The following is a 56,980-nucleotide window of genomic DNA, read 5'->3' on the forward strand; positions in this document are numbered from 1 at the left end:
GTGATGCGGTAGTCGTCGCCGCCCAGGGACTCGGCCTTGGTGGAGCGGAACGTCATGACCGGGTGCTCGTCGATCTTGAAGAAGTCGGACGACTTCAGGTGGCCGTCGCGGTCGGTGTTGCCGGTCTCGATGCTGGCCATCTGGACGTCGAGCGTGGCGGTGGACTTGGTGGGGTCGGCGCCGTCGAGGTGGAGGGTGCCGGTGAAGTCCTGGAAGCCGCCCTTGACGTTGGTGACCATGGCGTGCCGGGCGACGAAGCCGATCGTGCTGTGGGACGGGTCGATCGTGTAGTCGCCGGTCAGCGCGGTCAGGTCGGGGCCGGCGGCGGCCTGCGCGGCGGGGGCGGGGGTGGTGTCCTTGCGGCTGAAGATTCCCATGACGTGCTCCTTGTGGTTCTTGTTGAACGTTAAACCAACCTGCGACTCAGACCATAGACCCATTCGGTTCGGATTTCAACATCATCCGCAGCGTGTTTGCGTGAGTGCGCCGAGTAATCGATTCTGCCCTCTGGCGCACCGGCCGACCGCTCGGGCACCATCTGCCTGCACCACCTGCACAGCCGACCCACAGGACGCACGGCCCACCGCAGGAAAGGTCCCCATGAAACCGCTCAAGACCCGCTCGCTGCTCACCGCGCTCGCCCTCGTCGTCGCCCCCGGCGTCGCCGTCCTCGGCACCGCCACCGACGCCTTCGCCGTCACCAAGATCAGCCACGCGACCGCCACCCAGATGTTCCGCGACGTCGGCATCACCTGGTCGTCTTCGGGCAACTGCTCCGACCGCAACAACTCCACCTGTACCTCCTTCGAGCAGCTCAACCTCGCCACCGCCCAGGGCGCCCAGACCCTCAAGCGGGCCAGCGGCTGCGCGCTCAACATCACCGGCGGCACCGAGACCGGCCACGCCTCCGGCACCTATTCGCACTGGAACGGCTACAAGCTCGACTACGGCAAGAACACGTGCGTGACGTCGTACATCAAGAACAACTTCAGTTACATCGGCCTGCGCGGCGACGGCGCCCCGCAGTACCAGTCCGGCTCCGGCAACATCTATGCCGACGAGGGCAACCACTGGGACGTCCTCTACTACAACTGCGGCGGCTGCTGAGCCGGGAGCCGAGGAGAGAGGGCGGTGACCGGGCCCATGCGCATGACCCGACGCGCGCTGCTGCTGGCCGCCGCCCTCGCCGCCGTCCCGGCGCCGGGCGCGCGGGCGGCCGACGACCCGTACGACGTGCTGCGCCGCCGCTGGCTCGGCATCGCCCTCGGCGCGGGGTACGACCCGGCCGCCGAGCCGTACGCCTCCCGGCTCGCCCAACTCGGGCACCAGGCGCGGGAGTTCCAGGCCGGGATGGTCCCCGGGCCCGGCTCGCTCTGGCCCGGACACCCCTTCGACCCGCCCTCCGGGATCACCTTCAGCTACGGCCGCCTGTGGACCATGGCCCAGGCGTACGTCCAGGCCGGCACCGGTTCCACCGGCGATCCCGGCCTCCTCGCCGACGTACTGCGCGGGCTCGACCACCTCTCCGCCACCGTCTACAGCCCCGCCACCACCCGCTACGGCAACTGGTGGGAGTGGCAGATCGGCAGCCCCCGGCTGCTGACGGACATCACGGCCGCCCTGTACGAGCAGGCCGGCCCCGCCCGGGTGGCGGCGGCCTGCGCGGCCGTCGACCACTTCGTCCCGGACACCATGCTCACCGACTACTCGGGCACCTCCACCGGAGCCAACCGCGTCGACCTGTGCCGCTCGGTCGCCCTGCGCGGCATCCTCGGCCGGAGTCCGGAGAAGATCTCCCTGGCCCGTGACGCCCTCTCGCCCGTCTTCCCGTACGTGACGCGGGGCGACGGCCTCTACGCCGACGGCTCCTTCGTCCAGCACACCTGGGTCGCCTACTCCGGTACGTACGGCCAGGTCCTGCTCGACGGGCTCGGGCGGCTGTTCGCGCTGCTCGCGGGCTCCGAGTGGGAGGTCACCGACCCCGCCCGGCGGCACGTCCTGGACAGCGTGGAGCACGCCTTCGCGCCGCTGATCCACGACGGGCTGGTGATGGACTGCGTCAACGGGCGTGCCATCAGCCGGGGTTACCTGCGCAGTGACGACCAGCACGTGCTGCGCGGCGACCACTACCACGGGCAGGCCCTCATCGCCGCCATCGCCCTCCTCGCGGGCGGCGCGAGCCCGGCCGAGCGGGAGCGGTGGCACGGCCGGATCAAGGGCTGGATCGAACGGGACACCGTGGTACCGATGCTGACGTCACGTCAGTTCGGGGTCGCCGATCTGGCACGGCTGCACGCCATCGCCGCCTCGCCCGCGCCCGCCGCCCCGGAACCCCTCGGCCACCGCCTCTTCCCGGCCATGGACCGTGCCGTCCACCGCACGCCCCGCTTCACCGCCGCCCTCGCCATGGCCAGCGACCGCATCGCCCACTACGAGTGCGGCAACGGCGAGAACCCGCGCGGCTGGCACACCGGGTCCGGCATGCTCTCCTGGTGGCCCCGGGGCCTCAGCGACCAGTACACCGACTGGTACTGGCCCACCGTCGACTGGTACCGGCTGCCCGGCACCACCGTGTCCACGAAGCGGCTCCCCGACCGGGCCGGCGGCGAGTGGGGCGCCCCCAAGCCGGACGTCCGCTGGGTCGGCGGGACCACCGACGGTACGTACGCGGCGGTCGGCCAGCACCTCAAGGGCCTCGGCTCCACCCTCCAGGCCCACAAGTCCTGGTTCTTCCTCGACGACGCCGTGGTCTGCCTCGGCGCCGGGATCTCCTGCGCCGACGGCGTCCCGGTGGAGACGGTCGTGGACAGCCGCAACCTGGGCGAGAACGGCACCCAGAGCCTCGTACGCGGGCGGAACTGGGCCCACCTGGAGGAGCACGGCGGCTGGATCCTGCCGTACGGCGGCGACCTGCGCACCCTGCGCGAGGACCGCACCGGCGCCTGGTCCGACATCAACACCACCAGCACGGACGAACGGCGCACCCGGCGGTGGCAGACCCTCTGGCTCGACCACGGCACCGACCCCGAGGCCGCCCGCTACGCCTACGTCCTGCTGCCCGGCGCCTCCCGCGCCGAGACCGCCGTCCGGGCCGCCGACCGGCACTGGCTGTCCGTCCTCGCCAACGACGCCGGTCACCAGGCCGTCGCCGTCCCCCGGCTGGGCCTGATGGCGTGGAACTTCTGGCGGGCCGGTACGGTGGGGGACCTGACCGTCTCGGCCGGCGCGAGCGTGCTCGTCGTACGCCGGGGGCGGACGGCCACTCTCCGTGTGAGCGAGCCGCCCCGCACCGGAGCCCCGCTGGAGCTGGTCTGGAACCGTCCGGTGCGCGCGGTGACCCGGGCCGACGACAGCGTCGAGGTCCTTTCGGCCGACCGCCGTCTGAGGCTCCGTGTCACTCCGGGGATGGCATGTGCCACCCACGAATGTGAGCTGACTCTCCGCTGACGGCTTTGTGGTCTCCCTACAACGGGACGCCCTTCTGAGCAGTCGGAATGCCTGCATGCCGCCCCGGTTCTGTTCACTGGCACCAGGAAAACGGGTCGGAGACTGTACGGAGTCGACGGCTCGCTTTTCTTCGGGTCCTTCGTAAGGTCGCTACATGACCGTTTTGGAAGAGACGACGGGTGAGCCGACCGGTGAGCCGACGGACGCACGCGGACGGGTCGCCGAACTGCACGAGATCCGTGCCCGGGCCCTGGCGGGCCCGAGCGAGAAGGCGACCGAGGCGCAGCACGCCAAGGGCAAGCTGACGGCGCGGGAGCGGATCGAGCTGCTCCTCGACCCGGGGTCCTTCCAGGAGGTCGAGCAGCTGCGCCGGCACCGGGCGAGCGGCTTCGGCCTGGAGGCCAAGAAGCCGTACACCGACGGTGTCATCACCGGCTGGGGCACGGTGGAGGGCCGTACGGTCTTCGTCTACGCCCACGACTTCCGGATCTTCGGCGGCGCCCTCGGCGAGGCCCACGCCACCAAGATCCACAAGATCATGGACATGGCCATCGCGGCCGGCGCTCCGCTGGTGTCGCTCAACGACGGCGCCGGCGCCCGCATCCAGGAGGGCGTCTCCGCCCTCGCCGGCTACGGCGGCATCTTCCAGCGCAACACCAAGGCGAGCGGTGTCATCCCGCAGATCTCCGTGATGCTCGGCCCGTGCGCGGGCGGCGCGGCGTACTCCCCGGCGCTGACGGACTTCGTCTTCATGGTCCGCGACACGTCCCAGATGTTCATCACGGGCCCCGACGTGGTCAAGGCCGTCACGGGCGAGGAGATCACCCAGAACGGCCTGGGCGGCGCGGACGTCCACGCCGAGACGAGCGGTGTCTGCCACTTCGCGTACGACGACGAGGAGACGTGCATCGCCGAGGTGCGCTATCTCCTGTCGCTCCTCCCGCAGAACAACCGTGAGAACCCGCCGCGGGTCGACTCCGCGGACCCTGCGGACCGCCGCGGCGACGTGCTGCTGGACCTGGTCCCGGCCGACGGCAACCGGCCCTACGACATGACCAAGGTCATCGAGGAGATCGTCGACGACGGCGAGTACCTGGAGGTCCACGAGCGCTGGGCGCGCAACATCATCTGCGCCCTCGCCCGCCTGGACGGCCAGGTGGTCGGCATCATCGCGAACCAGCCGCAGGTCCTGGCGGGCGTGCTGGACATCGAGGCGAGCGAAAAAGCTGCGCGCTTTGTCCAGATGTGTGACGCTTTCAATATCCCGATCGTCACGTTCCTGGACGTCCCCGGGTTCCTCCCCGGTGTCGACCAGGAGCACGGCGGGATCATCCGCCACGGCGCGAAGCTGCTGTACGCCTACTGCAACGCGACCGTGCCGAGGATCTCGCTGATCCTGCGCAAGGCGTACGGAGGTGCCTACATCGTCATGGACTCCCAGTCGATCGGTGCCGACCTCACCTACGCGTGGCCGACGAACGAGATCGCCGTGATGGGCGCGGAGGGCGCGGCCAACGTCATCTTCCGCCGGCAGATCGCCGAGGCCCAGGACCCCGAGGCCATGCGCGCGCGGATGGTCAAGGAGTACAAGTCCGAGCTGATGCACCCCTACTACGCGGCCGAGCGGGGCCTGGTCGACGACGTCATCGACCCCGCCGAGACCCGCGAGGTGCTGATCAAGTCCCTGGCGATGCTGCACACCAAGCACGCCGACCTGCCCTCCCGCAAGCACGGCAACCCTCCGCAGTAACCCGGCGGACACCTCTCTCAGGGAGACTGACACCCATGAGCACTCCTGACATCCGCGTCGAGAAGGGCCACGCCGAGCCCGAGGAAGTCGCCGCCATCACGGCGATCCTCCTGGCCCGCGCCGCCGCCCGCCCCGAGCCCTCGGCGACCCACCGCGCCCGCCCGAAGGCAGGCTGGCGCCGCCTGGAGCGCGAGCCCGGCTTCCGGGCCCCGCACAGCTGGCACTGAGCCTTCCGCACGCGACCGCAGCCCCGCTCCTCCCCGAGGGAGAGCGGGGCTGCGGCGTGTTCGGGCTCCCGGTCGCGGGGGGCCGCCGTACGGCTCACGGGGTACGGCAAAGGGGCCCCCTCCGGAACGGAACGGAGAGGGCCCCTCGCGGAGAACCGCTAGCGCAGGCGTGCCATCAGGGCGTGTTCCACCAGGGTGATCAGCGCGCTCTTGGCGTCCGCGCGGTGGCGGGCGTCCGTCGTGATGATCGGGGTGTCGGGGCCGATCTGGAGGGCTTCGCGCACTTCGTCCGGGGTGTAGGGCTGCTGGCCGTCGAAGCCGTTGAGGGCGATGACGAAGGGCAGGCCCGAGTTCTCGAAGTAGTCGACCGCGGGGAAGCAGTCGGCCAGACGCCGGGTGTCGACGAGGACGACGGCGCCGATGGCGCCGCGGACCAGGTCGTCCCACATGAACCAGAAGCGGTCCTGGCCGGGGGTGCCGAACAGGTACAGGATCAGGTCCTGGTCCAGGGTGATGCGGCCGAAGTCCATGGCCACCGTGGTGGTGGTCTTGTCCCCGGTGTGGGTGAGGTCGTCGATGCCGGCCGAAGCGGACGTCATGACGGCCTCTGTGCGCAGCGGGTTGATCTCCGAGACGGCGCCGACGAACGTGGTCTTGCCCACGCCGAAGCCGCCCGCCACCACGATCTTCGCGGAGGTGGTGGAGCGGGAAGGACCGCCGCTAGAGCTTGCGAAGTCCACTGAGCACCCTTTCGAGCAGTGTCACGTCTGGCTGGCCGCCGGCGTTCTCGTCGCCGCCGGGCTGATGGATGGCGACCAGGCCCGCCTCCGCCAAGTCGGCGACGAGAATCCTGGCCACGCCGAGGGGGATCGTCAGCAGGGCCGAGATCTCGGCCACCGACTTGATCTCCCGGCACAGGTTGCAGATCCGCTGATGCTCGGGCAACTGGCCCTGCATCTGGTGCGGAGCTGCGGTGGTGTGCACCAGCGCCTCGATGGCGAGCTGGTAGCGCGGGCGGGTCCGGCCGCCGGTCATGGCGTACGGACGCACCAAGGGGTTGTTGGACGCCGAGGCCGGTGCCGGCTCGGGGCGGCGCTGCGGCTGGACCGGCTGGATGCGCGGCGCCGGAGGCTGGTCGTACGGCGACGGGCCCGGACCCTGCGGGGCGTACGGCTGCTGGTGGCTGGGAGCGGAGGGGAAGTTGTACGGGTTCGCCGAGCCGTCGCCCTGGCCCTGGGCAGGGCCGTACGACCAGTTGCCCGAAGACGAACTGCCTGGGGGTGTTGCCACTTTCTCCTCCTCCGACTGTGCCGGGCACCCGTCCCTGGGGAACCGCGTCCCGAAACCTTACGGCCCCGGGACGTGAATACGCACCGTCCGATTATCAGTTGAGAAGGCTTCCCTGGAGTTCCGCACGGAGATCCGGGGTAAGGACCGTGCCCGCGCGGTCCACCAGAAGGGCCATCTCGTACCCGATGAGGCCGATGTCCGCCTCCGGGTGGGCCAGGACCGCGAGCGAGGAACCGTCGGAGATGGACATGATGAAGAGGAATCCCCGCTCCATCTCCACAACCGTCTGATTCACGCTGCCTCCCTCGAAGATCCGGGAGGCGCCTGCCGTCAGAGACGTCAGACCGGAGGCGACGGCCGCGAGCTGGTCGGCGCGGTCGCGGGGAAAGCCTTCGGACATCGCCAGAAGGAGTCCGTCGGCGGAGACCACCACCGTGTGGGACACCCCCGGGGTGTTGTCCACGAAGTTGGTGATCAACCAGTTCAGGTTCTGTGCCGCCTGGCTCATCGGGCTCACACTAACGCTCCTGGTTGTAGGTGCTGTCAGGACCGAAGCCCTGGCCGTTCGTTTCACTGCCTGCGCTGCGTCCGCGCTGGACGCCCCGGCGCAGGTTGCTCAGCCTGCCCCGGACGTCCTCCGGGGCGCGGGAGACCTGTGGGCCTCCCTGGGGGGTGGTTTCGGCGGAACCCTCGACCAGATTGGCCTTGGGCACCCGCCGAGGCAGGCCCGAGGCGGTGACCCCGCCTGCCTTGGGCTTCCGGAGCTGCGCGGCCTGCTGCCACCGCTCGTCGTTCGCCGAACGCCAGTCGCTCTGGCCGCCCGTCCCCGGAGCGTTCCCCGGTGCGGGAGCCGGCGCTTCCTGCTGCACGCGGGCCGTGCCGTTCGCGGAGCCGGCGTCGGCGCCGTGGGAGCCGCTCGCGGGACCCCCGCGGCGGGGCAGCCCGGCGTCGGTCAGCGCGTGCGCGGCGGGAGATGCCGTTCCCGGACGGTCGAAGCCTACGCGGTTCCGCTCACTCGCGTCAGCGGCCTGCGAGGATTCCGTTTCCGGAGCGTACTGGGCCGGATAGCCGTTCTGGTAGCCGTCCTGCTGGGGCCAGTCGTCCTGGTAGGACGAGGTCGGGGCAGGCTCCGGATACGCGGACGCGGGCTCCGGGTAGCCACCGCCCGCGGAGAAGCCGTCGTGCTGCGGCGCTTCGCCGCTCGGCGCGTAGTACTGCTCGTCGTAGCGCTGCTCGTACTGCTGCTCGTACGACGCGTGCTGCGGCTGCTGCTGCTCCTCGTACGTCTGCTGCGGCTGCTCCTGGTACGCCGGAGCCTCGTACGTCTGCTGCTGCTGTTCCTGGTACGCCTGGTGCTGCCCGGTGAACGGGTCCGTGTACCCGGCGGGGGCCTCGGCGGCCTCCTGCCGCGGCTCGGCGGGCTGCTGGCCGTGGTTCTGGGCCTCCAGGGCGGCGCGGCGCTCCTCGCGCATCAGCGAGCGGCCGACGGGGTCCAGGTCGCGGATGTCGTCGGGGACCTGCGGGAACTGGCTGTCGTCGAAGCCCAGTTCGGCGGCGGTGCGCATCGGCTGCTGGTGGCCGAAGTTCTCACCCTGGAACTGCTGCTCCGGGATGATCTGCGAGACGGTGAACTCCTCGCGGTCCAGCGGGGACTCGCCGCCACCGCCGTGCGTGATCGCGTCCGGCAGCATGACCAGGGACGTCGTGCCGGCCTGCTCGCCCGAGGGGCGCAGCTGGACCCGGATGCCGTGCCGGTCGGACAGCCGGCCGACCACGAACAGGCCCATGCGCTGCGAGATCGCGGCGTCCACGGTCGGCGGGTTGGCCAACTTGTGGTTGATGTCCGCGAAGTCCTCGGCGGTCAGGCCGATGCCCTTGTCGTGGATCTCGATCATCACGCGGCCGTCGGGCAGACGGGTCGCCGTGACGCGGACCTTGGTCTGCGGGGAGGAGAACGTGGTGGCGTTCTCCAGCAGCTCGGCCAGCAGGTGCACGAGGTCGGTGACCGCGCGGCCGTGGATCTCGGCCTCCGGCACGCCCGACAGTTCGATGCGCTCGTACTGCTCCACCTCGGAGGAGGCGGCGCGCAGCACGTCGATGAGCGGCACGGGCTGGTCCCAGCGGCGGCCGGGCTCCTCGCCGGCGAGGACCAGGAGGTTCTCGCCGTTGCGGCGCATACGGGTGGCCAGGTGGTCCAGCTTGAAGAGGTTCTCCAGCTGGTCCGGGTCGGCCTCGTTGTTCTCCAGGTCGGTGATCAGGGTGAGCTGGCCCTCGATCAGCGACTGGTTGCGGCGCGAGAGGTTGGTGAAGATCGCGTTGATGTTGCCCCGCAGCAGGGCCTGCTCGGAGGCGAGCCGGACCGCCTCGCGGTGGACCTGGTCGAAGGCGCGGGCGACCTCGCCGATCTCGTCCTTGGTGGTGATCGGGATCGGCGGGACCCGGGTGTCGACCCGGCCGGGGTCGGTGCGGGAGAGCTGGTCGACCAGCATCGGCAGCCGCTGCTCGGCGATACCGAAGGCGGCGTTGCGCAGCTGGCGCATCGAGCGGCTCATCTGGCGGGCCACCAGGCCGGCGAGGAGGAACGCGGCCAGCAGGGCGACGACGACCACGGCACCGGTGATGAACGCCGAGGTCCTGGCGTCACCGGCGATGGACGAGGCCTCGTTCACCGCCTTGTCGGCCATGTCCGACTCGATCTGGCGGTAGGCCTTGTACTTCAGCGTGTTGACCGCCCACCAGTTGTCGGCGGTGATGCCGCCCGCGGCCAGCTCGTCGCGGGTGGCGGTGCTGGTGTCCTTCATGGTGGCGACCGCGGTGACGATCCGGGTCGGGTCGGAGGGCGGGGCGACGTACTGCGGGTTGCTCGCCTTGGCCTTCTGGACCATGGCGGCGGCGTCCGTCTTGATCTTCTGTTCCGCGTCGCTCAGCTTCTGCGCGTCGGCCTCGGTGCCACCGCCGAGGTACTCCTCCCGGGCGATGCGCTCCAGGTAGGCGTACGAGGACAGGGAGACCCGCTGGGTCGCGAGGTTCGGGGCGTCCGGGCCGGGCTTGACCAGCAGGTGGGTGCCGATCGACCGCTCCAGCGACAGCGCCGCCTTGGTCAGCGAGATGGCGTAGACGGTACGGCCGTAGGAGGTGATGTTTCCGGTGCCCAGACCGAGTTCGTTGGCGAACTCCATCAGGGGGTGGCTGACCTCGACGTAGCCCTCTTCGGTCTGTACGCCGGTCACCTTGGAGGTGAAGGCGACCTGCCGCAGCTGCGCCAGCTTGGGCTCGGCCTCGCGGAACAGCTTCAGCCGGCGTTGCAGACCCGACGTGGCGGGCATGCTCTTCGTCGCCTCGTCGAAGGCGTCGGCGGCCTGGTCCGTGGCCTTGCGGGCGTTGTCGACGACCGCCTTGCTGCCGGCGTCCTTCTTGTTCAGCAGCAGCGGTGCGGCGGTGACGTCGCGCTCGCTCTCCAGCGCGTCGGCGTAGGTGAGGGCGGCGCGCACGAGACGGGCGGTGCTCTCGGCGTCGCGGGCCTGCTGCCAGGTGTCGATCGAGCTCTTCACCTGGAAGCCGCCCATGACGAGGCCGACGGCCACGGGTATGAGCAGGATCGCGTTCAGCCGGGTCGGCACCCGCCAGTTGCGAGGGGAGAGACGACCGCCGCTGGGCGCGGGAGTGGCCGCAGGTTCCGCAGCGGGAACGGGGGCGGGCGCCGCAGCGCGCGGCGGCGGGGTGAAGTTGCCCCGCGCCGACGGCTCGGGACCGTTCTTGCTTCGCCTCACTCGACCAACAACCTCTCGGCGGTCGGCACCTACGTCGTGCCGCAGTCTCTCAGAGCCCGGTTCGCCATCGACCACCAGTGCGTACTCGGTACGTACTCAGTACGTCATTGACCATTGGGCAGTTCAGGCATTCCAGCACGGGGACCAGTGCACTTCCAAACAGTGGAAACCTGGTGATGGGGCGGTTGTAAGCGCCAGATAAAACGGTCATAAAGAGCGAGCCCCGCCAAAAGGCGGGGCGTTCGTGCGCACAGCGGCACCACACGACCGCGTCGCGTGGTGATGCCGGGGCGATTCCTCTGCCGAACTGTTATGAACACCGGAGCCGACCGTGTCAAAGGCCACAGCCGGCTCCGAACCCCGTACGGCAACTGCCGTACGGACCGTCGTACTTGAGTGCTACTTCAGCCGTGCCATCAGGGCGTGTTCCACCAGGGTGATCAGCGCGCTCTTGGCGTCCGCGCGGTGGCGGGCGTCCGTCGTGATGATCGGGGTGTCGGGGCCGATCTGGAGGGCTTCGCGCACTTCGTCCGGGGTGTAGGGCTGCTGGCCGTCGAAGCCGTTGAGGGCGATGACGAAGGGCAGGCCCGAGTTCTCGAAGTAGTCGACCGCGGGGAAGCAGTCGGCCAGACGCCGGGTGTCGACGAGGACGACGGCGCCGATGGCGCCGCGGACCAGGTCGTCCCACATGAACCAGAAGCGGTCCTGGCCGGGGGTGCCGAACAGGTACAGGATCAGGTCCTGGTCCAGGGTGATGCGGCCGAAGTCCATGGCCACCGTGGTGGTGGTCTTGTCCCCGGTGTGGGTGAGGTCGTCGATGCCGGCCGAAGCGGACGTCATGACGGCCTCTGTGCGCAGCGGGTTGATCTCCGAGACGGCGCCGACGAACGTGGTCTTGCCCACGCCGAAGCCGCCCGCCACCACGATCTTCGCGGAGGTGGTGGCCCGGCCCCCGTCAGAGCTTGCGAAGTCCACTGAGCACCCTTTCGAGCAGCGTCACGTCCGGAGCGCCACCGTTGTTCTCGTCGCCACCAGGCTGGTGGATGGCGACCAGGCCGGCCTCGGCGAGGTCGGCCACCAGGATCCGGGCCACACCGAGCGGCATGGCCAGCAGCGCGGAGACCTCCGCGACCGACTTGACCTCACGGCACAGGTGGCAGATGCGCTGGTGCTCCGGGAGCAGCCCCATGAGCGCTGCCGGGTCGGCCGTGGTGCTGATCAGCGCCTCGATGGCGAGCTGGTAGCGAGGCCTGGTCCGGCCGCCGGTCATGGCGTACGGCCTCACCAGCGGCTGGTCGCCCTCATCCCCGTACGGCTCCGCGTACGGATCATGATGGGCGGTGGGCGGGGTCATGAATCCTCCGGGCGGGACAGCAAGTCGGTCAGTCAAGCCGTCTGAAGGGGCCGGTGGGGGGATTGTGGCGGCCGGACGGTGTTTTCGTGAGGTGGGTGGTGCCAAGGGCGGTCAGTGAAGCAGACTTCCCTGGAGTTCGGCGCGCAGGTCCGGGGTGAGTACCGCCCCTGCGCGGTCGACGAGCAGTGCCATCTCGTAGCCGACGAGACCGATGTCCGCCTCGGGATGGGCAAGGACCGCGAGCGACGACCCGTCGGAGATGGACATCAGGAACAGGAACCCGCGTTCCATCTCGACGACCGTCTGCGCCACGGTGCCGCCCTCGAAGATCCGGGACGCCCCGGCCGTCAGCGAGGTCAGACCGGACGCGACGGCCGCGAGCTGGTCCGCGCGGTCGCGGGGAAAGCCTTCGGACATCGCCAGCAGAAGGCCGTCGGCGGAGACCACCACGGTGTGGGACACCCCAGGGGTGTTGTCCACGAAGTTGGTGATCAACCAGTTCAGGTTCTGTGCCGCCTGGCTCATCGGACTCAACTAACGCTCCTGCTGGTGAGTGGGGCTCGGGAAGCTGCCGGTCTGGCCGCTGCCGGCCTGACGGCCCTGAGCGATGCCCCGACGGAGATTGGTCAGCCGTCCGCGCACGTCGTCAGGCGCGCGCGAGACCTGCGGACCGCTTTGGTGCTGTTGCTGCTGTGCCGTGCCCGGCACGAGGTTCGCCCGGGGCACGCGGCGCGGCAGGCCGGAGGTGGTGATCCCGCCGGCCGCGGGCTGACGGACGCGCTCGGCCTGCCGGACGAGTTCGTCGTTCGGCGAGGTACGCCAGGAACCGTTGGCGCTGCCGTTGTTGCCGGCGGGCGCGGGGCGCTGCGGAGCGGGCGCCTGGGGCTGCTGCCGCTGCGCGGGCGCGTCCTCCTGCTGCTGACCGTGGAACCAGTTGGTCTCCAGCGTGTCGTACAGCGGGGTACGGCCGTCACCCGGGCCGCTGGCCGGCGGCAGGGCCCATCCGTCACCCGGCGCCTGGGCGGCGCCCCGGTTGCCGGGCTCCTGGTGGAGCGGACGCTGCTGCGGGGCCGGCGGACGGGGGCGCCGAAGTCGGCACGGGCCGGCTGCGGGCGCTCGAACTGCCCGGTGTGACCGGGGTTCTGGCGGCCGGGCAGCGCGTGCTGCCCGGTGGAGCTGCCGTCGTAGCCGCCCTCGTAGCCGCCGTCGTACCCCTGCGGGGCCTGCTGGGCCGGGAACTGGCCCGTGTGCTGAGGGCCGTTGTCCCGTTGTCCGGGCGCCGGCGTGCCGAACACGTCGGAGCGGACGAACGAGCCGGTGCCCTGCTGGTCGCCGCCGTCGAAACGGCCCTGCTGCCGGCCGTCGTCGGGGAGCCCGAACCGGTCCGTGTCCTGGGGGTTCTCGGGACGCGCGAACTGGCCGGTCTGCTGGAGGTCGTCGGGACGCGCGAACTGGCCGGTCTGCTGGAGGTCGTCGGGACGCGCGAACTGGCCCGTGTCCTGGGCGCCTTCCGGACGCCCGAACGGGCTGCTCTGCTGGGGGAGGTCCGGACGGGCGAACTGCCCGGTGTGCGAGCCGCCGTTCAGCTCGGCGCGCGGGAACTCGCCGGTCGCGGCCGGTCCCTGGGCGTCGATCCGCGGCATCTCCGCGGTCGAGCCCGGACCCTGCCGGTCGTCCACGCGCGGCATGTGCGCGGTCTGCGCCGGGTCCTGCTCGTCGTGGCCGCGCGGGGTGTCCAGCGAGGCACGCGACAGCGGGGCCTGGGCGTCGCTCCAGTCCGGCGTGCGGGACTGCGGGTCACCGCCGGGCAGTTCGGCGCGCGGGCCGCCGCGCGGCGGGAGCTGGGGCCGGCGGCCCTGGTCGGGGGCGCCGCCGGACCGCTTCCGGCCGCGACCGCCGAAGGCGTCCTGCTGCGGCCCGCCCGGGTTCGCGGCCTGCAAGCCCTGCGGGGCGCCCGGCGCCTGACCGCCGAAGCCGCCCGCACCGGCACCGGCCGGAGCCGGCCGGCCGCCCTGGGGACCGCGGGCGCCCGGCGCACCGGGACGGCCGCCCTGGCCACGCGGGCCCGGACCGGAACCGAGCAGACCGCCACCGCCCGGGGCGCCGCCGTTGCCGGCGGTCTGCCGCCGGGCCGCTGCCGCACCGGCGGCGGCCTGCGCGGCGGCGGGACCACCGGTGGACATGGGGGCACCGGGCTTGCCCGGAGCGGGCTTCTTGCCACCCTGGGCGACGTCCACGGGCAGCATGACCAGCGCGGTCGTACCACCGGAGTCGGACGGGCGGAGCTGGATGCGGATGCCGTGCCGCTGGGACAGCCGGCCGACCACGAACAGACCCATGCGGCGGGAGACGGAGACGTCCACGGTGGGCGGCGAGGCGAGCCGCTCGTTGATCGCCGCGAGGTCCTCGGGGGAGAGGCCGATACCGGTGTCGTGGATCTCGATCAGGACGCGGCCGTCGGGCAGCGCGTGACCGGTGACCTTGACCTTGGTCTGCGGCGAGGAGAACGAGGTCGCGTTCTCCAGCAGCTCGGCGAGCAGGTGCACGAGGTCGTTGACGACCCGGCCGGCCACCTCGGTGGTGGGTACGGCGGCCAGCTCGATGCGCTCGTACTGCTCCACCTCGGACGCGGCGGCGCGGAGCACGTCGACCAGCGGGACCGGGCGGGTCCAGCGACGGCCGGGCTCCTCACCCGCGAGGACGAGGAGGTTCTCACCGTTACGGCGCATACGCGTCGCGAGGTGGTCGAGCTTGAAGAGCGAGGAGAGCTGGTCCGGGTCGGCCTCGCGGGACTCCAGTTCGGAGATGAGCGAGAGCTGGCGCTGGATCAGACCCTGGGAGCGGCGCGAGAGGTTGGTGAACATCGCGTTGACGTTGCCCCGCAGCAGGGCCTGCTCGGCGGCGAGGCGGACCGCCTCGCGGTGCACGTCGTCGAAGGCCGCGGCCACCTGGCCGATCTCGTCCCGGGAGTGCACACCGACCGACTGGACGGAGGTGTCGACGTCCTGCGGGTCCGACTCCGACAGCTGCTTGACCAGCTCGGGCAGACGGTCCTGGGCGACCTTGGTCGCGGTCTCCTGGAGCCGGCGCAGCGAGCGGATCATGGACCGGGCGACGACGAACGCGCCGACCAGCGAGACACCGAGCACGAGCAGGATCAGCGCACCGGAGATGATCGCGTCACGCTGGGTCGCGCTCTTCAGCTCGCGCGCCTTCTGCTCCATCTCCTCCAGGAGCGTGCGCTCGATCTTCTTCATCTGCTCGATCTTGGTCGAGCTGTCGTCCACCCAGTCCTTGTACGACCGCGCCGGGAGCTGCTGGAGGCCGTCCGGGGACTCGAAGGAGCGCTTGGCGTAGGTGTCGGCGGACTCGATCGTCGGGTTTCCCTCGTCGATCGGCTTGAGCAGTTCCTCGGCGTTCTGGCTGGCGTAGAGCTTCCGGAAGATCGCCAGCTCGGAGCCCTCGCTCTCGTACGCCGACTGGCCGTAGAGGCGGTCGTTCTCGGAGAGGTCGCCCTTGGTGCTGGTGGTCGCGGGCAGCGCGGCGGCGATCATCGCGCGCTGCTCGGAGGCGTACTCCTTGGCGGTGGAGAAGGCCGCCAGGGCGCGGGTGCGCGAGATCATCTCCGGGTTGCTGGACGCCTCGGCCATGTCCTGGGAGAGGCCGATCAGCTGGGAGATGAGCCGGTGGTAGGACTCGACCGTCTGGGTGGCGTTGTCCTTGGACGAGTAGGCGGTCTTGCGGATCTTGGCGAGGTCGTCCAGCTGGTTGGCGAGGCCGACCAGCGCGTCGCGGACGCCCTGGAGATTGCCGTCCTTGCTGGCCGCGTCGATCTGCTCGGAGGCGTCGAGGAAGTTCTCGCGGGCCCGGTCGGTCTTCTGCTGGTAGGCCTTGATCTGGTAGTCGTTCGACTTCAGGCCGCCGTGCGCCAGGGGACCGGCGGACTGGTCGCGCTCCTCCTGGAGCGCGTGGGCCAGCTCGGTGGCCTGCTTGGTCATCTCCGTCAGCAGCTTGATGTTGTCGAGCTGCTGGATGTCCTCGATGGACTGGTCGATGCGCAGCGCGCCCAGCGAGGTGGCCGCGACCACCGGCAGCGCGAGCAGTGACACCAGACGGGTGGAGATGCGCCAGTTGCGCAGGGCGAGCCGCGAACCGGTGCCGGTCGGGCCCTGCACGTGCTTCACCGTGGGCGCGGGGTCGCCCGAGGGCGCCGCGGTCGCGGAGGCCGACGCGGCCGAGGCGCCCGGACGACCGCCACGCTCACCGCCGTCCGCGGCGTGGCCCGGTCCCGGGTTCTGGGCGTGCTGGGGCGAGGAGCTGACGGCCTTGGGGCCAGTCCCGCCGTGCGGCTCCGGCTCCGCCGAAGCGCTGCCATCCCTCTTGAAACGTCCCTGCACTAGCGTCGCAACCTCTGGACCAGGCGCCCCTCCGCGTGAACGGAGGGACACGGTGTCGGCGTTGTGGAGAGCGCCCTGAATACGCCCCCCGGTGGTCTTGAGTGACCGGCGCTGGTTCCCCCCTGTCTCGCCGCCGCTCGGCGCTGTGCGCGCCCCCTGCGCCGGTTCCATCCCGCGGCGGTCCGTGGAATTCCAGCACAGTGCAGGATCTCCAACAAGGGCAGTGGGCCGAGCTGTGACCTCCGTGACGGCCAGTGAGTGGCGGGTTACCAGCAGTGGAACCTGATCTTGGGCATAACGGGCGTACCCATGCGAGTCGCCGCGCGTCGCCCTGTGTCCCAGTCGCCATGATCAGGAGCGGAATGGTGGCTTCAGTGGGTCAATGTCCGTTTCGCTGGGGCGAGTTGCCGGTCGGAATTGACCGGTTTGCCCGTGAGTTCGTGAGCAAACTCACACGCGACTCGGGGTCAGTTGGCACCTTCGTCGGGGAATCGGATGTTTAGCCTGACGCTTTACAAGACGGACGACTCTGCCAACCACTCGACCAGAGGGCACAGGACGACAACGGTGAAGACGACGATGATGTTCCACAAGATCGCCAACCCGCGGCGCACGACCCTGGCTCACCTGAAGGACGCCGGCGAACTGCACACGCCCGAGCTGCCGGAGCACTCCGTCGACCTCCCCGCCCAGACGGCCAACCCCCGGCGCACCGTCCTGATGGAGGTCCCGGCCGGCGCGGGCGCCCCGGCCGGCGAGTAACCGACGGCTCGGCCGGGCGCGGCCGGAAGGACCACGACGGTCCCTTCCGGCCGCGCTCGCGTTTCCCCCGGCCCCGCGGTCGGCGGCACAGGGCGGCCCCGGCCGAGCCCGCCCCCGGTGACCCGCCCCTGACCTGCGACGATGCCCCCGGAAGCGAACAACTTCGCATAGCTCCGATAACCTGAGGCGTCAGTACGCCGGTTCTCAGTGAGGGGCGCAAGGATCCCGTGCGCATCGCCAGGTTCTCCATCGACGGGAACGTAGCCTTCGGCGCGGTCGAGGGCGACAAGCAGGACGAACTCGTCCTCGACATCATCAAGGGCATCCCGTTCGCGGACTTCGAGCTGTCCGGGACGAAGGTGCCGCTGAGCAAGGTCAGGCTGCTCCCGCCGGTGCTCCCCAACAAGGTCGTGGCGTTCGGCCGCAACTACGCCGAGCACGCGCGCGAACTGGGCAACGAGGTGCCCGACGCGCCGTTCGCCTTCTTCAAGCCGTCCACCTCCGTGATCGGCCCCGGCGACGACATCCAGTACCCCTCGTTCTCCCAGGAACTGCACCACGAGGCCGAGCTGGCCGTCGTCATCGGCCGCCTGTGCCGCGAGGTCCCGCGCGACCGCGTCAAGGACGTGATCTTCGGGTACACCTGCGCCAACGACGTCACCGCCCGCGACGTGCAGAAGCGCGAGAAGCAGTGGGCCCGGGCCAAGGGCTTCGACACCTCCTGCCCGCTCGGCCCCTGGGTGGAGACCGACCTCTCGGTGGACGCCGCGAACGACCTCACCGTCCAGCTCACGGTCAACGGCGAACAACGCCAGCTCGGCCGCACGAGCGAGATGATCCACCCCATCGAGGACCTGATCGTCAACATCTCCGAGGCCATGACGCTGCTCCCCGGCGACGTGATCCTCACCGGCACCCCCGCGGGGGTCGGCCCCCTCAGCGTCGGCGACGAGGTCGCCGTCACCATCGAAGGCATCGGCACTCTCACCAACAAGGTTGTCAAGCGTGGCTAGCGCACCCGGCTCCGTACGCGTCCGTTTCTGCCCCTCGCCCACCGGTAACCCCCACGTGGGCCTGGTCCGCACCGCCCTGTTCAACTGGGCGTTCGCCCGGCACCACCAGGGCACCCTGGTCTTCCGCATCGAGGACACCGACGCGGCCCGCGACTCCGAGGAGTCGTACAACCAGCTGCTCGACGCGATGCGCTGGCTCGGCTTCGACTGGGACGAGGGCCCCGAGGTCGGCGGCCCGCACGCGCCGTACCGCCAGTCGCAGCGCATGGACGTCTACGCCGACGTCGCCCGTAAGCTCCTCGACGGCGGCCACGCCTACCACTGCTACTGCTCCCAGGAGGAGCTGGACACCCGCCGCGAGGCCGCCCGCGCCGCCGGCAGGCCCTCCGGCTACGACGGCCACTGCCGCGACCTGACCGCCGAGCAGGTCGAGGAGTACCAGGCGCAGGGCCGCACCCCGATCGTCCGCTTCCGCATGCCGGACGAGACCATCACCTTCACCGACCTGGTCCGCGGCGAGCTGACCTTCACGCCGGAGAACGTGCCCGACTACGGCATCGTCCGCGCGAACGGCGCCCCGCTGTACACGCTGGTGAACCCGGTGGACGACGCCCTGATGGAGATCACCCACGTCCTGCGCGGCGAGGACCTGCTCTCCTCCACCCCGCGCCAGATCGCGCTGTACAAGGCGCTGATCGAGCTGGGCATCGCGCAGCAGATCCCGCGGTTCGGCCACCTGCCGTACGTCATGGGCGAGGGCAACAAGAAGCTGTCCAAGCGCGACCCGCAGTCGTCCCTCAACCTCTACCGCGAGCGGGGCTTCCTGCCCGAGGGCCTGCTCAACTACCTGTCCCTGCTGGGCTGGTCGCTCTCCGCGGACCAGGACATCTTCACGATCGAGGAGATGGTCCGGGCCTTCGAGATCGCCGACGTGAACCCCAACCCGGCGCGCTTCGACCTGAAGAAGTGCGAGGCGATCAACGCCGACCACATCCGCATGCTGGACGTGAAGGAGTTCACCGAGCGCTGCCGCCCGTGGCTGAGGGCGCCGTTCGCGCCCTGGGCGCCGGAGGACTTCGACGAGGCCAAGTGGCAGGCGATCGCCCCGTACGCCCAGACCCGCCTGAAGGTCCTGTCGGAGATCACCGACAACGTCGACTTCCTGTTCCTGCCGGAGCCGGCCTTCGACGAGGCCTCGTGGACCAAGGCGATGAAGGAGGGCTCCGACGCCCTGCTGCGCACGGCCCGCGAGAAGCTCCAGGCGGCGGACTGGACCTCGGCCGAGTCCCTCAAGGAGGCCGTCCTGGCCGCCGGTGAGGCCCACGGCCTCAAGCTCGGCAAGGCCCAGGCCCCGGTCCGCGTGGCCGTCACCGGCCGCACCGTCGGCCTGCCGCTCTTCGAGTCCCTTCAGATCCTGGGCAAGGAGAAGACCCTGGCCCGCGTCGACGCGGCGCTGGCCAGGCTGACGGCGTAGACGCGCGCGTTCCCGAGGGGCGGTGGCCGTACGGCTGCCGCCCCTCGGGCATGTCTGTCCGTGGCTCGCACTAGTGTTTCGGCCCACACGGCTCGCACAGCGAGCGCGATCGAGAAGGGCGCCGTCATGCCGATGAGTCCGCGGGACTACACCTGGCTGTTCACCCCGGGCAGCACGTTCAGCTACGAGTCCGGGACCACGGGTGTGATCCACGTGGCCGACGGCGGTGAACTGGACCTCCCCACCGGCCGGGTCGTCGCGAGCGACCCGTTCGTCTACCTCGGCAGCGGTGACATCGAGCCCTTCACGGCCACCGTCGACCCCGGCCGCTACCGCGTCGAAGCGGCCGTCGCGACCCTCACCCGGCCCGGCGAGCCCCCCTCCGACGTGCCCCACCTGCGCGTGGCCGCCGCCCGCCTCGTCATCCGCGACGAGCCGTCCGTCACCTGGGAACTGGCCCTGCTCCCCGGCCAGGACCCCGCCGAACTCAAGGACGACGAGTTCTTCGGGTACGGCGTCGACGCCGGCACGGGCTGCTTCTACGACGCCTCGGCCGAGGAGGCGTTCCCGGAGACCCAGGAGGAGGAAGGTCCGCTGTGGGACGCGTTCGAGAGCAGCGACTGGTCGCCGGGGCCGTTCCTGGTCAGGTCCACGGACGGCGGCCACACCCTGGCCGCGTTCACCTCCGGCTGGGGTGACGGCTGCTATCCCACCTGGACGGGCCGTTCGGCGTCGGGTGAGGTCACCTGCTTCCTGACGGACTTCTTCGTGGCCCCGGACCCCGCCTCCGACCAGGCCTGACGGCGCCTGACGGGCAACGATCCGATTCCCCGGCGCCCCGGCCGGTGCCGGCGGTACCGTCGGGCGTATGACGATCAGAGCCGTGGTCTGGGACGTGGACGACACCCTGTTCGACTACACGACCGCCGACCGGGAGGGCATGCGGGCCCATCTCGCGGTGGAGGGGCTGCTCGCCGGCCACGGCAGTGCCGAGGCCGCGCTGGTGCGGTGGCGGGAGATCACCGAGCGGCAGTGGGCGCGCTACGCGGCCGGCGAGACCACCTTCCAGGACCAGCGGCGCGACCGGGTCCGGATCTTCCTGGACAAGGACCTGACCGACGCGGAGGCCGACGACTGGTTCGGGCGGTACATCGGGCACTACGAGGCCGCCTGGAGCGTCTTCCCGGACGTCCTGCCCGCCCTGGAGGCCCTCGCGGCCAGCCACCGGCACGCCGTGCTGTCCAACTCCAGCATCGCCGTCCAGGAGCACAAGCTGCGCACGCTCGGCCTGCTCCACCGCTTCGAGTCCGTGCTGTGCGCCGCCGAGCTGGGCGTCTCCAAGCCGGAGCCGGGCGCCTTCCTGGCGTCCTGCGAGGCGCTGGGACTGCCCCCGCACCAGGTGGCGTACGTCGGCGACCACCCCGACATCGACGGGCGGGGCGCCGCCGAGGCCGGGTTGCTGTCGGTGTGGATCGACCGCGGGGCGGCCTATGCGCGGGCCGCCGGGGAGGTCGTGGCGCACCGGATCTCGACCCTTGCCGAACTCCCGGCGCTCGTCCGCGCGGATACCCGTTTTGGAGCCCCGTCCACCTTCGGGTAATGTTCTTCCTGCGCCGAGGGGAGCGGGCCGGAAGGCCGGAGCCCCGAGGAGCAAGCTAGAACGAGAACCCCGTAGGGGCTTGAGTTCCAGTGGCCTATGGTGTAATTGGCAGCACGACTGATTCTGGTTCAGTTAGTCTTGGTTCGAGTCCAGGTAGGCCAGCTCGCAGAGCTTATCTGCAAAGCCCCCGTTGTGTAGCGGCCTAGCACGCTGCCCTCTCAAGGCAGTAGCGCCGGTTCGAATCCGGTCGGGGGTACTGATCTCGACCTCGTCGGGATCGCTAGGGCCCCCGTTGTGTAGCGGCCTAGCACGCCGCCCTCTCAAGGCGGTAGCGCCGGTTCGAATCCGGTCGGGGGTACTGACTGGTCTAAACCATCATTGGTCTATGGTGTAATTGGCAGCACGACTGATTCTGGTTCAGTTAGTCTTGGTTCGAGTCCAGGTAGACCAGCTCGGACCTGCGGAAACGCAGAGTCCACGCCCCCGTTGTGTAGCGGCCTAGCACGCCGCCCTCTCAAGGCGGTAGCGCCGGTTCGAATCCGGTCGGGGGTACGCACGGGCAAGGCCCTACACTTCGGTGGGGGGCCTTCGTCGTACCGGGCGCTACGCGAAGCCGTACCGCCGGGCGGACTCCTCCTCCTGGGCCAGCCGGCGCAGGGCCTGAAGGATCGGCTCGGTCAGCACCGCGCCGAGCACCGCCGTCTCCACCTTCTCCGCCTCCGACGGACGGGTCTCCACGAAGTCCAGGTCGAGTCTGGCCGTCTCGTGCATCAACTCGGCATAGGAGACGAGCAGTTCGCTGTCCCAGTCGTAGCCCAGCCGGCGGAACGCGGCCACCGCCACCACCAGGGAGCGGTACGCGGGGGAGATCGTCGTCAGCAGCCTCGCGTTCGACCAGCCCAGCCGGTCCAGCAGCGCCTCCGCCTCCCGGCGCGCGGCCCGGACGTACTCGTCGTCCTCGTCCGGCTCCGGCACCTGCGGCAGGGCCCACAGGGCCGCGCCCAGTCGGATCGTGCGGCCCAGGGATTCGTCGTCGACGTTCCGCAGCACCTCCCGGACCGTGGCCACCGGGAGGCCGCCTACCTGGATCATCGCGCGGACCAGCCGCAGCCGGCGCAGATGCTCGTCGTCGTATTCGGCCGTCGTCGCGTTGACCTGGCGGCCCGGCGGCAACAGTCCTTCGCGCAGGTAGTACTTGATCGTCGCGGTGGCCACACCGCTGCGTCTGCTCAACTCGGCGAGCCGCATGTCTTGCGCTCCTCTTCGGATACCGCCACTATCCAAGCATCGGCCGTTGGATAGTGCCGCTCACCGACCAGGGGGATGTCATGGTGACCCGTACGACCGCCGACGCGAAGGGCGACGTCGTCGTCCTGTTGATCGGCATGCGCATCAACCGCTTCCGGGCCGTTCGCCTGTGGCTGCCGGTGATGCTCGCGATGCTGCGCATGCTGCGGGAACTGGAGAAGGACCCCGCGCGCGGGCTGCTCGCCAAGGTGCTGCTGACGGCGTCCCCGCGTACGTACTACGTCGTGCAGTACTGGGAGTCCAAGGAGAGGCTGTACGCCTACGCGACCGCGCCCGACGCCTTCCACCACGAGGCGTGGGCGCGGCTCAACCGCAAGGAGCGGACCGGGAAGCTGCGCGGGCAGGTCGGGATATGGCACGAGTCGTACGTCGTGCCGGAGGGGTCGTACGAGGCGATCTACGGCGACATGCCGGCGTTCGGGCTGGCCGCCGCGCACGGGCAGGTGCCGCTGGAGAGGCGTGGGCGCTACGCGAAGGACCGGTTCGCCTACCGGTCGGGCGGCTAGGCACCGCGGGGGAGGGCGGTCCGCTCCGGTCGGGAAGAAGCTGCCGCGGCGTTGAGGCGGCCCCTTCCCGGCCGGAGCGGTTCTCCCGCTCTCAGCCCGAGCGGCGCAGGGCCTCCGAGAGGCGGCCCGCCGCGTCGATGACCGCCTGGGCGTGCATGCGGCCCGGGTGACGGGTCAGGCGCTCGATGGGGCCCGAGACGGAGACGGCGGCCACCACGCGGTTGGAGGGGCCGCGCACGGGCGCGGAGACGGACGCGACGCCCGGCTCGCGCTCGCCGATGGACTGGGCCCAGCCGCGCCGCCGTACACCCGACAGGGCCGTCGCCGTGAAGCGGGCGCCCTGGAGGCCGCGGTGCAGGCGCTCGGGCTCCTCCCAGGCGAGCAGGATCTGCGCCGAGGAGCCGGCCTTCATCGTGAGCGTGGAGCCGACCGGGACCGTGTCCCTGAGGCCGGACAGGCGTTCCGCCGCGGCCACACAGATCCGCATGTCCCCCTGGCGGCGGTAGAGCTGAGCACTCTCGCCGGTGACATCACGGAGGTGGGTGAGCACGGGGCCCGCCGTCGCGAGCAGGCGGTCCTCGCCCGCCGCGGCCGCCAGCTCCGCGAGGCGCGGGCCGAGGATGAATCGGCCCTGCATGTCGCGTGCCACCATGCGGTGGTGTTCCAGGGCCACGGCCAGGCGGTGGGCCGTGGGTCGTGCCAGTCCGGTCGCGCCGACCAGACCCGCGAGGGTGGCCGGACCGGACTCCAGAGCGCTCAGGACGAGGGCCGCCTTGTCCAGAACGCCGACGCCGCTACTGTTGTCCATGCAACGATACTCGCGTCTCACTCTGTGAAACGCAAGTTCAATTTTCCGTGGAACGCGCCACCCTGGAATCACACAGCGGCCCGCAGACCAACGGGCCTGGCGGTGGACGCCCGGAATCACGACGTTCAGGGGCCCGAGACGGGCAGCCACCGCTCCTCAAGATCTCTAGTTGGGTCGGTGGACGCTTGCCGGCCGGAGGGAAAGCGATGGGTAGGACACTCGCGGAGAAGGTCTGGGACGACCACGTCGTCCGGCGCGCCGAGGGCGAGCCCGACCTCCTCTACATCGATCTGCACCTGCTGCACGAGGTGACCAGCCCGCAGGCCTTCGACGGGCTCCGCAAGAACGGCCGCCAGGTGCGCCGCCTCGACCTCACCATCGCGACCGAGGACCACAACACCCCGACCCTCGACATCGACAAGCCCATCGCGGACCCCGTCTCCCGCGCCCAGCTGGAGACCCTGCGCAAGAACTGCGCCGAGTTCGGGGTGCGGCTGCACCCGCTGGGCGACGTCGAGCAGGGCGTCGTCCACGTCGTCGGCCCCCAGCTGGGTCTGACCCAGCCGGGCACCACCGTCGTCTGCGGCGACTCCCACACCTCCACGCACGGCGCGTTCGGCGCGCTGGCGTTCGGCATCGGCACCTCGCAGGTCGAGCACGTGCTGGCCACCCAGACGCTGCCCCTGGCCCGCCCGAAGACCATGGCGATCACGGTCGACGGCGAGCTGCCCGAGGGCGTCACCGCCAAGGACCTGATCCTGGCGATCATCGCGAGGATCGGCACCGGCGGCGGCCAGGGCTACATCCTGGAGTACCGCGGCTCCGCCATCGAGAAGCTCTCGATGGAGGCCCGGATGACCATCTGCAACATGTCGATCGAGGCCGGCGCCCGCGCGGGCATGATCGCCCCCGACGAGACCACCTTCGCGTACCTCAAGGGCCGCCCGCACGCCCCCGAGGGCGCCGACTGGGACGCCGCGGTCGCGTACTGGAAGACGCTGCGGACCGACGAGGACGCCGTCTTCGACGCCGAGGTCGTCATCGACGCCGCCGAGCTGTCGCCGTTCGTCACCTGGGGCACCAACCCCGGCCAGGGCGCGCCGCTTTCGGCGCACGTCCCCGACCCGGCTTCGTACGAAGACGCTTCGGAGCGGCTGGCCGCCGAAAAGGCTCTGGAATACATGGGGTTGGAGGCCGGGCAGCCGCTGCGGTCCATCGACGTGGACACCGTCTTCGTAGGCTCCTGCACCAACGGCCGCATCGAGGACCTGCGCGCCGCCGCCGACATCCTGCGGGGCCGCAAAGTCGCCGACGGCGTACGGATGCTGGTCGTCCCGGGCTCCGCGCGGGTGGGGCTCCAGGCCGTCTCCGAGGGCCTGGACGTGGTCTTCAAGGAGGCCGGCGCCGAATGGCGGCACGCGGGCTGCTCGATGTGCCTCGGCATGAACCCCGACCAGCTGGCCCCGGGCGAGCGCTCCGCCTCCACCTCCAACCGCAACTTCGAGGGCCGGCAGGGCAAGGGCGGTCGTACCCACCTGGTGTCGCCGCAGGTCGCGGCGGCCACCGCCGTCCTGGGCCACCTGGCCTCCCCGGCCGATCTGACCGACGACCGCACGCCCGCTGGAGTCTGAGAATCATGGAAGCCTTCACCACCCACACCGGCCGGGCCGTCCCGCTGCGCCGCAGCAACGTCGACACCGACCAGATCATCCCTGCTCACTGGCTCAAGAAGGTCACCCGGGACGGCTTCGAGGACGGGCTGTTCGAGGCCTGGCGCAAGGACCCCGAGTTCATCCTCAACCGCCCCGAGCGGCAGGGAGCCACGGTCCTGGTCGCCGGCCCCGACTTCGGCACCGGCTCCTCCCGCGAGCACGCCGTCTGGGCGTTGCAGAACTACGGCTTCAAGGCCGTGATCTCCTCCCGCTTCGCCGACATCTTCCGGGGCAACTCGCTGAAGAACGGCCTGCTCACGGTGGTCCTGGACCAGAAGATCGTGGACGCGCTGTGGGAGCTCACGGAAGCGGACCCCACGCTTGAGGTCACTGTGGACCTTGAGGCGCGTGAGGTGCGCGCCGGGGGCATCACCGCCTCCTTCGAGCTGGACGAGAACTCCCGCTGGCGGCTGCTGAACGGCCTGGACGACATTTCCATCACCCTCCGCAACGAGGACGAGATCGCCGCCTACGAGGCCGGGCGGCCCGGCTACAAGCCGCGGACGCTCCCGGTCTGATCCGGCGCCGACCGGGCCCCGCGAAGGTCGGGTTTCGGCCACCCCAACGCCTCGCCTGTACCCCCGATCGCCACGATTGGGGGTACAGCCATGTCTGCACCCGAACGGCCCTGCGGCTCTGCCCTGGTTCGCTCAACTTCCCACGTTACGAAGGCTGTTGTCCGGGTAGGCGAGTGCTGTGTTCGTGTCTTCCGCAAGTGCCTGGAAGGCCATTTGAGGCGGTAGTTGCACCCTGCGCAGGCGACAACTCGCCCCAGATGGCACAATCTGTGCATGGAACACGACGGCCAACTGCACCTCTATACGGCGGTCGCGAACCAGCTCAAGGAAGCGCACGCAAGGGTGCGCGCACTGCAAGTCCCGGAGGGCGTACGGATGGCGCTGACCCGGAAGCTGCTGGTCATTACGGCCGCGGCCAAGCACGATCTCGCCGACGCGGCAAGGCGGCTCGATCGGTTCACGGCGGATCTCGACGCGGGTCGGATCCCGGAAGAGGACCGCTGAACCGTCCGGGACAGCCGAGTCCGTTGCGGCACAAGGGTGATAAGCCCGTTTCGTGTTTGATTTGCGGTATATATCTGCCTAACGTGCGAAAAAGCTTGAACACTTTCGTTCTGGCGATGTCTCCGAAGGGGAAGACGTGAACAAGGCGCAGCTCGTAGAAGCGATTGCCGACAAGTTGGGGGGCCGCCAGCAGGCCGCCGACGCTGTCGATCATGTTCTGGACGCCATCGTCCGCGCGGTCGTCGGGGGCGAGCGGGTCTCCGTCACCGGCTTCGGGTCCTTCGAGAAGGTGGACCGCCCCGCCCGCTACGCGCGCAACCCTCAGACGGGCGAGCGGGTTCGGGTCAAGAAGACCTCCGTGCCGCGCTTCCGCGCCGGTCAGGGCTTCAAGGACCTGGTGAGCGGTTCGAAGAAGCTCCCGCGCGGGGGCGAGGTGGCGGTCAAGAAGGCGCCGAAGGGCAGCCTGTCCGGCCCGCCGCCCACCATCGCGAAGGCCGCCGGCAAGAAGGCCGCCGCCAAGAAGACGGCGGGCGCGGCGAAGAAGACCGCGGGTACCGCGGCGAAGAAGGCGGCGGCGAAGAAGACCACCGCCGCCGCGAAGAAGACCACGGCGAAGAAGGCTCCCGCCAAGAAGACCACGGCGACCGCCAAGACCACCGCGACGAAGGCCGCCGCCAAGAAGACGACGGCCAAGAAGGCTCCGGCGAAGAAGGTCACCGCCAAGAAGGCCCCGGCGAAGAAGTCGACGGCCCGCAAGACCACCGCCAAGAAGACCACCGCCCGCAAGGCGACGTCGTAAGGCCGCCAGGGCATTCACGCGCCGGGCCGGACTCCCCTGGGGAGCCCGGCCCGCGGCGTGTGTAAGGACGGTCAGAGGGTTTGAAGGGTTACGAGGGTGATCCGCAGGGCGCCGCCCGCGGACTCCGTCTCGATCCGCACCCGCTGCCCCGGGCGCAGCAGCCGCAGTCCGCCCCGGTCGAACGCCGCCGCGTCGAAGGGGACCGGGGTGCCGTCGTCGAGGAGCACCTGGCCGCTGCGGGTTTCGGGGTCGTAGGTGTATGCGGTCGCTTGCATGGCGGCCAGCGTAGTGCCTGCGGCGGCCCGCCGTTGGGGGTGCGCGCCGTACGCCGACCGCGGGCCGTCATGGGTTGCTCGCGCCCATGCGGCGGAGCCGCACACCGACAGGGCCCCGCGCCCCTTCCGGGGCGCCTCAGGGGCCCGGGATGAGGAGTCCCGCCGACGCCGCCGCCGTATGCGGGCCCACGCCCAGTGTCAGCGCCGCTCGCAGGTCCGCGGCCGTGTCGACGTCCTGGCGGACCGAGTCCACCCCGGTGAGCGCGAGTTCCACCGCGCCGGAGGCCCGGTGGCGGGAACGGGAATCGATGCCGAACGCCGGCCGCAATTCACGATCGCCGGCCGCCGCCAGCAAAGTCGTACCCAATGTCGCCGCGTCCGCGAGAAACGCGCGCGGGAATTGCGAGGCCGCCGCCAGTACCCGGGACAGTTCCGCCGGACGCAGCGCCGGCAGATCGGCGTTCAGGGCCGCCACCGCGGCGCCGGGACGGGTCGCGCGTACGACGGCCGCGCCGTGCGCCAGCGCGGCGTTCAGGCCGCTGCCGGGCGAGTCCGGCACGATCCGCGCGCCCAGCGCCGCGAGCTCCCGGCCGGCCAGTTCGTCGTCCGTGACGACCGCCACATCCGCCACCGCCGGACAGGCCACCGCCGCGGCCACCGTGTCCTGCGCGAACGCCAGTGCCAGGCCCGGGCGCACCCCGTCGTCGGCGGTGTCCGCGAGCCTGCTCTTGGCCCGGGCCAGGGGCTTCAGGGGGATGACCAAGGTCCACTGCACCGGCGTACCGTCCCTCTCTCGTCGCGCTCATTGTCCCCCGCGCCATCTGGTGCCGCGGGGGGCGGGGCGTACGGTGTCCTCGACAGACCGGCGGCCCGGGGCCACACTTGTGCGGCCCCCGCCGCCGGGGTTGCAGCCCTAGAGGAAGGTGTCCTTGTGTCCCGCCGCAGAATCGGCTTCTGGTACCGCTTCGCCGCGGTGATCTGCAAACCGCCGCTGGTGGTTCTGATCAAGCGGGACTGGCGTGGAATGGAGCACATTCCGACCGAGGGCGGATTTATCACCGCGGTGAACCACAATTCCCACGTGGACCCCTTCGCGTACGCGCACTATCAGTACAACACCGGACGGGTCCCGCGATTCCTGGCGAAGAGCGGGCTTTTCAAGAAGGGATTCGTGGGAGCCGCCATGCGCGGCACCGGGCAGATCCCCGTCTACCGCGAGTCCACGGACGCCCTCAGCGCCTTCCGGGCCGCGATCGACGCCGTGGAGCGCGGCGAGTGCGTCGCGTTCTACCCCGAGGGCACCCTCACCCGCGACCCGAACGGCTGGCCCATGACCGGCAAGACCGGCGCCGCCCGGGTCGCCCTCCAGACCAAGTGCCCGGTCATCCCGGTCGCGCAGTGGGGCGCCAACGAACTGCTGCCGCCGTACGCCAAGAAGCCGAACCTCTTCCCGCGCAAGACGCACCACGTGCTCGCGGGACCCCCCGTGGACCTCTCCCGTTTCTACGGCCAGGAGATGACCCCGGAGGTGCTGAAGGAGGCCACCGAGGTCATCATGGCGGCCATCACCCGCCTGCTGGAGGAGATCCGCGGCGAGAAGGCGCCCGAGACGCCCTACGACCCGCGCCGTGAGCGGATCGAGCAGCGCCGCCGCACCCAGGCGCAGGCGGAGGGCCGGCAAGTGGAAGGGCAGAGCAAGTGAGCGCACCGGTAAGGGTGGCGGTCTTCAGCGCCGGTTCGTGGGGCACCGCCTTCGGCATGGTGCTCGCCGACGCCGGCTGCGAGGTCACCCTGTGGGCCCGCCGGCCGGAGGTCGCGGAGGCGATCAACACCACCCGGATCAACCCCGACTACCTGCCGGGCGTCGAACTCCCCGAGAACGTCCGGGCCACCACCGACCCGGCCGAGGCCGCGGCCGGCGCCGACTTCACGGTCCTGTCCATCCCCTCCCAGACCCTGCGCGCCAACCTCGCCGAGTGGGCCCCGCTGCTCGCCCCGGACACCGTCCTCGTCTCCCTGATGAAGGGCGTCGAACTCGGCTCCACCATGCGGATGAGCGAGGTCGTCGAGGACGTCGCCAAGGTCGGCGCCGACCGGATCGCGGTCGTCACCGGACCCAACCTGGCCCGCGAGATCGCCGCCCGCATGCCCGCCCTGGCCGTCGTGGCCTGCACCGACGAGCGGGTCGCCCAGCGGCTCCAGGCGGCCTGCCACACGCCGTACTTCCGGCCGTACACCAACACCGACGTGGTCGGCTGCGAACTCGCCGGCGCGGTCAAGAACGTCATCGGGCTCGCGGTGGGGATCGCCGACGGCATGGGGCTCGGCGACAACGCCAAGGGCTCGCTCATCACCCGCGGCCTCGCCGAGACCACCCGGCTCGGCCTCGCGATGGGCGCCGACCCGCTGACCTTCTCCGGACTCGCGGGCCTGGGCGACCTGGTGGCCACCTGCTCCTCGCCGCTGTCCCGCAACCACACCTTCGGCACCAACCTCGGCAAGGGCATGACCCTGGAGGAGACCATCGCGGTCACCAAGCAGACCGCCGAGGGCGTCAAGTCCTGCGAGTCCGTGCTGGATCTGGCCCGCGGGCACGGGGTCGACATGCCGATCACCGAGACGGTCGTCAGCATCGTGCACGAGGGCAAGTCACCCGTCGTCGCGCTGAAGGAACTGATGGCGCGCAGCGCCAAGCCCGAGAGGCACTGAGCCCGGCAGACGCCGACCCCGGGAGACGCTGGGCCCGGGGAAGGCGTCGAGTCCGCTCGGGAGAGGTTCGGCACGACGGTGAGCGACCGTCCGTGCGACGCTGAGCGACAGCCCGGGAGCGCGCGCTGACTTGGGCGCTACCTACGGGTACTCTCAACGCGATATGAGCACCGAGAACCTTCCCCACAGCCCTGAGCAGCCGTCGCGCAAGCCGCGCGTGGCCGTCGTGTTCGGCGGGCGCAGCTCCGAACACGGGATCTCCGTGGTCACCGCCGGCGCCGTCCTCAAGGCCATCGACCGGACGAAGTACGACGTCCTGCCGATCGGCATCACCGTGGACGGCCGCTGGGCGCTGACGGCCGACGAGCCGGAGCGGATGGCCATCACCGACCGCCGCACCCCCAGCGTGGCGGAGCTGGCGGAGTCGAACGAGGGCGGCGTGGTGCTCCCCGTCGACCCGGCGAACCGCGAGGTCGTCTACAGCGAGCCCGGCTCCGTGCCCAAGGCGCTCGGCGAGGTCGACGTGGTCTTCCCGGTGCTCCACGGCCCCTACGGCGAGGACGGCACCCTCCAGGGCCTGCTGGAGCTGTCCGGGGTGCCCTACGTGGGCTCCGGCGTGCTCGCCTCGGCCGTCGGCCAGGACAAGGAGTACATGAAGCGGATCTTCACCTCCTACGGGCTCAAGGTCGGCCCGTACCTGGTGATCCGGCCCCGCGAGTGGGCCCGGGACGAGTCCGCCGCCCGCAAGAAGATCGTCGACTTCGCCGGCGAGCACGGCTGGCCGCTGTTCGTGAAGCCCGCGCGCGCGGGCTCGTCCATCGGCATCACCAAGGTCGACGACCTGTCCGGCCTGGACGAGGCGATCGCCGAGGCGCAGGCCCACGACCCGAAGATCCTGGTCGAGGCGGCCCTGCGCGGCCGTGAGATCGAGTGCGGCGTCCTGGAGTTCGAGGACGGCCCGCGCGCCTCCGTCCCGGCCGAGATCCCGCCGCCGGACGCGCACGCGTACTACGACTTCGAGGCCAAGTACATCGACTCCACGCCCGGCGTCGTCCCGGCCCCGCTCACCGAGGAGCAGACCGCCGAGGTGCGCCGGCTCGCCGTCGAGGCGTTCGAGGCGACCTCCTGCGAGGGCCTGGTCCGCGCGGACTTCTTCCTCACCGAGGACGACGAGTTCGTGATCAACGAGATCAACACGATGCCCGGCTTCACGCCGATCTCGATGTACCCGCAGATGTGGCAGGCGAGCGGGATCAGCTACCCCGAGCTGGTGGACCGCCTGGTGCAGGCGGCGCTGCGCCGCTCGACGGGGCTGCGCTGACCCCGCCGGGTCTCATCCGCGCATGGAGGCGATCCCCTTCGGGATCGCCTTCTTCACGGCCGGCGCCAGGTCCGTCATCACCTGGGCGCTGTCGTCCGGCCCGGACAGCTTCTCCGGCAGGGTCACCTGCACGTACGCCCGGCGATTGGACGTGGTGAACCGCCAGGTGCCGTCGCCCTGCTTCTCCATCAGCCAGTCGACGCCGTTCACCCCGCCGCCGATCGCGTTCGGGTCGTCACCCTGCGCCACCTTGGCATCGATCATCTTCGGCGGCCGGACGACGCCGCAGCGCAGTATGATCGCCGGGCTTCCCCAGCCCGCCGTGTAGGCGGACCGGGGCTCGGGGTCGGCGCGGGTCCGCCCGTCCACCGTCCGCGGCAGGACCTTGTCCAGGTCCCGGCAGAGCGGGGCGGTCCGCGCGTCTGGGGTGGGAACCGCCACGGTGCCGCTGTCGTCTGCCGTGGAACAGCCCGCGACCGCGATGAGCAGGGCCGGCGCGAGCAGGGCGAGGGGCCGGTGACGGAAGATGTTCACCGGCCAAGCGTAGACGGGGGCTACAGATGCACCACCGGACAGGTCAGGGTGCGCGTGATGCCGTCCACTTGCTGGACCTTGGCGACCACCATGCGACCGAGATCGTCGACCGTCTCGGCCTGGGCGCGCACGATGACGTCGTACGGCCCCGTCACGTCCTCGGCCTGGATCACTCCGGGAATCTTGCTGATCGTCTCGGCGACGGTCGACGCCTTGCCGACCTCCGTCTGGATCAGGATGTACGCCTGTACCACGGAACCTCCAGGGCGGCCACGAGGATCATGTGGGGGAAAGGAACGCCACGGTATCGCGTCGCCGCTCCCCGAGGGGAGACCTGCGGGAACCGGGCTTGCGCGCCAGGGTGCAGGCACGACGGAAGTTGACGGTCACCTCGACCGTATCGGGGACACTGGTGACGCGCGACCGGGCGTGGCGAGGCACAGAAGGGGCTTGAGGCAATGAAGGGCACAGTGGGTGAGCTAGGTGAGTTCGGGCTCATCCGGGAGCTGACCTCCCGTCTCACCACCACCCCGGTGGTCCGGGTCGGCCCCGGCGACGACGCCGCGGTGGTCGCCGCGCCCGACCGGCGGGTGGTGGCGAGCACCGACATACTGCTGGAGGGCCGGCACTTCCGCCGCGACTGGTCCACGGCCTACGACGTCGGCCGCAAGGCCGCCGCGCAGAACCTCGCGGACATCGCCGCCATGGGCGCCGTGCCGACCGCGCTACTGCTCGGCCTGGTCGTCCCCGCGGAGCTGCCGGTCACCTGGCCGACCGAGCTCATGGACGGCCTGCGCGACGAGTGCCAGGTCGCCGGCGCCTCCGTGGTCGGCGGGGACGTCGTACGCGGCGACACGATCATGGTGTCGATCACCGCGCTCGGCGATCTGCGCAACCAGGAGCCCGTCACGCGCGCGGGCGCCCAGCCCGGCGACCTCGTGGCCGTCACCGGCTGGCTGGGCTGGTCCGCGGCCGGGTACGCGGTGCTCGTCCGCGGTTTCCGCTCGCCCCGCGCCTTCGTGGAGGCCCACCGGCGCCCCGAGCCGCCGTACCACGCGGGCCCGGCCGCCGCCGCGCTCGGCGCCACCGCGATGTGCGACGTCAGCGACGGTCTGATCGCCGACCTCGGGCACATCGCCGAGGCCAGCAAGGTCCGCATCGACATCCGCTCCGGCGCGATCGACATCCCGACGCAGATGAACGACATCGGACAGGCCGTCGGCGTGGACCCGCTCCAGTGGGTGCTGACCGGGGGAGAGGACCACGCGATCGTGGCCACCTTCCCGCCGGACGTCAAGCTCCCGGCCCGCTGGAAGGTCATCGGCGAGGTCCTCAACCCCTCCGCACTGCCCCAGGTGACCGTCGACGGGGCGCCCTGGACCAGCAAGGGCGGCTGGGACCACTTCGGGGACATCGAGTCATGATCCCCCGGGTGCTCACGGTGGCCGGCTCGGACTCCGGCGGCGGCGCCGGCATCCAGGCCGACCTGAAGACGATGCTCGCGCTCGGCGTGCACGGCATGAGCGTGCTCACCGCCGTCACCGCGCAGAACTCCGTGGGGGTGCAGGGTGCCTGGGAGCTGCCCGTGGAGGCGGTCCGGGCCCAGTACCGCAGCGTCGTGGACGACATCGGCGTCCAGGCCGTGAAGACCGGCATGCTGGCCTCCGCCGAACTGGTCGAGGCGGTCGCCGAATTGATCTCCGGCACGGACGCACCGGCCGTGGTGGACCCGGTCGGCGTCTCCAAGCACGGCGACCCGCTGCTGGCCGCCTCCGCCCTGGACTCCGTACGGACGAAGCTGCTGCCGGTGGCGACCGTGGCCACCCCGAACCTGGACGAGGTGGCCCAACTCACCGGCGTCCGCGTCCAGTCGGAGGACGATCTGCGACGGGCCGCCGCGGCCGTGCTGGAGTTCGGGCCGCGCTGGGTGCTGGTCAAGGGCGGACACCTGGCGGGCGACGCGGTGGACCTGCTCACCGACGGCTCCGAGGTCCACCTGCTGCGGGCGCCCCGGCACGACAACCGGCACACCCACGGCACCGGCTGCACCCTCGCCTCCGCCATCGCCTGCGGCCTGGCCCAGGGACAGCCCGTGCCGGAGGCGGTCGCGGCGGCCAAGGAGTACGTCACCGGGGCCATCGCCGCCGGGTTCGCCCTCGGCGCCGGGATCGGTCCCGTGGACCACGGGTGGGCGCTCGCCCTGGTCAGGCGGGGTAGTCGCCGAGGTCAGGCGGGGTAGTCCCGGAGCTCGATCGCGGTCGCCGCCCTCTCCGTCAGCCGCTTGAAGAAGCCGGCCGGCGGCCGGGAGCCGAGCAGCCGGTACATCCGGTCCCGGCTGCGGATGCGCCGCTCGGTGGCCGGGGCGAAGAACGGCCCCGCGTTGCCGGAGATCTTCCGGCAGCCCCTGGCGAAGCCCCGGACGCGGCTCTCGCAGGCGGCCAGCGCGACCCGGTGCTCGCGGCCCGCCAGGGCCAGTCGGCCAGGCCGGGCGGCGGCTCCTCGCCCACCGCCGCGAGCAGGGCCCGGGCGCCCGGCACGCGGTCGCCGTGCAGGCCGCGCAGCCGCCGGAACCAGGTCAGCGCGACCGTCAGCCGCAGAGCGTCCTGCGGGGCCGTCCCGGTCAGATGCCGCAGGGCCGCGTCGAGATTGCCCTGCTCGGCGGCCAGCCGCCCCAGCCAGGGCATTTGCCCACCACCGCGCAGGAGCGGCTCGGCGTGCTCGGCCAGCCGCAGGAAGTAGGCGGCGTGGGCGGCGCGCAGCCGGCGGGCACCGGCGGACGGCTCGCCGGGCGTGGTGCCGGGCCCTTGGGGGCCGGCGGGGGTGGTGCCCGGTTGCCGGGGGTCGGTGGGAATGGCGTCCGGCTTCGGGGACCCGTGAGTGACTCGGCGGCGAAGGCGCGGATCGTCTCCAGCATCCGGTAGCGCCCGTCGGACATCTCCAGGAACGACTTCTCGACCAGGGACGCCAGCGGATCCTCCGGGTACGGCACCCCGCAGACGGCAGCCACGGCGGCCAGCGTGGCCCCGCCCGCGAAGACGGTCAGCCTGCTCGCCAGGTCCCGTTCCGCCGCGTCCAGCAACTCCCAGCTCCACTCCACCACCGCGCGCAGCGTGCGGTGCCGGGGCGCCTTGGCCCGGTCCCCGCGCGCGAGCACCCGGAACCGGTCGTGCAGCCGGTCCGCCAGCTCGTCCACCGAGAGGGTGCGCAGCCGGGCCGCCGCCAGTTCGATCGCCAGCGGCAGCCCGTCCAGCGCCCGGCAGGTCTCCGCCACGCGCGCGTGGCCGTCGAAATCGGGCCGCACAGCCCGCGCGCGGTCCAGCAGCAGCCGTACGGCCGGCTCCTCGGGCAACGGCGGCACCGGCACCAGCACCTCGCCCGTGATGCCCAGCGACTGGAGCGCGCCCATAACCCCGGCGGGCGGCTCGGCGTCGTACAGGCCGTCCAGCAGGCGCTCCACGGACACCGCGCGGCCGGCGTCGAGCAGCAGCAGCGTGAGCAGGGCGCGGGGCCGGGGGCCGCCGGGGTCGAGGGGAGTGCCGTCGTCGGTGCGGATCTCGACCGGGCCCAGGATGCCGAAGCGCGTTCCGTGGATCCTGGCAGGCGGCGGCCGTTCATGGGCCGCACTCACGCCGCGCTCACGGGGGTACGGCAAAAAGCCGGCCCACCCGGGGGTGGACCGGCTCAGTGCAGCGAACCAGGCAGTGGCCGCGCGCTCAGCTGTAGCGTCAGCGCGAGACCTTGCCGGCCTTGATGCACGAGGTGCAAGCGTTCACGCGCTTCGGCGTCCCGCCGACCACGGTACGCACACGCTGGATGTTCGGGTTCCAGCGGCGGGACGTACGGCGGTGCGAGTGCGAGATGTTGTTGCCGAAGCCCGGCCCCTTGCCGCAGACGTCGCAGTTGGCAGCCACGGGTCACTCCAAAGACTTCAGATGCACTTACGGTTGATCCCGGCATGCCGGGAATCGAGATCCTATAAGACCTGAATCTTGAGTGGCGCTGCCAGGGGAATGGCCCGATCGGATCGGGCAACCGGAGCAGCATACAACGACTGCGCCCGTACAACGAAACTACCATGGCAGCTCAGACCCCCGTCCCCGGCCCTCTTCCGGAGGACACCGGTCCGGGGTCTACGCTGCGTCCCACGTCAAGCCAGCTCAAGGAGGCGCAGGTGACGCAGGTACCGCAGACGTTTCTCGATGCTCTCGCGGTGCGCACCTGGTGCGGTCTGGCGCTCCGGGCCCTGGGCAGGGCCCGTGAGGAGATCGACGCGATCAACGTCTATCCGGTGGCGGACGGTGACACCGGGACCAATCTGTACCTGACCCTGGAGTCGGCGGCGACGGCCGTGGAGGCGGTGTTCGCCGGGTACGAGACCGGCTCCGGGGAGCCCGCGCTGGCGGACGCCGTCCGGGCCATGGCCCACGGGGCGCTGATCGGGGCCCGGGGCAACTCGGGGACGATCCTCGCGCAGCTCCTGCGCGGGATGGCACAGGTGCTCGCGGACGACGGTGACGCCTCTCACATCGACGGCCCGGGGCTGCGACTGGCCCTGCGCCGGGCCGCCGACTCCGCCCGGCAGGCCGTCGCCCGCCCCGTCGAGGGCACGGTGCTCACGGTCGCCTCGGCCGCCGCCGACGCCGCCGAGGGAGCCGAGGGCGACTGCCGGACGGTCGCGCGGGCCGCCTACGAGGGAGCGCGGGCGGCCCTCGCGGCGACCCCGGGCCAGCTCGCCGTGCTGGCGCGGGCCGGCGTGGTCGACGCGGGCGGCCGGGGGCTGGTGGCGGTGCTGGGGGCGCTGGTGGAGGCGTTCACGGGGGAGGCGGTACGGGAGCCTCCGGTACGCGAACTTCCGGCACGTGAGCTTCCGGGACGTGAGCTTCCGGCACGCGAACTTCCGGGACGTGAGCTTTCGGTACGCGAGTCCCTGCTGCGGGAGATCCCGCGGCCCCAGGGAGCCGTGTCCGTACCCGCATCCGCTTCCGATGGCGACGCACCCGCGCACGCGCGCGTGGCGGCCACCGAGCGATGCGCCGACGCGGCCGGACCCGGCGGACCGGCGTTCGAGGTGATCTACCTCCTGGAGGCCGGCGACGCGGCCGTGGCCCGGCTGCGCGCGCGGCTCGACGCCCTCGGGGACTCCCTGGTCGTGGTCGGCGGCGACGGGCTGTGGAACGTCCATGTGCACGTCGACGACGCCGGCGCCGCCGTGGAGGCCGGCGTGGAGGCCGGGCGACCGTACCGGATCCGGATCACCCACTTCGGGCTCGGCGATGTGCACACCGGCCGCGAGCGCCCGCCGCGCGAGCGTGCCCAGCGGGCGGTCGTCGCCGTCGTACCGGGCGAGGGGCTGGCCGGGCTGTACGCCGAGTCGGGCGCCACCACCGTCCTCGCGCGCCCCGGCGAGCCGCCCGCCAGCGGGGAGCTGGTGCAGGCGGTACGGCGGGCCCACGCGCGGGAGGTCGTGCTGCTGCCCAACGACGCCGACCTGCGCCACACGGCCGCCGCTGCGGCAGAACAGGCCCGCACCGAGGGCATCCGCGTGGCCCTGATCCCGACCCGCTCGGCGGTCCAGGGCATCGCCGCGCTCGCGGTGCACGAGCCGGGGCGCCGGTTCGACGAGGACGTCGTCCAGATGACCTCGGCGGCGGGCGCCACCCGGTACGCCGAAGTCGTCGTCGCCGAGCGCCAGTCCTGGACGACGGCCGGCATCTGCCAGGCCGGGGACGTGCTCGGCCTGATCGACGGCGATGTCGCGGTGATCGGCGCGGACGTCACCGCCACCGCCCGCACCCTCCTGGACCGCATGCTCCAGGCCGGCGGCGAACTGGTCACGCTCGTCATCGGCGACGAGGCGCCCGAGACCGTCGCCGCGCAGCTGGAGGCACGCGTACGGGAGTCCTACCTGGCCGTGGACACGGTGGTGTACCGGGGCGGCCGGCAGGGGGCGCTGCTGCTCATCGGCGTGGAGTGACGGCGGGGACGGCTCAGCCCCGCTCGGCCTCCTCCTCCGCCTGCTCCTGTGCCGCCTCCAGCAAGCAGGCCGCCTCTTCCCGCCGGGCCAGGACCGTCCCGTCCCCCTCACCCGCGCCCTCGTAGGCCGCGAGCACTCCACGCGCGCGTGCCGCTGCCCGCGCCGGACGGCCGAGGTCCGCCTCCAGCCGGCCCGCGGCCAGTTCGGCACCGGTACGGTGGTGCAGCCCGGCCGCGCCGAGCGTCGCGAACACCGCCACGGCCCGGGTCATCTGTTCCAGCGCCGCCTCGAACGCGGCTTGGACCGCCGGGTCCTCGGTCCCCTCGGTCTCCTCGGTCTCCTCGGATGCCTCGGACGCCGAGCGGGCCAGCAGCTCCGCGAACTGCCGGTAGGTGCCGCCCAGTTCGGTGGCCAGCTCCTCCCGGTCCGCCTCCTGCGCCACCGCCAGCGCCGACTCGCACTCCCGGACCGCCCGGGTCATCAGCGCGTGGGCGTCCGCCGCCCCCGGCTCGCCGTCGAGGGCGAGCCAGGCGCGGGCGCGCAGCGAACGGACCAGGAACGGGGTGTTGCCGAGCGCGCGCCACAGTTCGCCCGCGCGCGCGTACGCGCGGTCCGCCTCCGCCGCCAGCCCGGCGTTGCCCAGTGACTCGGCGGCGAGGTGGGCGAGCGTGGCGTGGTCCTGCTGCTCGGGCCAGTGCCGCGCGAGGTCGGCGGCCTTGAGCCGCTGTTCGGCGGCGGCCCGGTGCTCGCCCAACTCGCCCAGGCAGTCCCCGAGCCACCAGCGGGCCTGGACGACCGTCCCGTCGCCGTGCGTGTCGGCGCAGAGGTCGGCCAGGGCGGACTCCAGCACCTCGGCGGCCTCCGCGTACCGGCCCCGGCGCAGCAGGTACCCGCCGAGTCGGTGCCGCGCCCAGGCGCCCAGGGTGCCGCTCTCACCGGCCTCGTCGGCCCAGTGCGCGGCCTCCAGCGCGTGCTCGGCCGCCTCACCGGGCGCGTCCCGGCCACCGAGCACCTCGGCGAGCTGAAGGTGCAACTGGGCCCGTCCGACCGGCTCCACGTACGGCGCGCCGTGCTCCAGGGCCGCCCGCAGCGCCCCCTCGGCCCCGGCCAGGTCACCGGCCTGGTGGGCCAGGGCGGCGACCTGCACCTGGTACTCCAGCGCGAACCAGGGAAGACCGGCGGCCACGTACGTGCCGGCGGCCCGCCGGAACAGCTCCGCCGCCCGTCCGGCGTCCCCGGTCACCCCGGCCAACTCGCCGAGCATGGCCCATGCCTCGGCACCCCGCGCCGCCAACCGCACGTCACCGCCACCATGCCCGCCGACGAGCGCCAACACCTCCCGCACGGCAACCTCAGCCTCAGCGACGCCGGGCCCGGTCTCCGAGACGGCCTCCCCGGAACCCGCCCCGGTGAACTCCTCGAACTCCTGGCCCGCGCCGCCCCCGCCCACCGTCTCGTGCACCCGGCGCATCAGTACCCGGGCCCGGCTCATCGCCACCGACGCCGTCTGGCGTACTCCGGTGCCCTCGTCGGCGTACAGGGCGAGTGCCTCGTCGTACAGGGAGGTGACCGTGGTGAGGGCCGTGTCCGGCTCGCCCGTCAGGGCGCGGATGTACGCCCCGCGCGCGCGTGCCGCCAGGGCCTCGCCGGGGTCGCCCGCCTCCGCGTACAGGGCCGCCGCCCGCTCGAACAGCTCCAGCCCCTCCGGTCCCCGGGCCATCGCCTCGTGGTCGGCGATCTCCGCGCGGTCGCGTGGTGTGAGGCCGGCGCCGTCCGGCGCGGCCCGTGCGACCGCCGCCCATGCCTCCAGGGCCTGGGGTCGCAGGGTGTCCGACAGGCGCCGCGCCGCGGCGAGCAGGGCGGACAGGTCCGGTTCGGCGGGGGTCGCCGGCGGCAAGGGGGTGACCACCGGCGCCGGCGCGGGACGTACCGTACGCACGCCCAGCGGGAGGCGGTCCACCAGCGGGCGCTGGGCGATGCGCGCGCGGACGCGGTCGCCGACGGCGGACGTGCCGTTGCGCCGGTCGAACCGCTCGGCGAGCTCCGTCGCCTCCGCGCGCGCGTGCGCGGCGAGTTCCCGCGCGGTCCAGGTCCGTCCGGCCGGCCCCGGCACCCGCTGCCCGCCGTGCCCCAGCTCGGTCAGCCGGTCCATCAGCAGCGTCACCACGGCCAGGAAGTCCAGCCGGCTGCGCGGATGCCCGGTGTCCGTGAAGTACGCCGGCCGCTCCGCCAGCAGCTCCAGACCGCGCGCCTCGTTCCCGGTCAGTGCGCAGAACTCCACATGATCGGCGTACGCGCCCCGCATGCTCTCCATGGACCGCACCAGCCGGAAGCCCCGCAGGTGGTGCGCGCGCGCCTCCTCGACGCGGCCCAGCCGCAGCAGCGGGGCCAGCGAGGAGGCGAGCACGTTGTGCGGCTCGTGGGCGCACGCGAACTCGCCCTCCAGCACCGGCCGCCACAGCCGGAGCGCCTCGGCGTCCCGCCCGCACCGCGCCTGCCAGGCGCCCTGCCCGCGCAGCTCGCAGGCGTGGCAGTCGGCCATCCGGTCCCGGTCGGCGGCCAGCCACGCCGCGTACGCCCGCTCCGCGCGCGCGACGTCCCCGATGTGCGCGGCCACGCTGAACTCGGCGCTGCGCACGGCCCGTTCGGAGTGCCCGGCGAGCCGGTAGCGGTGCTCCATCTCGCCGAGCCACTTCTCGACCGAGGCGAGCGGGATGTGCGGCTGGTCCAGCATGCCCGCCGACATCCACTTGAAGACCCAGTACAGCGAGTGCGTCTCGTACGCGTCGAAGTCCTCGGGCCGCTCGTCCCACATGCGCAGCAGCCGCGCGAACGGGACGAACATCTTGTCCTTCTCGGAGCTGTAGTTGTAGACCTTCAGCTGGTGCCCGAGCGCCTCGATCACGGCGAGCGGGATGTCCAGCTTCTCGGCCTCGGCGAGCAGCTGTTCCGCGCGCGCGTTGCGGGCCGGGCCCTCCGGCTGCTCGGAGTTCTCCGCCAGCGCCCGGCGCAGCGCGTCGAAGTCGGTGATCTCACTCATCGTCCGTCCCCCTCCCCGTGGGTCGCCCATTCGAGCAGCCCGATGAACGCCCGGTTGAGCAGTGCCGAGTCGGCCGGCCTGAGCGGGCGCCGCGCCATCAGCAGGGCCTGTCCGTACAACGCCTCGGTCGCGGTTCCGATCAGCTCCGGGTCGCCGAGCGAGCCGATCCGCCGGACCAGCGGGTTGAGGTGGTTGAGGACCAGACGCGCGCGCGGGGCGCTGCCGCGCAGCGAGCCCAGGATGCCCGCCCACAGGTCGTCGGCCTGCTCCTCGGCCACCGCGCGGGCCTGCTCGTGCCGGGCGGACCGGTCGTCCAGGTGCAGCGCGGGCACGACCAGCGGATGGAAGGCCCGCAGGACGACGTCGCAGCCCAGCGGGTCGAGCCGGTCCCGCGCGGCGGCCAGGAACCCGGACAGCGCCAGCTCCTCCGCCGGGTCGACCGCGTCCAGGTGCGCGGTCACGGTGTCCGCGTCCAGCTCGGCGACCACCGTCCCCGGCCGCACCCGCGGCAGCGCCTCGACCAGCTCGCTGTCGTAGGTGTAACCGCCGTTGACCACCCCGACGCCCTGCGCGGCGGCGATCGGCGCGACCTGCCGGTACTCCTCGACCGTCCGCGTGAAGTGCACCACCGGGTGCCGCCGCGCGAACTCCTCCAGCGGGAGCTGCCCGTCGGTCGTCTCGAACGGCAGCCACGGCAGCATCGTGCGCAGCATGCCGGCGTCGTGCCGGGCGAGGGACTTCACGCCCAGGTGGTGCACGGCGAGGAAGGCCGCGAGGCGCTCCGGATCACCGGCCGCGAGCCCGGTCAGCCAGGACCGGATCCGCGTCCCGAGCGCGTCCCGCACGGCGGCCAGCGTCTCGTCCTCGTACAGCGACTCGCGCGAGGCGGTCGGCCGCAGGCTGTCGGTGTCCAGGACGCAGCGCACGAAGAACGCCCAGTCCGGCAGCAGTTGTTCGGCCCGCTCGGTGAGCAGCATGCCCTTCAGGTGCACACGATGGGTCGCCCGCTGGGCCGGGCTGACCGCCGACGGCAGCACGTACGCCACCCCGCGGACCCCGGCCACCGGCACGTCGAGGTCGATGGAGTCCAGCGGGGTGAACCCGAACAGCTCACGGCAGTGCCGGGCCAGCGCCACCCGCCGGCCGGCCGGACTGGGATGGGCGCGGTCCCAGGGCGCGGGCAGCTCGGTGACGGACTCGTCGCCGACCCGCACGTCGTACGGCAGCAGCGAGCCGAAGTCCCGGGCCAGGTCGCGGACCCGCTCCGGCGCCAGCCACTCGGCCGCACCGGCCCGCGCGGTCAGGTACACGGTCGTACCCGGCTCGGGCCGCTCGGCGTCGGGCAGCGTGCGCACGGTGTACGAGCCGTCGTCCCGGGCGGTCCACTCCACCGGCGGGGCCCCGGGCGTGCGGGCGCTGCGGCTGACCACCCGGATCCGCTCGGCGACGACGAAACAGGCCAGCAGCCCGATGCCGAACTGGCCGAGGAAGTCCGACCGGGCCTCCTCCAGGCCCTCGGCCCGCTTGGAGCTGCGGCCGATGGTCGCCAGCAGGCTGTGCACGTCCGGCTCGGTGAGCCCGACACCGGTGTCCTCCACCCGCAGCCCGCCGTCCGCCGCGTACAGCCGGATCCGCGCCGGGGCGTCCGGTTCGGCGGCCCGGCGGGCGGTGACGGCGTCCACGGCGTTCTGCAACAGCTCGCGCAGATAGACCTTGGGGCTGGAGTAGAGGTGATGGGAGAGCAGGTCCACCAGACCACGCAGGTCGACCTGGAAACTGTGAGGTGGATGAGGTGACTGGGATGGCTGGGATGCCTGAGAGCTGTGGGAGTCCATCGTCACTGCGCCGGAGGGGGGCGTGCGTGCGGCGCGGGGTCGGGCGGTCCCGGCGGGGCGGTGACCGCGAAGGATGGCCGGAGCGCGCCATCCTAGAGCCGGGGCGCGTGCCTGACCAGGAGTTTCCCTGATGTTTACGGCATCCGGCCGGGAATCCGCGGAGCAGGGTGTACGGCATTGTCAGTGCCGTGGTGTGCAATGGATCTCGTGCCCGCACTGCAAGAACCGCTCAAGAAGGTGCTCGGCCCCGCCACCGCGAAGGTGATGGCCGAGCACCTCGGCCTGCACACCGTCGGCGACCTGCTCCACCACTACCCGCGCAGATACGAGGAGCGCGGCCAGCTCACGCACCTCGCCGACCTCCCCATGGACGAGCACGTCACGGTGGTCGCCCAGGTCGCCGACGCCCGCCTGCACACCTTCGCCTCGGCCAAGGCCCCCCGCGGCAAGGGCCAGCGCCTCGAAGTCACCATCACCGACGGCAGCGGCCGGCTCCAGCTCGTCTTCTTCGGCAACGGCGTGCACAAACCCCACAAGGAGCTGCTGCCGGGCACCCGCGCGATGTTCGCCGGCAAGGTCTCCGTCTTCAACCGCCGCCTCCAACTGGCCCACCCTGCCTACGAATTGCTGCGAGGCGACAGCGAGGAGACCGTCGAGACCTGGGCGGGCGCCCTGATCCCGATCTACCCGGCCACCGCCAAACTGGAGTCCTGGAAGATCGGCAAAGCCGTGCAGACGGTCCTCCCGAGCGCCCAGGAGGCCCTCGACCCCCTGCCCGACACCCTCCGCGCGGGCCGCGGCCTGCTGCCGCTCCCCGAGGCCCTGCTCAAGATCCACCGCCCGCACACCAAGGCCGACGTCGCCGACGCCCGCGCCCGCCTGAAGTGGGACGAGGCCTTCGTCCTCCAGGTCGCCCTGGCCCGCCGCCGGCACGCCGATACCCAGCTCCCGGCCGTCCCCCGCGTCCCCAGGCCGGACGGCATCCTCACGGCCTTCGACGACCGCCTCCCCTTCACCCTCACCAAGGGCCAGCGGAAGGTCTCCGAGGAGATCTTCGCCGGCCTCGCCACCGCCCACCCCATGCACCGCCTCCTCCAGGGCGAGGTCGGATCGGGGAAGACGATGGTCGCCCTGCGCGCCATGCTCGCCGTGGTCGACGCGGGCGGACAGGCGGCCATGCTCGCGCCCACCGAGGTCCTCGCCCAGCAGCACCACCGCTCGGTCACCGAGATGATGGGCGAACTGGCGGAGGGGGGCATGCTGGGCGGCACCGAGCACGCCACCAAGGTCGTCCTGCTCACCGGCTCCATGGGCACGGCCGCCCGCCGTCAGGCCCTCCTGGACCTGGCCACCGGCGAGGCCGGCATCGTCATCGGCACCCACGCGCTCATCGAGGACAAGGTCCAGTTCCACGACCTCGGCCTGGTCGTGGTGGACGAACAGCACCGCTTCGGCGTGGAACAGCGCGACGCCCTGCGCGGCAAGGGAAAGCAGCCCCCGCACCTCCTCGTCATGACGGCCACCCCCATCCCGCGCACGGTCGCCATGACGGTCTTCGGCGACCTGGAGACCTCGGTCCTCGACCAGCTCCCGGCCGGCCGCTCCCCGATCGCCAGCCACGTCGTCCCGGCCGCCGACAAGCCCCACTTCCTGGCCCGCGCCTGGGAACGGGTCCGCGAGGAGGTCGCGAACGGCCACCAGGCGTACGTGGTCTGCCCCCGGATCGGGGACGAGGAGGACGATCCCAAGAAGTCCGGCATGAAGAAGACCCCCGAGGACGAGGCGGAGAAGCGTCCTCCGCTGGCCGTGCTCGACGTGGCCGACCAGCTCGGCCGCGGCCCGCTGAAGGGCCTGAAGGTGGAGGTGCTGCACGGCCGTATGCACCCCGACGACAAGGACGCCGTGATGCGCCGCTACGCCGCGGGGGAGACGGACGTCCTGGTCGCCACCACCGTCATCGAGGTCGGCGTCAACGTCCCCAACGCCACGGCCATGGTGATCATGGACGCCGACCGCTTCGGCGTCTCCCAGCTCCACCAGCTGCGCGGCCGGGTCGGCCGTGGCTCCGCCCCCGGCCTGTGCCTCCTGGTCACCGAGATGCCCGAGGCCAGCGCGGCCCGCCAGCGCCTGGGCGCCGTCGCCTCCACCCTCGACGGCTTCGAACTCTCCCGCATCGACCTCGAACAGCGCCGCGAGGGCGATGTCCTCGGCCAGGCCCAGTCCGGCGCCCGCTCCAGCCTCCGGGTCCTGGCGGTCATCGAGGACGAGGAGGTCATCGCGGAGGCGAGGCAGGAGGCGGCGACGGTGGTCGCGGCCGACCCGGACCTGACCGGCCTCCCGGCCCTGCGGACGGCCCTGGACGCCCTCCTGGACGAGGAGAGGGAGCAGTACCTGGAGAAGGGCTGAGGGCAAGCGCCTGCGAAGGGGCGCGGGTCCGTCGTCCGTATGCGGCTACCGCCGCGCGGGCGCGACCAGCCACAATGAACCGTAAAGCCGCCCACGGAGAAGGACCCCCCATGACCCGCGTGATCGCCGGTGCCGCCGGCGGACGGCGCCTCTCAGTACCGCCCGGCACCGGAACCCGGCCGACCTCGGACCGCGCGCGCGAGGGCCTCTTCTCCACCTGGCAGTCCCTCCTCGGCGGCCCCCTGGACGGCGAACGGGTCCTGGACCTCTACGCCGGCTCGGGCGCCGTGGGCCTGGAGGCCCTGTCCCGCGGCGCGCGCCACGTCCTGCTGGTCGAGGCGGACGCCCGGGCCGCGCGGATCGTGCGGGAGAACGTGAGAAACCTGGGCCTGCCGGGCGCCGAGGTCAGAACGGGCAAAGCGGAACAGGTCATCAGGCAAGCCGCCCCGGAAGAGCCGTACGACCTGGTCTTCCTCGACCCGCCGTACGCCGTCTCCGACGACGATCTTCGGGAGATCCTGCTCACACTCCGCTCGGAACGCTGGCTCGCCGGAGAAGCCCTCGTCACCGTGGAGCGCAGCACCAGAGGCGGTGAATTCCACTGGCCGGACGGCTTCGAGGCCATTCGGTCCCGTCGCTACGGCGAGGGAACGTTTTGGTACGGTCGCGCCGCCTCTACGTGCGAAGACGCACGATGACCGGACCGGAGAGCGAGGGATCACAAGTGCGCCGCGCCGTCTGTCCCGGGTCTTTCGACCCGATCACCAACGGACACCTCGACATCATTGCCCGAGCCTCCCGTCTCTACGACGAGGTCTACGTCGCGGTGATGATCAACAAGTCCAAGAAGGGCCTGTTCGGGATCGAGGAGCGGATCGACCTGATCCGCCAGGTCACCGCCGAGTACGCCAACGTCCGGGTGGAGGCGTTCCACGGCCTCCTCGTCGACTTCTGCAAGCAGCGCGAGATCCCCGCCATCGTCAAGGGCCTGCGTGCCGTCAGCGACTTCGACTACGAACTCCAGATGGCGCAGATGAACAACGGCCTCACCGGCGTGGAGACGCTGTTCGTGCCCACCAACCCCACCTACAGCTTCCTCTCCTCCTCCCTCGTCAAGGAGGTCGCGGCCTGGGGCGGCGACGTCTCCCACCTGGTCCCGGCCGAGGTCCTGGAGGCACTGAACAAGCGCCTCGCCAAGGGCTGATGGGGCTACAGTCGTCCCGTCCGTCTCCAACCCGGCTGTAGAGAGTGGCGAGCACAGGTGGACGTGCAGAAGAAGCTCGACGAGATCGTCTCCGCGGTCTCCGGTGCCCGGGGCATGCCCATGTCGGCGTCGTGCGTGATCAACCGCGCCGAGCTGCTCGCGCTGCTCGAAGAGGTGCGCCAGGCGCTGCCCGGCTCCCTGGCCCAGGCCCAGGAACTGATCGGCGACCGTGAGCAGATGGTCGAGCAGGCCCGGCTGGAGGCCGAGCGGATCATCGAGAACGCGCACGCCCAGCGCGGCTCGCTGATCTCCGACACCGAGATCGCCCGCCGTTCCCAGGCCGAGGCCGACCGCATCCTCGCCGAGGCCCGCAAGGAGGCCGAGGAGATCCGCGCCGAGGCCGACGACTACGTCGATTCCAAGCTCGCCAACTTCGAGGTCGTCCTCACCAAGACCCTCGGCTCGGTCGGCCGGGGCCGCGAGAAGCTCCTCGGCACCGGCCCGGGCCTGGACGAGAACGGCTACGCGGACGAGGACGCCCCCGAGCGCAGCCAGGACCCGGAGACGCTGCGCCACAACGCCGACGCCTACGTGGACGCCAAGCTCGGCGCCTTCGAGGCGGTCCTCGCCAAGACCCTGGAGGCCGTCGGCCGGGGCCGGCAGAAGCTGCACGGCCGGATCGCCACCGACGACCTCGGCGCCCTCGCCGACGACACCACGACCTTCCAGCACTCCAGCGACGCCGACTACCTCGCCGACCTCGCGGCCCTCGCGGACAGCGACCGCGCGGCACAGCGGCAGCCCGAGCCACCCCAGCCGTCGTACGAGCCGCAGCCGGCCTACGGCTACGAGCAGCAGCCGGACCCGTACGCGGGCTTCCCGCAGCAGCCGGAGTACGCCCCGCAGCAGGACGCGTACGGCTACCAGCAGGCTGATCCGTATTCCCCCGCCTCCGGCTACGCCCCGGCGGGAGGTGCCCCCTTCCAGGGCTACGACGCCCAGCAGGCCGGCTACGACCCCCAGCAGGCCCAGCAGCCGCACCAGTCCCAGCAGCAGCCACAGCACCAGGACCAGCAGGGTTACGCCCTGGACGAGACCAGCCTCTTCGACACGAGCATGATCAGCGCGGAGCAGCTCAGGGCGTACGAGCAGGGCCGGGGCCTGTAGCCGCGGGCGGATTGGGCGCTGAGCCAAAGGTCCAGTATCCTGGCTCTTCGGTCGCGCGTATGTCCGCGATCACCGCTGCCCGGAGCACCGACGGGCGGCGTCCCTTCGAGTTCGAAGATCGAAAGCAGGAATGGCTTCCAACGCCCGCCTCGACCACCGAAACCCCCTCGTGATCGACACGCACGAGCTGGGCCGGCGTCCTGGTGCGCTGCAACGCCTGACCCGCGAGGTCGACGCTCCCAAGGATCTCGGCATCCAGGGAGTCGTCGGAGTGCCGGAAGGCGCCCCGATGGAGCTCGAACTCCGCCTTGAGTCGGTCATGGAAGGGGTGCTTGTCACAGGCACCGCCCGTGCAACGGCCAAGGGGGAGTGCGTAAGGTGTCTGGAGCCGGTCGAGCTGGAGCTCGAAGCGGACTTCCAGGAGATGTTCACGTACCCTGACGCCGACGACCGGGGCCGTGTGATCGCGGAACCGGGCGACGACGCCGAGGACGACGAGGACAGGCTCTTTGTCGAGGACGGTCTGATCGACCTCGAACCCGTGCTGCGCGATGCGGTGGTGCTCGCACTGCCGATGCAGCCGGTGTGCCAGGAAGGCTGCCCCGGTCTGTGCTCCGAGTGCGGGGCGCGGCTGGCGGACGACCCGGACCACCACCACGACGCCGTCGACATCCGTTGGGCGGCTTTGCAGGGATTCGCCGATTCACTCGAAGCCGGCGATAAGGACGAGATGAGCGGCGCCGAAGCGGGCGTCGACGAGAAGCAGGAGAAGTAGCCGTGGCTGTTCCGAAGCGGAAGATGTCGCGCAGCAACACGCGCCACCGCCGGTCGCAGTGGAAGGCTGCGGTCCCCACCCTGGTTGCGTGCGAGCGCTGCCACGAGCCCAAGCAGCAGCACATCGCGTGCCCGTCTTGCGGCACCTACAACAAGCGCCAGGTCCTCGAAGTCTGAGCGGGCTGGTGAGAGGCACTGTGTCCACGCCGAAGAAAACCTCTGCGGACAACCAGGCCTCGTCCCACACGCTTCTGGAAGGGCGGCTCGGCTACCAGGTCGAGTCCGCCCTTCTGGTGCGAGCGCTGACCCACCGTTCCTACGCGTACGAGAACGGCGGTCTGCCGACGAACGAGCGCCTGGAGTTCCTCGGGGACTCCGTGCTGGGCCTCGTCGTCACGGACACGCTGTACCGCACCCACCCCGACCTGCCCGAAGGCCAGCTGGCCAAGCTGCGGGCCGCGGTGGTCAACTCGCGTGCGTTGGCGGAGGTCGGGCGCGGCCTCGACCTGGGCGCCTTCATCCGGCTCGGCCGGGGTGAAGAGGGCACGGGCGGCCGGGACAAGGCATCCATCCTCGCCGACACCCTTGAAGCGGTGATCGGTGCGGTCTATCTCGACCAGGGCCTCGACGCGGCCTCCGAACTGGTGCACCGCCTGTTCGACCCGCTGATCGAGAAGTCCTCCAACCTCGGTGCCGGCCTGGACTGGAAGACGTCCCTCCAGGAGCTCACCGCGATCGAGGGGCTCGGCGTGCCCGAGTACCTGGTCACGGAGACCGGCCCCGACCACGAGAAGACCTTCACTGCTGCTGCCCGCGTCGGGGGCGTCTCGTACGGCACCGGCACCGGCCGCAGCAAGAAGGAGGCGGAGCAGCAGGCCGCCGAGTCCGCCTGGCGGGCCATCCGGGCCGCCGCGGACGAGCGGGCCAAGGTGGCCAAGGAGCCCATCAAGGAGACGGCCGACGAGGCCGTCAGGGGCAGCCAGGCCGTCAAGGGCGGCGACGCGTCGTCCGCCACCGCCTGACCGGAACAGAACAGCACCACCCGAGCGCCCGCCCCGCCACCCGCGGGACGGGCGCTCGGCCATCCACGGGCGCTGCCGGCAGGCAGAGGGGATCCACCGGCCCGGTGGACCGGCCGGGCCCCGGGATACCCTGCCCTCAGCTCTTCCGCAGTCGCCCGAAGGAGTGTCGTGCCCGAGTTGCCCGAGGTCGAAGTCGTCCGCCGGGGCCTGGAGCGCTGGGTCGCCCACCGGACCGTCGCCGAGACCGAGGTGCTGCACCCGCGAGCCGTACGCCGGCATGTCGCCGGGCCCGACGACTTCGCGCACCGGCTCAAGGGCCACCACATCGGCACGCCCCGGCGGCGCGGCAAGTACCTGTGGCTGCCGCTGGAGGAGACGAACCAGTCCGTCCTCGCCCACCTCGGCATGAGCGGCCAGCTACTGGTCCAGCCGCACGAGACGGCGGACGAGAAGCACCTGCGCATCCGTGTGCGGTTCGCCGACACCCTCGGCACCGAACTCCGCTTCGTCGACCAGCGCACCTTCGGCGGGCTGTCGTTGCACGACAACACCCCCGACGGCCTGCCCGACGCCATCGCGCACATCGCCCGCGACCCGCTGGACCCGCTCTTCGACGACGAGGCCTTCCACCAGGCGCTGCGCCGCAAGCGGACCACCATCAAGCGGGCCCTGCTGGACCAGTCGCTGATCAGCGGCGTCGGCAACATCTACGCGGACGAGGCCCTGTGGCGCGCCCGCATCCACTACGAACGCCCCACGGCGAACCTCACCCGCCCGGTCACGGCGGAACTCCTCGGTCACATCCGGGACGTGATGAACGCGGCCCTCGCCGTCGGCGGCACCAGCTTCGACAGCCTGTACGTCAACGTCAACGGCGAATCCGGCTACTTCGACCGTTCCCTGGACGCCTACGGCCGGGAGGGCGAGCCCTGCCGCCGCTGCGGCACCCCCATGCGCCGGCGCCCCTGGATGAACCGGTCCAGCTACTTCTGCCCCTCGTGTCAGAGGGCGCCGCGCGTCTCGTCGTAACGCGCGCGGGACGCGAGGACGTCGTCCATCGAGCCCTCCACGCAGTGGATGAGCGCCAGCAGCCGCTCGGCGACCTGCCGTCCCAGGGGCGTCAGCTCGTAGTCCACGCGCGGCGGGTTCGTCGGCTGGGCCTCGCGGTGCACCAGGCCGTCGCGTTCCAGCGCGTGCAGCGTCTGGGACAGCATCTTCTCGCTCACCCCGTCCACGCGCCGGCGCAGTTCGTTGAAGCGCAGCGGACCCTCGTACAGCGCGCCGAGCGTCAGCCCGCCCCAGCGGCCCGTGACGTGCTCCAGCGTGCCCCGTGACGGGCACGCCTTGGCGAAGACGTTGTAGGCGAGGTCGTCGTGGTCCTGGGTGGTCACGGTCATACCGGCAAGAGTACGCCCGCACAGCGCTCTCCACCAGGTTGCACTAACTTCTGGTTAGTGCTTACCTGTGGTTAGTGCTCGTGAGCTGCTCTCTTCTCTTGAGCCGCCGTTCACCGCTGTTCGCTTCGAGGAGTCCGCATGACCACCCCCGTCGTTTCCATCGCCTACCACTCCGGCTACGGCCACACCGCCGTCCTCGCCGAGGCCGTCCGTGCCGGTGCCCTCGACGCGGGTGCCGAGGTGCACCTGATCAAGGTGGACGGGATCACCGACGAGCAGTGGGAGACGCTGGACCGCTCCGACGTGATCGTCTTCGGCTCGCCCACCTACATGGGCACCGCCTCCGGTGCCTTCCACGTCTTCGCCGAGGCCACCTCCAAGCGCTGGTCCGGCCAGGGCTGGAAGGACAAGCTGGCCGCCGGCTTCACCAACTCCGCCTCCAAGAGCGGCGACAAGCTGCACACCCTCCAGTTCTTCCAGACGCTCGCCGCCCAGCACGGCATGCACTGGGTCAACCTCGGCCTGCTGCCCGGCTGGAACAGCAGCACCGCCTCGGAGTACGACCTGAACCGCCTCGGCTTCTTCGCCGGCGCCGCCGCCCAGAGCAACAACGACCAGGGCCCCGAGGGCGTCCACAAGGCCGACGTGGCCACCGCCGAGCACCTGGGGCGCCGGGTGACGGAGACGGCGAAGATCTTCACCCGCGGACGCGTCGCCGCGTAACGCCTGCTACGGGGCGGGGGCTGTGCTCGGGCTCTGCTCAGTACCCGAAGTCCTGCGTCCACCAAGGTCCGCCCGGGCCGAAGTGGACACCGACACCGAGGGTCTTGAAGTCGCCGTTCAGGATGTTGGCGCGGTCGCCGGGGCTGCCCATCCAGGCGGCCATCACAGCCGCGGCGTCGGCCTGACCGCGGGCTGTGTTCTCGGCGCCGAGACCGGTGATACCGGCCGCCGCAGCCCGGTTCCACGGCGTCCTGCCGTCCGGGTCGGTGTGGTCGAAGTAGCCGCGCGCCGCCATGTCGTCGCTGAAGGCCTCGGCCAACTGCGTCAGCGAGGAGTTCGCCGCCAGCGGGCTACGGCCGGCCTTCGCCCGCTCGTCGTTGACGAGCTTCAGTACCTGCGCCTCGGCAGCGGCCTCCCGCGACACCGTCACCGGCGAGGACGTCGACGCCGGCGCCTTGGTGGCCGTAGGGGACGGGGTCGCCGTACGGGACGGGGTGGCCGTACGGGACGGGGTGACCTTCGGCGTGGGCGGCTTGGCCGGTGCGGCTGGTTTGGCCGGTGCGGCTGGTTTGGGTGGTGCGGCTGGTTTGGACGCAGTGGGCGGCTTGGATGGTGCCGCCGGCTTGGACGGTGCCGCCAGTTCGGATGGTGCCGCCGGCTTGGATGGCGCGGAGGGCGTGGTCCTCGGCGTCGTCCTGGCCGGCGTCGGCTTCTCGGCCGCCGTCTTGGAGTTTGAGGGGGTGGCCTTCTTCGGCGGGGACGTCGACTTTGAGGGAGACGCCGACTTTGAGGGGGTGGCGCTCTTCGAGCCGGACGCCGTCTTCGTGGGGGACGCCGACTTCCAGGGGGACGCGGTCTTCGAGGGGGTGGCGCTCTTCGATGGGGACGCGGTCTTCGAGGGAGTGGCGCTCTTCGATGGGGACGCGGTCTTCGAGGGAGTGGCCCTCTTCGACGGGGACGCCGACTTCGAGGGGGTGGCCCTCTTCGAGGGGAGCGTCGGCTTCGAGGCAGGCGCGGAGGGGGAGTGGGTAGAGGAGGACGAACGCGAGGCGGACGCCGACGCCGAGACGGACGCCGACGCTGAGGCCGCCGCGCTCGCGGAGCCGCCGCGCGCACTGTTCCCGCTGCCGGACACCTCCGCGCGGCCCGAGGCGCCGCCCTGCTCGCCGGCCGTGTTGCTGGGGGCCGCCGCGGTCCGTACCCGGTCCCCGCCGGTGGTGTGCGTACCGTCGCCGAGCCGGTGGTGCTCCAGGCCCGGTACGACACCCGTGGCCACCGCGACCGTGCCGAGGGCGACGGCCACGGACACACCGAGCAGGCCCACGCGCACCGGCCGCCCGAGCTTGTTCCGCCGCCGGTGCCCGCCGGCCGGGGCGGAACCGCCGTCGTCGGCGCCGGGCGCGCCCGGCGCCGAGTCGTCGCCCGTCGCGAACAGGTACGCCTGGGCCTTCGTCGCGGCCTCGGCGTAGGCCTCCGGGTTCAGGTAGGGCGCGATGCCCATCGGCACCCGCGGTTCCCCCGCGGACGAGTGTTGGGGGTCGTCGCTCCCGGAGCCCGGGTGCTGCGCGTGGTCGTCCCCCGTGGCGCGGCCCGTGGCGGCGCGGCCGGCGGCGGAGCGTCGGTGGCGTCCCATGTCCTTGCCCTCTTCCTCGTGCCTGCGGTCGACCGGCGCCTGCACGGCGAGTGAGTCCCCGGCGAGCGACTTGTGGCGAGTGACTCCCTCTGGCCGACCAAACCCACTCGATCGAGTGGGTTTCGTATGAGATGGATTGATTCCGGACCGTACCCCATGGCGCTCGGGGACGATGTGTCCCGGCCGACACCGGCCGGTTAGGTTGCACCCATGAGTGAGGAAGTGCGACTGGTCGCCTGGGTGCGTGGACACGTGCAGGGCGTGGGATTCCGCTGGTTCACGCGCGCCAAGGCGCTGGAGATCGGCGGTCTGAGTGGTTTTGCTCTCAATTTGGCCGACGGCCGGGTCCAGGTGGTCGCGGAGGGGCCGCGGGAGGGGTGCGAGGGGCTGCTGGACTGGCTCCAGGGCAGCGACACGCCCGGGCATGTGGACGGTGTCACCGAGATCTGGGACACACCGCGCGGCGGCTACGACGGCTTCGCCGTCCGCTGATCCGGAGGGCTCGGTCCCGCGCGCCGGAGCGTGGCAAGCTGCCAGGGGCACATGCGGAAGACGGAAACGCCCTGGTGGTTGCCAAGACAGGCGTGGCATGGCAGGCTCCGCTTTTACTGCTGGTCGCCACGCCCTGAGGGTCCGGAAGATGCGCAGCGCCGCCGCTTCACCGGCCGCGCGCCCCGGTTCGCCCGCCAATACAGGGCGTGATCGTGTTGACCGTCAAACTTTTTGGTGAGACGCTGAAAGCCCCGCGCACCTTAGCTGTTTGGCATGGAGCAACACCAGAGCAACACCCGGATGTGCCAAGCACCACGGGTGCGAATCCCTCACGACCCACACCGCATCGGTCGGTCACTCAGTGTGGAGGACCATCCATCATGGCAAAGGCGCTTCTCGGTTACGTCGGCGGCTCCGACCCTCGACTCCTCGCCGAGATGCGACGGTTGCAGCAGCGCGTCCAGGACCTGGAGTCCGAGCTCGTACGGATCCAGGCGGAGAACGAAGCGCTGACGGCTGCCGCTTCTCAGGACAGGATCATGGAGAGCATCGACGCACACCAGGCGGAGCCTGCGCTCACCTGATCGTTGCATCGCTCCACGACAGCAGTCGCAAACGATCGGGCTGCCCGTATCAACCGCTCAGTTGATCGGACGGCTGAGATCCAGCCGTCAGAGTTGCAAGGGACGCTTCGGCGTCCCTTCGTTCTTCCCCCGTCTTCCCCGCCCGCTTCTTCCCCCGCCGGTCGTTGGCCGCGCATCCTTTCACGCTCTTTAACATCTGGTGTGCCCTGCATGGTCACGAGCGAAACCGCGCGGTTGCGAGGGTTCATGGAGTGAGATAGCGGCGGCGGGTAGAGTCCAGCGGCGTGCACCTCAAGGCCCTGACCCTCCGTGGGTTCAAGTCGTTCGCCTCGGCGACCACGCTCCGGCTCGAACCGGGCATCACGTGTGTCGTCGGACCGAACGGCTCGGGCAAGTCCAATGTCGTGGACGCGCTCAGCTGGGTCATGGGCGAACAGGGCGCCAAGTCGCTGCGCGGCGGCAAGATGGAGGACGTCATCTTCGCCGGCACCACCGGCCGTCCGCCGCTCGGCCGCGCCGAGGTGTCCCTGACGATCGACAACTCCGACGGCGCGCTGCCCATCGAGTACGCCGAGGTCACCATCACGCGGATCATGTTCCGCAACGGCGGCAGCGAGTACCAGATCAACGGCGACACCTGCCGTCTCCTCGACATCCAGGAACTGCTCTCCGACTCCGGCATCGGCCGCGAGATGCACGTCATCGTCGGCCAGGGCCAGCTCGACTCGGTCCTGCACGCCGACCCCATGGGCCGCCGCGCCTTCATCGAGGAGGCGGCCGGCGTCCTCAAGCACCGCAAGCGCAAGGAGAAGGCGCTCCGCAAGCTGGACGCGATGCAGGCCAACCTCGCGCGCGTGCAGGACCTGACGGACGAGCTGCGGCGCCAGCTCAAGCCCCTCGGCCGGCAGGCCGCCGTCGCCCGCAGGGCCGCCGTCATCCAGGCCGACCTCCGCGACGCCCGGCTGCGGCTCCTCGCCGACGACCTCGTCCGCCTGCGCGAAGCCCTCCGGGCCGAGATCGCCGACGAGGCGGCCCTGAAGGAGCGCAAGGAGACCGCCGAGCAGGAGCTGAAGAAGGCCCTGCACCGCGAGGCCCTGCTGGAGGAGGAGGTACGCCGGCTCACCCCGCGCCTCCAGCGCGCCCAGCAGACCTGGTACGAGCTGTCCCAGCTGGCCGAACGCGTGCGCGGCACGGTCTCGCTGGCCGACGCCCGGGTCAAGAGCGCCACCTCCGCGCCCCCCGACGAGCGGCGCGGCCGGGACCCGGAGGACCTGGAGCGCGAGGCCGCCCGCATCCGCGAGCAGGAGGCCGAACTGGAGGCCGCCCTGGAAGCGGCCCAGCGGGCACTGGACGACACCGTCGCCCACCGGGCCGAACTGGAGCGCGAGCTGGCCGTCGAGGAACGCCGGCTGAAGGACGTCGCCCGTGCCATCGCCGACCGCCGCGAGGGGCTGGCCCGCCTCTCCGGACAGGTCAACGCGGCCCGCTCGCGCGCCGCCTCCGCCCAGGCCGAGATCGACCGGCTGGCCACGGCCCGCGACGAGGCACAGGAACGCGCCGTCCGCGCCCAGGAGGAGTACGAGGCCCTCCAGGCCGAGGTCGACGGCCTCGACGCCGGCGACGCCGACCTGGCCGAACAGCACGAGACGGCGAAACGGCGGCTGGCGGAGGCCGAGACCGCCCTGACCACGGCCCGCGAGGCCCTGACCGCCGCCGAGCGCAGCCGCGCCGCGACCCGGGCCCGCCATGACGCGCTGGCGCTGGGCCTGCGCCGGAAGGACGGCACCGGCATACTGCTCGGCGCCCGGGACCGTCTCACCGGAGTCCTCGGCCCCGCGGCAGAGCTGCTGACGATCACACCGGGCTACGAGATCCCGCTGGCCGCGGCCCTGGGCACAGCGGCGGACGCCATCGCCGTGACGACCCCCGCGGCGGCGAGCGAGGCCATCAACCTCCTCCGCAAACAGGACGGCGGCCGAGCGACCCTCCTCCTCGCTGGAGCCCCGGAGAGCGCGCCGGAAGGGGCCACGGGGAACACCGCGAGCAACCACGTCGAACCGGCACTCGACCACGGCGGAGCAGCGCCCCGAGGGGCCACAGGGAACACCGCGAGCGACCACAACGGTCCCGCGCCCGACCACGGTCCCACCGCCCCGCTCGTCGCGCCCGACCGACGGCCCGCCGCCGACCTCGTCGCGCCCGACCACGGTCCCGCCGCCCCCCTCGTCGCCCCCGACCACCCACCCGCCGCCGACCTCGTCCGCGGTCCCGCCGAGCTGATGCCGGCCGTCCGCCGCCTCCTGACCGGCATCGTCGTGGTCGACACCCTGGACGACGCCGAGGCCCTGGTCCGCGCCCATCCCGAGCTGACCGCCGTCACCGCCGAGGGCGACCTCCTCGGCGCCCACTTCGCGCACGGCGGCTCGGCGGGCGCGCCCAGCCTGCTGGAGGTGCAGGCCTCCGTCGACGAGGCCGCGGCCGAGCTGGCCGAGCTGGAGGTGCGCTGCCGGGAGCTGACCGAGGCCCAGCGGGCCGCGGCCGAGCAACGCGGGCAGGCCGCGGCCCAGGTGGAGGAACTGGGGGAGCGGCGACGGGCCGCCGACCGGGAGAAGTCGGCCGTGGCCCAGCAGCTCGGCCGGCTCGCCGGACAG

51 protein-coding genes, 5 tRNA genes and 2 pseudogenes (1 of these 58 cut by a window edge) are annotated in these 56,980 nt (G+C 71.6%); 37 read left to right on the plus strand and 21 right to left on the minus strand.

Translation table 11 applies throughout. From position 1 onward, the window contains the following. Positions 1-377, minus strand: a 377-nt coding sequence (locus IE294_RS23480; protein WP_189889219.1) for a YceI family protein, incomplete at its 3' end; no start/stop codon positions are given. A 223-nt stretch (positions 378-600) separates the two neighbouring features. On the opposite strand from IE294_RS23480, the gene IE294_RS23485 reads away from it, so the two are divergent. From IE294_RS23485 to IE294_RS23500, 4 genes are all read left to right on the plus strand, one after another. Beyond that, positions 601-1,107 (plus strand): hypothetical protein, encoded by a 507-nt coding sequence (locus IE294_RS23485; protein WP_189889221.1) that lies wholly within the window; start codon positions 601-603, stop codon positions 1,105-1,107. Positions 1,108-1,143: 36 nt separating this feature from the next. Next, the gene (locus tag IE294_RS23490; RefSeq protein ID WP_189889445.1) at positions 1,144-3,447 is read left to right on the plus strand and encodes a polysaccharide lyase 8 family protein; all 2,304 of its coding nucleotides are present in this window, start codon (positions 1,144-1,146) and stop codon (positions 3,445-3,447) included. A gap of 154 nt (positions 3,448-3,601) precedes the next feature. Next, entirely contained in the window at positions 3,602-5,197 is a 1,596-nt protein-coding gene (locus IE294_RS23495) for an acyl-CoA carboxylase subunit beta (protein WP_189889223.1), read from the plus strand. Positions 5,198-5,232: 35 nt separating this feature from the next. After that, complete coding sequence (locus IE294_RS23500) at positions 5,233-5,424, plus strand: acyl-CoA carboxylase subunit epsilon (protein WP_014675206.1); 192 nt, start codon at positions 5,233-5,235, stop codon at positions 5,422-5,424. Between the two features lie 158 nt (positions 5,425-5,582). Here IE294_RS23500 and IE294_RS23505 read toward each other — a convergent pair whose 3' ends face one another. The 8 genes and pseudogenes from IE294_RS23505 to IE294_RS23540 form a co-directional block, all read right to left on the minus strand. Further along, positions 5,583-6,164 carry a GTP-binding protein gene (locus tag IE294_RS23505; protein ID WP_055515381.1) on the minus strand — a complete coding sequence of 194 codons (582 nt, stop codon included), beginning with the start codon at positions 6,162-6,164 and terminating at the stop codon, positions 5,583-5,585. Further along, positions 6,145-6,714, minus strand: a complete 570-nt coding sequence (locus IE294_RS23510; protein ID WP_189889225.1) for a DUF742 domain-containing protein — start codon at positions 6,712-6,714, stop codon at positions 6,145-6,147. The genes IE294_RS23505 and IE294_RS23510 overlap by 20 nt, the downstream gene beginning before the upstream one ends. Before the next feature lie 94 nt (positions 6,715-6,808). Next, positions 6,809-7,222, minus strand: coding sequence for a roadblock/LC7 domain-containing protein (locus IE294_RS23515; RefSeq protein WP_004983065.1), 414 nt, complete (start codon positions 7,220-7,222; stop codon positions 6,809-6,811). 10 nt (positions 7,223-7,232) lie between these two features. Further along, the gene (locus IE294_RS23520) at positions 7,233-10,484 is read right to left on the minus strand and encodes a nitrate- and nitrite sensing domain-containing protein (protein WP_189889227.1); all 3,252 of its coding nucleotides are present in this window, start codon (positions 10,482-10,484) and stop codon (positions 7,233-7,235) included. A 399-nt stretch (positions 10,485-10,883) separates the two neighbouring features. Further along, positions 10,884-11,459 (minus strand): GTP-binding protein, encoded by a 576-nt coding sequence (locus IE294_RS23525; protein ID WP_014675211.1) that lies wholly within the window; start codon positions 11,457-11,459, stop codon positions 10,884-10,886. Further along, positions 11,440-11,838 carry a DUF742 domain-containing protein gene (locus IE294_RS23530; protein WP_009190816.1) on the minus strand — a complete coding sequence of 133 codons (399 nt, stop codon included), beginning with the start codon at positions 11,836-11,838 and terminating at the stop codon, positions 11,440-11,442. The genes IE294_RS23525 and IE294_RS23530 overlap by 20 nt, the downstream gene beginning before the upstream one ends. Before the next feature lie 111 nt (positions 11,839-11,949). Next, entirely contained in the window at positions 11,950-12,363 is a 414-nt protein-coding gene (locus tag IE294_RS23535; protein WP_014675212.1) for a roadblock/LC7 domain-containing protein, read from the minus strand. Positions 12,364-12,372: 9 nt separating this feature from the next. Then, positions 12,373-16,235 (minus strand): annotated as a pseudogene (locus tag IE294_RS23540) (sensor histidine kinase). A gap of 567 nt (positions 16,236-16,802) precedes the next feature. Between IE294_RS23540 and IE294_RS23545 the strand changes: the two are divergent. From IE294_RS23545 to IE294_RS23590, 10 genes are all read left to right on the plus strand, one after another. Continuing rightward, positions 16,803-16,997, plus strand: a complete 195-nt coding sequence (locus tag IE294_RS23545; RefSeq protein ID WP_189818656.1) for a hypothetical protein — start codon at positions 16,803-16,805, stop codon at positions 16,995-16,997. Positions 16,998-17,224: 227 nt separating this feature from the next. After that, the gene (locus IE294_RS23550) at positions 17,225-18,010 is read left to right on the plus strand and encodes a fumarylacetoacetate hydrolase family protein (protein ID WP_189889229.1); all 786 of its coding nucleotides are present in this window, start codon (positions 17,225-17,227) and stop codon (positions 18,008-18,010) included. Then, positions 18,003-19,484 carry a glutamate--tRNA ligase gene (gene gltX, locus IE294_RS23555; RefSeq protein WP_189889232.1) on the plus strand — a complete coding sequence of 494 codons (1,482 nt, stop codon included), beginning with the start codon at positions 18,003-18,005 and terminating at the stop codon, positions 19,482-19,484. Before IE294_RS23550 ends, gltX begins: the two co-directional genes overlap by 8 nt. A gap of 126 nt (positions 19,485-19,610) precedes the next feature. Continuing rightward, entirely contained in the window at positions 19,611-20,285 is a 675-nt protein-coding gene (locus IE294_RS23560) for a DUF4241 domain-containing protein (protein ID WP_189889233.1), read from the plus strand. A 67-nt stretch (positions 20,286-20,352) separates the two neighbouring features. Further along, the gene (locus tag IE294_RS23565; RefSeq protein ID WP_189889235.1) at positions 20,353-21,084 is read left to right on the plus strand and encodes an HAD family hydrolase; all 732 of its coding nucleotides are present in this window, start codon (positions 20,353-20,355) and stop codon (positions 21,082-21,084) included. Positions 21,085-21,174: 90 nt separating this feature from the next. Next, a tRNA-Gln gene (locus IE294_RS23570) sits at positions 21,175-21,246 on the plus strand. A 21-nt stretch (positions 21,247-21,267) separates the two neighbouring features. Then, a tRNA-Glu gene (locus IE294_RS23575) sits at positions 21,268-21,340 on the plus strand. Positions 21,341-21,369: 29 nt separating this feature from the next. Beyond that, positions 21,370-21,442: transfer RNA gene (locus tag IE294_RS23580), tRNA-Glu, on the plus strand. A gap of 21 nt (positions 21,443-21,463) precedes the next feature. Continuing rightward, positions 21,464-21,535: transfer RNA gene (locus IE294_RS23585), tRNA-Gln, on the plus strand. Between the two features lie 28 nt (positions 21,536-21,563). Continuing rightward, positions 21,564-21,636 (plus strand) — tRNA-Glu (locus IE294_RS23590). A 51-nt stretch (positions 21,637-21,687) separates the two neighbouring features. On the opposite strand, the gene IE294_RS23595 is transcribed toward IE294_RS23590, so the two are convergent. Beyond that, positions 21,688-22,332: a MerR family transcriptional regulator gene (locus IE294_RS23595; RefSeq protein WP_189889237.1), complete on the minus strand. Its 645-nt coding sequence runs from the start codon at positions 22,330-22,332 to the stop codon at positions 21,688-21,690. A gap of 80 nt (positions 22,333-22,412) precedes the next feature. On the opposite strand from IE294_RS23595, the gene IE294_RS23600 reads away from it, so the two are divergent. After that, positions 22,413-22,898, plus strand: a complete 486-nt coding sequence (locus IE294_RS23600; RefSeq protein WP_189889239.1) for a DUF4188 domain-containing protein — start codon at positions 22,413-22,415, stop codon at positions 22,896-22,898. A gap of 91 nt (positions 22,899-22,989) precedes the next feature. Here the strand turns inward: IE294_RS23600 and ndgR are convergent, their stop codons facing one another. Continuing rightward, a complete protein-coding gene (ndgR, locus tag IE294_RS23605) occupies positions 22,990-23,706 on the minus strand; it encodes an IclR family transcriptional regulator NdgR (protein ID WP_014675221.1) in 717 nt (238 codons plus the stop codon). A gap of 206 nt (positions 23,707-23,912) precedes the next feature. Here ndgR and leuC point away from each other — a divergent pair, with 206 nt between their 5' ends. The 4 genes from leuC to IE294_RS23625 all read left to right on the plus strand — a co-directional run bounded on the left by leuC (position 23,913) and on the right by IE294_RS23625 (position 27,239). Then, on the plus strand, positions 23,913-25,337 hold the full coding sequence (gene leuC, locus IE294_RS23610; protein ID WP_189889241.1) for a 3-isopropylmalate dehydratase large subunit: 1,425 nt from the start codon (positions 23,913-23,915) through the stop codon (positions 25,335-25,337). A gap of 5 nt (positions 25,338-25,342) precedes the next feature. Continuing rightward, positions 25,343-25,936 carry a 3-isopropylmalate dehydratase small subunit gene (gene leuD / locus IE294_RS23615; RefSeq protein WP_189889243.1) on the plus strand — a complete coding sequence of 198 codons (594 nt, stop codon included), beginning with the start codon at positions 25,343-25,345 and terminating at the stop codon, positions 25,934-25,936. Positions 25,937-26,209: 273 nt separating this feature from the next. After that, positions 26,210-26,440 (plus strand): SCO5555 family protein, encoded by a 231-nt coding sequence (locus IE294_RS23620; protein WP_189889245.1) that lies wholly within the window; start codon positions 26,210-26,212, stop codon positions 26,438-26,440. 136 nt (positions 26,441-26,576) lie between these two features. Continuing rightward, on the plus strand, positions 26,577-27,239 hold the full coding sequence (locus tag IE294_RS23625; RefSeq protein WP_189889247.1) for an HU family DNA-binding protein: 663 nt from the start codon (positions 26,577-26,579) through the stop codon (positions 27,237-27,239). 71 nt (positions 27,240-27,310) lie between these two features. Here the strand turns inward: IE294_RS23625 and IE294_RS23630 are convergent, their stop codons facing one another. Together IE294_RS23630 and cofC are read right to left on the minus strand one after the other, a co-directional pair. Beyond that, positions 27,311-27,514 (minus strand): hypothetical protein, encoded by a 204-nt coding sequence (locus tag IE294_RS23630; protein WP_189889249.1) that lies wholly within the window; start codon positions 27,512-27,514, stop codon positions 27,311-27,313. Between the two features lie 136 nt (positions 27,515-27,650). Next, positions 27,651-28,289, minus strand: coding sequence for a 2-phospho-L-lactate guanylyltransferase (gene cofC / locus IE294_RS23635; RefSeq protein ID WP_189889250.1), 639 nt, complete (start codon positions 28,287-28,289; stop codon positions 27,651-27,653). A 156-nt stretch (positions 28,290-28,445) separates the two neighbouring features. On the opposite strand from cofC, the gene IE294_RS23640 reads away from it, so the two are divergent. The 3 genes from IE294_RS23640 to IE294_RS23650 all read left to right on the plus strand — a co-directional run bounded on the left by IE294_RS23640 (position 28,446) and on the right by IE294_RS23650 (position 31,544). After that, entirely contained in the window at positions 28,446-29,216 is a 771-nt protein-coding gene (locus IE294_RS23640) for a lysophospholipid acyltransferase family protein (RefSeq protein WP_189818665.1), read from the plus strand. Continuing rightward, the gene (locus IE294_RS23645) at positions 29,213-30,223 is read left to right on the plus strand and encodes an NAD(P)H-dependent glycerol-3-phosphate dehydrogenase (protein ID WP_189889253.1); all 1,011 of its coding nucleotides are present in this window, start codon (positions 29,213-29,215) and stop codon (positions 30,221-30,223) included. Before IE294_RS23640 ends, IE294_RS23645 begins: the two co-directional genes overlap by 4 nt. A 163-nt stretch (positions 30,224-30,386) precedes the next feature. Next, entirely contained in the window at positions 30,387-31,544 is a 1,158-nt protein-coding gene (locus IE294_RS23650; protein ID WP_189889255.1) for a D-alanine--D-alanine ligase family protein, read from the plus strand. Between the two features lie 12 nt (positions 31,545-31,556). Here IE294_RS23650 and IE294_RS23655 read toward each other — a convergent pair whose 3' ends face one another. Both IE294_RS23655 and IE294_RS23660 read right to left on the minus strand, forming a co-directional pair. Next, positions 31,557-32,078 carry a DUF3515 domain-containing protein gene (locus IE294_RS23655; RefSeq protein ID WP_189889257.1) on the minus strand — a complete coding sequence of 174 codons (522 nt, stop codon included), beginning with the start codon at positions 32,076-32,078 and terminating at the stop codon, positions 31,557-31,559. Between the two features lie 20 nt (positions 32,079-32,098). Next, complete coding sequence (locus tag IE294_RS23660) at positions 32,099-32,332, minus strand: Lrp/AsnC family transcriptional regulator (RefSeq protein ID WP_014675232.1); 234 nt, start codon at positions 32,330-32,332, stop codon at positions 32,099-32,101. A gap of 204 nt (positions 32,333-32,536) precedes the next feature. Here IE294_RS23660 and IE294_RS23665 point away from each other — a divergent pair, with 204 nt between their 5' ends. Then, the gene (locus IE294_RS23665) at positions 32,537-33,502 is read left to right on the plus strand and encodes a thiamine-phosphate kinase (protein WP_189818669.1); all 966 of its coding nucleotides are present in this window, start codon (positions 32,537-32,539) and stop codon (positions 33,500-33,502) included. Then, positions 33,499-34,317 (plus strand): bifunctional hydroxymethylpyrimidine kinase/phosphomethylpyrimidine kinase, encoded by an 819-nt coding sequence (thiD, locus tag IE294_RS23670; protein WP_189889259.1) that lies wholly within the window; start codon positions 33,499-33,501, stop codon positions 34,315-34,317. Before IE294_RS23665 ends, thiD begins: the two co-directional genes overlap by 4 nt. A 235-nt stretch (positions 34,318-34,552) precedes the next feature. Here the strand turns inward: thiD and IE294_RS23680 are convergent. Further along, positions 34,553-35,472 (minus strand): annotated as a pseudogene (locus tag IE294_RS23680) (ATP-binding protein); the annotation flags it as partial. A gap of 331 nt (positions 35,473-35,803) precedes the next feature. After that, positions 35,804-35,989, minus strand: a complete 186-nt coding sequence (gene rpmB, locus IE294_RS23685; protein WP_003993230.1) for a 50S ribosomal protein L28 — start codon at positions 35,987-35,989, stop codon at positions 35,804-35,806. Positions 35,990-36,249: 260 nt separating this feature from the next. On the opposite strand from rpmB, the gene fakA reads away from it, so the two are divergent. Then, positions 36,250-38,052 carry a DAK2 domain-containing protein gene (gene fakA / locus IE294_RS23690; protein WP_189889261.1) on the plus strand — a complete coding sequence of 601 codons (1,803 nt, stop codon included), beginning with the start codon at positions 36,250-36,252 and terminating at the stop codon, positions 38,050-38,052. A 13-nt stretch (positions 38,053-38,065) separates the two neighbouring features. Here the strand turns inward: fakA and IE294_RS23695 are convergent, their stop codons facing one another. Both IE294_RS23695 and IE294_RS23700 read right to left on the minus strand, forming a co-directional pair. Further along, positions 38,066-41,092 carry a tetratricopeptide repeat protein gene (locus IE294_RS23695; protein ID WP_189889263.1) on the minus strand — a complete coding sequence of 1,009 codons (3,027 nt, stop codon included), beginning with the start codon at positions 41,090-41,092 and terminating at the stop codon, positions 38,066-38,068. Continuing rightward, positions 41,089-42,927, minus strand: a complete 1,839-nt coding sequence (locus tag IE294_RS23700) for an HSP90 family protein (RefSeq protein ID WP_189889447.1) — start codon at positions 42,925-42,927, stop codon at positions 41,089-41,091. Before IE294_RS23700 ends, IE294_RS23695 begins: the two co-directional genes overlap by 4 nt. Before the next feature lie 198 nt (positions 42,928-43,125). Here IE294_RS23700 and recG point away from each other — a divergent pair, with 198 nt between their 5' ends. The 8 genes from recG (at position 43,126) to mutM (ending at position 50,529) form a co-directional block, all read left to right on the plus strand. Beyond that, positions 43,126-45,333, plus strand: coding sequence for an ATP-dependent DNA helicase RecG (recG, locus tag IE294_RS23705; RefSeq protein WP_189889265.1), 2,208 nt, complete (start codon positions 43,126-43,128; stop codon positions 45,331-45,333). A 110-nt stretch (positions 45,334-45,443) separates the two neighbouring features. Further along, complete coding sequence (rsmD, locus tag IE294_RS23710; protein ID WP_189889267.1) at positions 45,444-46,031, plus strand: 16S rRNA (guanine(966)-N(2))-methyltransferase RsmD; 588 nt, start codon at positions 45,444-45,446, stop codon at positions 46,029-46,031. 26 nt (positions 46,032-46,057) lie between these two features. Beyond that, the gene (gene coaD / locus IE294_RS23715) at positions 46,058-46,537 is read left to right on the plus strand and encodes a pantetheine-phosphate adenylyltransferase (protein WP_189889269.1); all 480 of its coding nucleotides are present in this window, start codon (positions 46,058-46,060) and stop codon (positions 46,535-46,537) included. Positions 46,538-46,594: 57 nt separating this feature from the next. Further along, on the plus strand, positions 46,595-47,704 hold the full coding sequence (locus IE294_RS23720) for a F0F1 ATP synthase subunit B (protein WP_189889271.1): 1,110 nt from the start codon (positions 46,595-46,597) through the stop codon (positions 47,702-47,704). A gap of 130 nt (positions 47,705-47,834) precedes the next feature. After that, complete coding sequence (locus IE294_RS23725) at positions 47,835-48,479, plus strand: YceD family protein (RefSeq protein ID WP_189889273.1); 645 nt, start codon at positions 47,835-47,837, stop codon at positions 48,477-48,479. 2 nt (positions 48,480-48,481) lie between these two features. Next, positions 48,482-48,655: a 50S ribosomal protein L32 gene (gene rpmF, locus IE294_RS23730; protein WP_003951102.1), complete on the plus strand. Its 174-nt coding sequence runs from the start codon at positions 48,482-48,484 to the stop codon at positions 48,653-48,655. Between the two features lie 8 nt (positions 48,656-48,663). After that, positions 48,664-49,500 carry a ribonuclease III gene (gene rnc / locus IE294_RS23735; RefSeq protein ID WP_373309423.1) on the plus strand — a complete coding sequence of 279 codons (837 nt, stop codon included), beginning with the start codon at positions 48,664-48,666 and terminating at the stop codon, positions 49,498-49,500. Positions 49,501-49,668: 168 nt separating this feature from the next. Next, on the plus strand, positions 49,669-50,529 hold the full coding sequence (gene mutM, locus IE294_RS23740) for a bifunctional DNA-formamidopyrimidine glycosylase/DNA-(apurinic or apyrimidinic site) lyase (RefSeq protein WP_189889275.1): 861 nt from the start codon (positions 49,669-49,671) through the stop codon (positions 50,527-50,529). Here the strand turns inward: mutM and IE294_RS23745 are convergent. Next, positions 50,502-50,897 (minus strand): winged helix-turn-helix transcriptional regulator, encoded by a 396-nt coding sequence (locus tag IE294_RS23745; RefSeq protein WP_189889277.1) that lies wholly within the window; start codon positions 50,895-50,897, stop codon positions 50,502-50,504. The two genes, mutM and IE294_RS23745, sit on opposite strands and share 28 nt — an antisense overlap. Positions 50,898-51,035: 138 nt before the next feature. On the opposite strand from IE294_RS23745, the gene IE294_RS23750 reads away from it, so the two are divergent. Then, the gene (locus IE294_RS23750) at positions 51,036-51,620 is read left to right on the plus strand and encodes a flavodoxin family protein (RefSeq protein WP_189889279.1); all 585 of its coding nucleotides are present in this window, start codon (positions 51,036-51,038) and stop codon (positions 51,618-51,620) included. A gap of 37 nt (positions 51,621-51,657) precedes the next feature. On the opposite strand, the gene IE294_RS50135 is transcribed toward IE294_RS23750, so the two are convergent. After that, entirely contained in the window at positions 51,658-53,298 is a 1,641-nt protein-coding gene (locus IE294_RS50135; RefSeq protein WP_189889280.1) for a CAP domain-containing protein, read from the minus strand. 165 nt (positions 53,299-53,463) lie between these two features. Here IE294_RS50135 and IE294_RS23760 point away from each other — a divergent pair, with 165 nt between their 5' ends. The 3 genes from IE294_RS23760 to IE294_RS23770 form a co-directional block, all read left to right on the plus strand. Then, positions 53,464-53,745, plus strand: coding sequence for an acylphosphatase (locus tag IE294_RS23760; protein ID WP_189889282.1), 282 nt, complete (start codon positions 53,464-53,466; stop codon positions 53,743-53,745). A gap of 380 nt (positions 53,746-54,125) precedes the next feature. After that, positions 54,126-54,329: a hypothetical protein gene (locus tag IE294_RS23765; protein ID WP_014675251.1), complete on the plus strand. Its 204-nt coding sequence runs from the start codon at positions 54,126-54,128 to the stop codon at positions 54,327-54,329. A gap of 284 nt (positions 54,330-54,613) precedes the next feature. Next, on the plus strand, positions 54,614-56,980 hold the 5' portion of the coding sequence (locus IE294_RS23770) for an SMC hinge domain-related protein (protein ID WP_189889284.1). It continues 1,386 nt past the right edge of the window; the window shows 2,367 of its 3,753 coding nt (coding positions 1-2,367); the start codon lies at positions 54,614-54,616; the stop codon falls past the right edge of the window.

Source organism: Streptomyces canarius (assembly GCF_014650735.1).
Lineage (GTDB): Bacteria > Actinomycetota > Actinomycetes > Streptomycetales > Streptomycetaceae > Streptomyces > Streptomyces olivaceoviridis.

Bases quoted from the DNA above. Each gene is read 5' to 3' on its own strand.
- IE294_RS23485 (WP_189889221.1), top strand. From the start codon at position 601: ATGAAACCGCTCAAGACCCGCTCGCTGCTCACCGCGCTCGCCCTCGTC.
- IE294_RS23490 (WP_189889445.1), top strand. From the start codon at position 1,144: ATGCGCATGACCCGACGCGCGCTGCTGCTGGCCGCCGCCCTCGCCGCC.
- IE294_RS23495 (WP_189889223.1), top strand. From the start codon at position 3,602: ATGACCGTTTTGGAAGAGACGACGGGTGAGCCGACCGGTGAGCCGACG.
- IE294_RS23500 (WP_014675206.1), top strand. From the start codon at position 5,233: ATGAGCACTCCTGACATCCGCGTCGAGAAGGGCCACGCCGAGCCCGAG.
- IE294_RS23515 (WP_004983065.1), bottom strand. From the start codon at position 7,222: ATGAGCCAGGCGGCACAGAACCTGAACTGGTTGATCACCAACTTCGTG.
- IE294_RS23530 (WP_009190816.1), bottom strand. From the start codon at position 11,838: ATGACCCCGCCCACCGCCCATCATGATCCGTACGCGGAGCCGTACGGG.
- IE294_RS23535 (WP_014675212.1), bottom strand. From the start codon at position 12,363: ATGAGCCAGGCGGCACAGAACCTGAACTGGTTGATCACCAACTTCGTG.
- IE294_RS23560 (WP_189889233.1), top strand. From the start codon at position 19,611: ATGCCGATGAGTCCGCGGGACTACACCTGGCTGTTCACCCCGGGCAGC.
- IE294_RS23565 (WP_189889235.1), top strand. From the start codon at position 20,353: ATGACGATCAGAGCCGTGGTCTGGGACGTGGACGACACCCTGTTCGAC.
- IE294_RS23595 (WP_189889237.1), bottom strand. From the start codon at position 22,332: ATGCGGCTCGCCGAGTTGAGCAGACGCAGCGGTGTGGCCACCGCGACG.
- IE294_RS23600 (WP_189889239.1), top strand. From the start codon at position 22,413: ATGGTGACCCGTACGACCGCCGACGCGAAGGGCGACGTCGTCGTCCTG.
- ndgR (WP_014675221.1), bottom strand. From the start codon at position 23,706: ATGGACAACAGTAGCGGCGTCGGCGTTCTGGACAAGGCGGCCCTCGTC.
- leuC (WP_189889241.1), top strand. From the start codon at position 23,913: ATGGGTAGGACACTCGCGGAGAAGGTCTGGGACGACCACGTCGTCCGG.
- leuD (WP_189889243.1), top strand. From the start codon at position 25,343: ATGGAAGCCTTCACCACCCACACCGGCCGGGCCGTCCCGCTGCGCCGC.
- IE294_RS23620 (WP_189889245.1), top strand. From the start codon at position 26,210: ATGGAACACGACGGCCAACTGCACCTCTATACGGCGGTCGCGAACCAG.
- IE294_RS23630 (WP_189889249.1), bottom strand. From the start codon at position 27,514: ATGCAAGCGACCGCATACACCTACGACCCCGAAACCCGCAGCGGCCAG.
- IE294_RS23650 (WP_189889255.1), top strand. From the start codon at position 30,387: ATGAGCACCGAGAACCTTCCCCACAGCCCTGAGCAGCCGTCGCGCAAG.
- IE294_RS23665 (WP_189818669.1), top strand. From the start codon at position 32,537: ATGAAGGGCACAGTGGGTGAGCTAGGTGAGTTCGGGCTCATCCGGGAG.
- thiD (WP_189889259.1), top strand. From the start codon at position 33,499: ATGATCCCCCGGGTGCTCACGGTGGCCGGCTCGGACTCCGGCGGCGGC.
- IE294_RS23695 (WP_189889263.1), bottom strand. From the start codon at position 41,092: ATGAGTGAGATCACCGACTTCGACGCGCTGCGCCGGGCGCTGGCGGAG.
- IE294_RS23700 (WP_189889447.1), bottom strand. From the start codon at position 42,927: ATGGACTCCCACAGCTCTCAGGCATCCCAGCCATCCCAGTCACCTCAT.
- recG (WP_189889265.1), top strand. From the start codon at position 43,126: ATGGATCTCGTGCCCGCACTGCAAGAACCGCTCAAGAAGGTGCTCGGC.
- rsmD (WP_189889267.1), top strand. From the start codon at position 45,444: ATGACCCGCGTGATCGCCGGTGCCGCCGGCGGACGGCGCCTCTCAGTA.
- IE294_RS23725 (WP_189889273.1), top strand. From the start codon at position 47,835: ATGGCTTCCAACGCCCGCCTCGACCACCGAAACCCCCTCGTGATCGAC.
- IE294_RS23745 (WP_189889277.1), bottom strand. From the start codon at position 50,897: ATGACCGTGACCACCCAGGACCACGACGACCTCGCCTACAACGTCTTC.
- IE294_RS23750 (WP_189889279.1), top strand. From the start codon at position 51,036: ATGACCACCCCCGTCGTTTCCATCGCCTACCACTCCGGCTACGGCCAC.
- IE294_RS23760 (WP_189889282.1), top strand. From the start codon at position 53,464: ATGAGTGAGGAAGTGCGACTGGTCGCCTGGGTGCGTGGACACGTGCAG.
- IE294_RS23765 (WP_014675251.1), top strand. From the start codon at position 54,126: ATGGCAAAGGCGCTTCTCGGTTACGTCGGCGGCTCCGACCCTCGACTC.